The sequence below is a fragment of the Chryseobacterium sp. ON_d1 genome, from assembly GCF_006829085.1.
Classification (GTDB): Bacteria; Bacteroidota; Bacteroidia; order Flavobacteriales; family Weeksellaceae; genus Chryseobacterium.
The window spans coordinates 57,672-115,342 of the sequence record NZ_BJTC01000004.1; the positions used below are offsets into that span (position 1 = coordinate 57,672).

General features: G+C 37.9%; 51 protein-coding genes and 1 pseudogene (2 of these 52 cut by a window edge). 24 read left to right on the plus strand and 28 right to left on the minus strand.

What is annotated here, in order from left to right:
• From CRS_RS07440 to CRS_RS07460, 5 genes are all read left to right on the plus strand, one after another.
• Positions 1 to 218, plus strand: partial view of an SMP-30/gluconolactonase/LRE family protein gene (locus tag CRS_RS07440; protein ID WP_172617020.1) — the final stretch only. It extends 793 nt beyond the left edge of the window; the window shows 218 of its 1,011 coding nt (coding positions 794–1,011); its start codon lies off the left edge, out of view; it ends in the stop codon at positions 216 to 218.
• A 114-nt stretch (positions 219 to 332) separates the two neighbouring features.
• Complete coding sequence (locus CRS_RS07445) at positions 333 to 1,040, plus strand: tetratricopeptide repeat protein (protein WP_142723436.1); 708 nt, start codon at positions 333 to 335, stop codon at positions 1,038 to 1,040.
• Between the two features lie 3 nt (positions 1,041 to 1,043).
• Positions 1,044 to 1,562, plus strand: coding sequence for a 6,7-dimethyl-8-ribityllumazine synthase (ribH, locus tag CRS_RS07450; RefSeq protein WP_002982386.1), 519 nt, complete (start codon positions 1,044 to 1,046; stop codon positions 1,560 to 1,562).
• Between the two features lie 168 nt (positions 1,563 to 1,730).
• Positions 1,731 to 3,809, plus strand: a complete 2,079-nt coding sequence (locus CRS_RS07455) for an alkaline phosphatase family protein (protein ID WP_142723437.1) — start codon at positions 1,731 to 1,733, stop codon at positions 3,807 to 3,809.
• A 66-nt stretch (positions 3,810 to 3,875) separates the two neighbouring features.
• On the plus strand, positions 3,876 to 4,739 hold the full coding sequence (locus CRS_RS07460; RefSeq protein WP_142723438.1) for a neutral zinc metallopeptidase: 864 nt from the start codon (positions 3,876 to 3,878) through the stop codon (positions 4,737 to 4,739).
• A 63-nt stretch (positions 4,740 to 4,802) separates the two neighbouring features.
• Here CRS_RS07460 and CRS_RS07465 read toward each other — a convergent pair whose 3' ends face one another.
• Together CRS_RS07465 and CRS_RS07470 are read right to left on the minus strand one after the other, a co-directional pair.
• Positions 4,803 to 5,642: a GLPGLI family protein gene (locus tag CRS_RS07465; protein WP_142723439.1), complete on the minus strand. Its 840-nt coding sequence runs from the start codon at positions 5,640 to 5,642 to the stop codon at positions 4,803 to 4,805.
• 12 nt (positions 5,643 to 5,654) lie between these two features.
• A complete protein-coding gene (locus CRS_RS07470) occupies positions 5,655 to 6,605 on the minus strand; it encodes a GLPGLI family protein (protein ID WP_142723440.1) in 951 nt (316 codons plus the stop codon).
• 212 nt (positions 6,606 to 6,817) lie between these two features.
• Between CRS_RS07470 and CRS_RS07475 the strand changes: the two genes are divergently transcribed.
• From CRS_RS07475 to sufD, 5 genes and pseudogenes are all read left to right on the plus strand, one after another.
• Positions 6,818 to 7,147 (plus strand): iron-sulfur cluster assembly accessory protein, encoded by a 330-nt coding sequence (locus CRS_RS07475; protein ID WP_101238641.1) that lies wholly within the window; start codon positions 6,818 to 6,820, stop codon positions 7,145 to 7,147.
• Between the two features lie 83 nt (positions 7,148 to 7,230).
• A complete protein-coding gene (gene sufB / locus CRS_RS07480) occupies positions 7,231 to 8,679 on the plus strand; it encodes a Fe-S cluster assembly protein SufB (RefSeq protein ID WP_142723441.1) in 1,449 nt (482 codons plus the stop codon).
• Positions 8,680 to 8,913: 234 nt separating this feature from the next.
• Positions 8,914 to 9,657, plus strand: a complete 744-nt coding sequence (gene sufC, locus CRS_RS07485; protein WP_142723442.1) for a Fe-S cluster assembly ATPase SufC — start codon at positions 8,914 to 8,916, stop codon at positions 9,655 to 9,657.
• A gap of 30 nt (positions 9,658 to 9,687) precedes the next feature.
• Positions 9,688 to 10,079: pseudogene (locus tag CRS_RS07490) on the plus strand (four helix bundle protein).
• Positions 10,080 to 10,111: 32 nt separating this feature from the next.
• Positions 10,112 to 11,419, plus strand: a complete 1,308-nt coding sequence (gene sufD / locus CRS_RS07495; protein ID WP_142723443.1) for a Fe-S cluster assembly protein SufD — start codon at positions 10,112 to 10,114, stop codon at positions 11,417 to 11,419.
• A 74-nt stretch (positions 11,420 to 11,493) separates the two neighbouring features.
• Here the strand turns inward: sufD and CRS_RS07500 are convergent, their stop codons facing one another.
• Positions 11,494 to 12,417: a DUF3078 domain-containing protein gene (locus tag CRS_RS07500; RefSeq protein WP_142723444.1), complete on the minus strand. Its 924-nt coding sequence runs from the start codon at positions 12,415 to 12,417 to the stop codon at positions 11,494 to 11,496.
• Between the two features lie 230 nt (positions 12,418 to 12,647).
• On the minus strand, positions 12,648 to 13,574 hold the full coding sequence (locus tag CRS_RS07505; protein ID WP_142723445.1) for a DUF3078 domain-containing protein: 927 nt from the start codon (positions 13,572 to 13,574) through the stop codon (positions 12,648 to 12,650).
• Positions 13,575 to 13,823: 249 nt separating this feature from the next.
• Here CRS_RS07505 and CRS_RS07510 point away from each other — a divergent pair, with 249 nt between their 5' ends.
• From CRS_RS07510 to CRS_RS07525, 4 genes are all read left to right on the plus strand, one after another.
• Positions 13,824 to 14,591: a rhomboid family intramembrane serine protease gene (locus CRS_RS07510; protein ID WP_142723446.1), complete on the plus strand. Its 768-nt coding sequence runs from the start codon at positions 13,824 to 13,826 to the stop codon at positions 14,589 to 14,591.
• Positions 14,592 to 14,624: 33 nt separating this feature from the next.
• Positions 14,625 to 15,734 carry a DNA-processing protein DprA gene (gene dprA, locus CRS_RS07515; RefSeq protein WP_142723447.1) on the plus strand — a complete coding sequence of 370 codons (1,110 nt, stop codon included), beginning with the start codon at positions 14,625 to 14,627 and terminating at the stop codon, positions 15,732 to 15,734.
• Positions 15,735 to 15,924: 190 nt separating this feature from the next.
• Complete coding sequence (gdhA, locus tag CRS_RS07520) at positions 15,925 to 17,283, plus strand: NADP-specific glutamate dehydrogenase (protein WP_142723448.1); 1,359 nt, start codon at positions 15,925 to 15,927, stop codon at positions 17,281 to 17,283.
• 130 nt (positions 17,284 to 17,413) lie between these two features.
• Positions 17,414 to 17,782: an iron chaperone gene (locus CRS_RS07525; RefSeq protein WP_142723449.1), complete on the plus strand. Its 369-nt coding sequence runs from the start codon at positions 17,414 to 17,416 to the stop codon at positions 17,780 to 17,782.
• A 44-nt stretch (positions 17,783 to 17,826) separates the two neighbouring features.
• On the opposite strand, the gene CRS_RS07530 is transcribed toward CRS_RS07525, so the two are convergent.
• From CRS_RS07530 to CRS_RS07540, 3 genes are all read right to left on the minus strand, one after another.
• On the minus strand, positions 17,827 to 18,126 hold the full coding sequence (locus CRS_RS07530; RefSeq protein ID WP_142723450.1) for a hypothetical protein: 300 nt from the start codon (positions 18,124 to 18,126) through the stop codon (positions 17,827 to 17,829).
• 237 nt (positions 18,127 to 18,363) lie between these two features.
• Entirely contained in the window at positions 18,364 to 18,852 is a 489-nt protein-coding gene (locus tag CRS_RS07535; protein ID WP_142723451.1) for a YkgJ family cysteine cluster protein, read from the minus strand.
• Positions 18,853 to 19,824 carry an ion channel gene (locus CRS_RS07540; RefSeq protein WP_142723452.1) on the minus strand — a complete coding sequence of 324 codons (972 nt, stop codon included), beginning with the start codon at positions 19,822 to 19,824 and terminating at the stop codon, positions 18,853 to 18,855.
• 110 nt (positions 19,825 to 19,934) lie between these two features.
• Between CRS_RS07540 and CRS_RS07545 the strand changes: the two genes are divergently transcribed.
• The gene (locus CRS_RS07545; RefSeq protein WP_142723453.1) at positions 19,935 to 20,315 is read left to right on the plus strand and encodes a group III truncated hemoglobin; all 381 of its coding nucleotides are present in this window, start codon (positions 19,935 to 19,937) and stop codon (positions 20,313 to 20,315) included.
• A gap of 46 nt (positions 20,316 to 20,361) precedes the next feature.
• Here CRS_RS07545 and CRS_RS07550 read toward each other — a convergent pair whose 3' ends face one another.
• The 9 genes from CRS_RS07550 to hflX all read right to left on the minus strand — a co-directional run bounded on the left by CRS_RS07550 (position 20,362) and on the right by hflX (position 29,843).
• Complete coding sequence (locus tag CRS_RS07550) at positions 20,362 to 21,432, minus strand: calcium:proton antiporter (RefSeq protein WP_142723454.1); 1,071 nt, start codon at positions 21,430 to 21,432, stop codon at positions 20,362 to 20,364.
• Between the two features lie 66 nt (positions 21,433 to 21,498).
• Positions 21,499 to 21,837, minus strand: coding sequence for a DUF6122 family protein (locus CRS_RS07555; RefSeq protein WP_142723455.1), 339 nt, complete (start codon positions 21,835 to 21,837; stop codon positions 21,499 to 21,501).
• A gap of 27 nt (positions 21,838 to 21,864) precedes the next feature.
• A complete protein-coding gene (locus CRS_RS07560) occupies positions 21,865 to 23,103 on the minus strand; it encodes a hypothetical protein (protein ID WP_142723456.1) in 1,239 nt (412 codons plus the stop codon).
• Positions 23,104 to 25,122 carry a hypothetical protein gene (locus CRS_RS07565; protein ID WP_142723457.1) on the minus strand — a complete coding sequence of 673 codons (2,019 nt, stop codon included), beginning with the start codon at positions 25,120 to 25,122 and terminating at the stop codon, positions 23,104 to 23,106.
• Between the two features lie 17 nt (positions 25,123 to 25,139).
• Positions 25,140 to 25,808, minus strand: a complete 669-nt coding sequence (locus CRS_RS07570) for a hypothetical protein (RefSeq protein ID WP_142723458.1) — start codon at positions 25,806 to 25,808, stop codon at positions 25,140 to 25,142.
• A gap of 131 nt (positions 25,809 to 25,939) precedes the next feature.
• Entirely contained in the window at positions 25,940 to 26,656 is a 717-nt protein-coding gene (locus CRS_RS07575) for a DNA alkylation repair protein (RefSeq protein WP_142723459.1), read from the minus strand.
• A 20-nt stretch (positions 26,657 to 26,676) separates the two neighbouring features.
• Positions 26,677 to 27,963 carry a sodium:proton antiporter gene (locus CRS_RS07580; protein WP_142723460.1) on the minus strand — a complete coding sequence of 429 codons (1,287 nt, stop codon included), beginning with the start codon at positions 27,961 to 27,963 and terminating at the stop codon, positions 26,677 to 26,679.
• A 21-nt stretch (positions 27,964 to 27,984) separates the two neighbouring features.
• Positions 27,985 to 28,620 carry a DUF4919 domain-containing protein gene (locus tag CRS_RS07585; RefSeq protein WP_142723461.1) on the minus strand — a complete coding sequence of 212 codons (636 nt, stop codon included), beginning with the start codon at positions 28,618 to 28,620 and terminating at the stop codon, positions 27,985 to 27,987.
• A complete protein-coding gene (gene hflX / locus CRS_RS07590; RefSeq protein ID WP_142723462.1) occupies positions 28,620 to 29,843 on the minus strand; it encodes a GTPase HflX in 1,224 nt (407 codons plus the stop codon). The genes CRS_RS07585 and hflX overlap by 1 nt, the downstream gene beginning before the upstream one ends.
• A gap of 193 nt (positions 29,844 to 30,036) precedes the next feature.
• Here hflX and CRS_RS07595 point away from each other — a divergent pair, with 193 nt between their 5' ends.
• From CRS_RS07595 to CRS_RS07610, 4 genes are all read left to right on the plus strand, one after another.
• Positions 30,037 to 30,744, plus strand: a complete 708-nt coding sequence (locus tag CRS_RS07595) for a LytTR family DNA-binding domain-containing protein (protein WP_228451202.1) — start codon at positions 30,037 to 30,039, stop codon at positions 30,742 to 30,744.
• A 148-nt stretch (positions 30,745 to 30,892) separates the two neighbouring features.
• Positions 30,893 to 31,366, plus strand: coding sequence for a T9SS type A sorting domain-containing protein (locus tag CRS_RS07600; RefSeq protein WP_142723463.1), 474 nt, complete (start codon positions 30,893 to 30,895; stop codon positions 31,364 to 31,366).
• A 6-nt stretch (positions 31,367 to 31,372) separates the two neighbouring features.
• Positions 31,373 to 33,895 carry a collagen-like protein gene (locus tag CRS_RS07605; RefSeq protein WP_142723464.1) on the plus strand — a complete coding sequence of 841 codons (2,523 nt, stop codon included), beginning with the start codon at positions 31,373 to 31,375 and terminating at the stop codon, positions 33,893 to 33,895.
• 6 nt (positions 33,896 to 33,901) lie between these two features.
• Positions 33,902 to 34,318, plus strand: coding sequence for a hypothetical protein (locus CRS_RS07610; protein WP_142723465.1), 417 nt, complete (start codon positions 33,902 to 33,904; stop codon positions 34,316 to 34,318).
• Between the two features lie 104 nt (positions 34,319 to 34,422).
• Here the strand turns inward: CRS_RS07610 and CRS_RS07615 are convergent, their stop codons facing one another.
• The gene (locus CRS_RS07615; RefSeq protein ID WP_228451203.1) at positions 34,423 to 34,857 is read right to left on the minus strand and encodes an META domain-containing protein; all 435 of its coding nucleotides are present in this window, start codon (positions 34,855 to 34,857) and stop codon (positions 34,423 to 34,425) included.
• Positions 34,858 to 34,943: 86 nt separating this feature from the next.
• Between CRS_RS07615 and CRS_RS07620 the strand changes: the two genes are divergently transcribed.
• The 3 genes from CRS_RS07620 to CRS_RS07630 all read left to right on the plus strand — a co-directional run bounded on the left by CRS_RS07620 (position 34,944) and on the right by CRS_RS07630 (position 39,066).
• Complete coding sequence (locus CRS_RS07620) at positions 34,944 to 37,151, plus strand: S46 family peptidase (protein ID WP_142723466.1); 2,208 nt, start codon at positions 34,944 to 34,946, stop codon at positions 37,149 to 37,151.
• 81 nt (positions 37,152 to 37,232) lie between these two features.
• Positions 37,233 to 37,709, plus strand: coding sequence for a YdeI/OmpD-associated family protein (locus tag CRS_RS07625; RefSeq protein ID WP_142723467.1), 477 nt, complete (start codon positions 37,233 to 37,235; stop codon positions 37,707 to 37,709).
• A gap of 130 nt (positions 37,710 to 37,839) precedes the next feature.
• Complete coding sequence (locus tag CRS_RS07630; RefSeq protein ID WP_142723468.1) at positions 37,840 to 39,066, plus strand: spondin domain-containing protein; 1,227 nt, start codon at positions 37,840 to 37,842, stop codon at positions 39,064 to 39,066.
• Positions 39,067 to 39,137: 71 nt separating this feature from the next.
• Here CRS_RS07630 and CRS_RS07635 read toward each other — a convergent pair whose 3' ends face one another.
• On the minus strand, positions 39,138 to 42,245 hold the full coding sequence (locus tag CRS_RS07635; RefSeq protein ID WP_142723469.1) for a non-ribosomal peptide synthetase: 3,108 nt from the start codon (positions 42,243 to 42,245) through the stop codon (positions 39,138 to 39,140).
• Between the two features lie 545 nt (positions 42,246 to 42,790).
• On the opposite strand from CRS_RS07635, the gene CRS_RS07640 reads away from it, so the two are divergent.
• Entirely contained in the window at positions 42,791 to 43,723 is a 933-nt protein-coding gene (locus CRS_RS07640; protein WP_142723470.1) for an MBL fold metallo-hydrolase, read from the plus strand.
• A 31-nt stretch (positions 43,724 to 43,754) separates the two neighbouring features.
• On the opposite strand, the gene CRS_RS07645 is transcribed toward CRS_RS07640, so the two are convergent.
• From CRS_RS07645 to CRS_RS07665, 5 genes are all read right to left on the minus strand, one after another.
• Positions 43,755 to 45,290 (minus strand): YifB family Mg chelatase-like AAA ATPase, encoded by a 1,536-nt coding sequence (locus CRS_RS07645; RefSeq protein WP_142723471.1) that lies wholly within the window; start codon positions 45,288 to 45,290, stop codon positions 43,755 to 43,757.
• Positions 45,291 to 45,705: 415 nt separating this feature from the next.
• Complete coding sequence (locus CRS_RS07650) at positions 45,706 to 46,668, minus strand: T9SS type A sorting domain-containing protein (protein ID WP_142723472.1); 963 nt, start codon at positions 46,666 to 46,668, stop codon at positions 45,706 to 45,708.
• A 40-nt stretch (positions 46,669 to 46,708) separates the two neighbouring features.
• The gene (locus CRS_RS07655; RefSeq protein ID WP_142723473.1) at positions 46,709 to 48,097 is read right to left on the minus strand and encodes a porin family protein; all 1,389 of its coding nucleotides are present in this window, start codon (positions 48,095 to 48,097) and stop codon (positions 46,709 to 46,711) included.
• Positions 48,090 to 48,701, minus strand: coding sequence for an RNA polymerase sigma factor (locus tag CRS_RS07660; RefSeq protein WP_228451204.1), 612 nt, complete (start codon positions 48,699 to 48,701; stop codon positions 48,090 to 48,092). Before CRS_RS07660 ends, CRS_RS07655 begins: the two co-directional genes overlap by 8 nt.
• 56 nt (positions 48,702 to 48,757) lie before the next feature.
• Positions 48,758 to 49,336 (minus strand): DUF4840 domain-containing protein, encoded by a 579-nt coding sequence (locus tag CRS_RS07665; protein ID WP_142723474.1) that lies wholly within the window; start codon positions 49,334 to 49,336, stop codon positions 48,758 to 48,760.
• Between the two features lie 320 nt (positions 49,337 to 49,656).
• Here CRS_RS07665 and CRS_RS07670 point away from each other — a divergent pair, with 320 nt between their 5' ends.
• Positions 49,657 to 50,139, plus strand: a complete 483-nt coding sequence (locus tag CRS_RS07670) for a hypothetical protein (protein ID WP_142723475.1) — start codon at positions 49,657 to 49,659, stop codon at positions 50,137 to 50,139.
• Between the two features lie 143 nt (positions 50,140 to 50,282).
• On the opposite strand, the gene CRS_RS07675 is transcribed toward CRS_RS07670, so the two are convergent.
• The 5 genes from CRS_RS07675 to CRS_RS07695 all read right to left on the minus strand — a co-directional run.
• Entirely contained in the window at positions 50,283 to 51,656 is a 1,374-nt protein-coding gene (locus CRS_RS07675; RefSeq protein WP_228451205.1) for an efflux transporter outer membrane subunit, read from the minus strand.
• Between the two features lie 28 nt (positions 51,657 to 51,684).
• Positions 51,685 to 54,843, minus strand: coding sequence for an efflux RND transporter permease subunit (locus CRS_RS07680; RefSeq protein ID WP_142723477.1), 3,159 nt, complete (start codon positions 54,841 to 54,843; stop codon positions 51,685 to 51,687).
• A 29-nt stretch (positions 54,844 to 54,872) separates the two neighbouring features.
• The gene (locus CRS_RS07685) at positions 54,873 to 55,994 is read right to left on the minus strand and encodes an efflux RND transporter periplasmic adaptor subunit (protein WP_142723478.1); all 1,122 of its coding nucleotides are present in this window, start codon (positions 55,992 to 55,994) and stop codon (positions 54,873 to 54,875) included.
• A 270-nt stretch (positions 55,995 to 56,264) separates the two neighbouring features.
• A complete protein-coding gene (locus CRS_RS07690; RefSeq protein ID WP_142723479.1) occupies positions 56,265 to 57,029 on the minus strand; it encodes a LytTR family DNA-binding domain-containing protein in 765 nt (254 codons plus the stop codon).
• Positions 57,026 to 57,671: the 3' portion of a sensor histidine kinase gene (locus CRS_RS07695; protein ID WP_142723480.1), read on the minus strand. The gene runs 473 nt beyond the window's last position; the window shows 646 of its 1,119 coding nt (coding positions 474–1,119); its start codon lies beyond the right edge, outside the window; the stop codon is at positions 57,026 to 57,028. Before CRS_RS07695 ends, CRS_RS07690 begins: the two co-directional genes overlap by 4 nt.

The window sequence follows — 57,671 nt, forward strand, 5'->3', positions numbered from 1 at the left end:
ATAAAAAAGGAGAACTTTTTCTCAGCAGTTTAGAAAAAAATGCCATCAGTAAAATAGATAAAAAGGGAATTTTTACCGAAGTAATACACAACGAAGATATCAAATGGCCTGATTCATTTGCTTTTGACACCCATGGAAACCTCTATTTTACAACATCCCAAATACACTTACCGAAAGAAAAAAGAAGCACTTATAAAATATTTAAATTAAAGTTTTAAAAACAAAACCAGGAAATCTTTTGATATTTAAAGCCACAAAAAGCAATAATCATAATTTATATTTTGTAAATCATTCAGAAACAATTAAATTTGCATTTCAATTTTTAAAAACTTATGGCAAAATTGGGAAAGAGTGCTCAGAACGAGCAAGAAGGTAAAGAAACAGTTGAGTTCTTTAAAGATCTTGACAGAGAAGCTTTAAACACCGAAAGATTTGTTGAAAAATATTCAAAACCTCTTGGTTTTATATTTGGGGCATTGCTTTTAGGAGTTTTAGGATTCTTTGCTTACAAGCAATTTGTAATTGCACCAAAAAACGCTGAAGCTGTGAAAAGTTTCCTTGCTGCTCAGAAAAATCTTGCAGAAGGTAAAGATAAAGATGCTTTGGGTGGAAAATCAGCAGCTAACCCTGGTTTTATAGGTACAGCTAATGAATATTCTTCTACCGATATCGGTAAACTTTCTGCTTACAATGCCGGTTTATTAAAATTCAAAGAAGGAAAGTTCCAGGAAGCTTATGATCTTTTGGATAAATTTTCTTCCAAAAATAAAACTTTAATGGCAATGAAGTACGGAGCTATGGCAGATGCAAAATCAGGCCTTAATAAAAATGACGAGGCATTGTCTTTATTAGACCAGGCAGCATCAGCATCTGACGATCCTTATACAACTTATTACTTTACAAGAAAAGCAGGTATCGTTGCATTAGGATTGAAGAAAAATGCAGAAGCCAAAAAATACTTCGCTACAATTGACGAGAAATATCAGGACTACGACAACGGAATGTCTGATTCTTATATTGAAATGACTAAATATTACTAAAAAATGGCAACAGTTAATCTTTCCGATTACAAGCCACTTCATATAACGAATGCCGAAGATTTTTCTATCGGCATTGTTTTTTCTGAGTGGAATGATTTTGTAACGTACAACCTTCGTGATGCAGCTTTGGAAATCCTTGAAAAAGAAGGTGTAAAATCTGAAAACATTAAGCTTTTCCCGGTTCCGGGAGCTTTTGAATTAAGCTATGCAAGCATGCAGCTGTGCAAAGAGAGAAAATATGATGCGGTAATCTCTATCGGATGCGTAATCCGTGGGGAGACTCCACATTTTGATTATGTATGCTCTGCAGTAGCACAGGGTATCAAAGACTGCAATATCATGACAGATACGCCTACTATTTTCTGTGTATTGACAGATGATACAAAGGAACAATCTATCGCTAGAAGCGGTGGTGATCTTGGGAACAAAGGTGTGGAAGCCGCTGTAACAGCTCTCAGAATGATCGATTTTAAAAAGAAATTATCCGATAAAAAAGGGAATATCGGCTTTGGACACTCTTAAACCAGATTCGCCTTAACAAAATATAATGAGGACTATTTTTTAATAGTCCTTTTTTATTGGTATATTTCTAAAATAAATCTTTTTAGCAGAGAGCATGTTTTTGTTTTTTTATATCAAAAGTTCTGTACAAAAACTATCTTTGTGTAAACTAATAAAGACAGTACATACATGTTTTTAAGAAAAATAAAACCGTTCCTATATTTAGGAGTTTTTTATCTTATTATTTCGTTGATAATAAGAACAATATTCTTTTTCCATCCTATTACTACAGCCAGTTTTGGATTTTTTGAAGTCATAAAGGTCCTGCTCATAGGCCTGGTGAATGATGTTTTTGTTTTCATATTGGCCAGTTCTCTTCTCGCCCTTTATTTCCTCTTCTTATCCAATTCAAAATATAGAAAACCTTACGGTTACATTATTCTGGGAGCACTGGTTCTGTTCTTTCTTTATATTTGGCTTGTACCAAACAATATTTTTAAGCAGTATGGTGGCTCTGTCATGGAAATTGCCCTTGTCTTTGTAGGAATAAAGACTCTTTTCTTCGGATTAATGCTGTTCCTGCCTACACAAAGAATAAAAATCCGGAACACATTATATTTCACCACATTATTTTTATATGTTCTCCTGATTATCTTTAACGGAGTAAGTGAATACTTCTTTTATAATGAATTCGGGGTACGCTATAATTTTATTGCAGTAGATTATCTTATCTATACAAATGAAGTGATCGGAAATATCATGGAAAGTTATCCGGTTATTCCATTATTTTCCGGGATCATGATTGTCACTCTTACGATCACATGGTTCATTTATAAAAAAACAAAAAACGAACTGCTGGAACTTCCTGATTTTAAACAAAAAATGGTACTTCTGGGCTGTTTTATAGTGCTTTGCGCTCTCAGTTCACTGGCTATACCTTCTTTGATGCAGATCAGGTCAGACAATGTTTTTGCTGACGAAATTGAAGCGAACGGAATTCCAAAATTTTATTGGGCCTTTACGCATAATGAACTGGATTATTTCCAGTTTTATCCGCAGATTAACCAGCAGCAGGCTGAAAAAAATTTCCTGAGCCAGTATCCACAGCATACATTATCAAGAGCAGTTACCGCCGAGCAGCCGGAAATGAAAAAGAATGTAGTATTGATCTCTATTGAAAGCCTTTCTGCAGATTTCATGGAACATTACGGCAATACACAGAAGATCACTCCTTTCCTGGACAGTCTTGCAGACAGATCACTGATGTTTACAAACTTGTATGCCACCGGTAACAGAACGGTACGCGGGCTGGAAGCATTAACCTTGTGTATTCCGCCTACTGCGGGAGAAAGTATCATCAAAAGAGATGACAATAAAAATAAATTCACAACCGGGAGTGTCTTTAAATCCAAAGGATACGATGTTAAGTTTTTATATGGAGGCTATAGCTATTTCGATAATATGCAGGATTTCTTCCAGGGAAACGGGTATGATATCGTAGACAGAAACAACTTTAAACCGGAAGAGATCACGTTTGCCAATGTTTGGGGTGTTGCTGATGAAGATATGGCCAAAAAAGCGATCCAGGTAATGAATGCTGAAGCTAAATCAGGGAAACCGTTTTTCAATCACTGGATGACAGTCTCCAATCACAGACCGTTTACATATCCTGATGGAAGAATCGATATTCCGGGAACAGCAAAATCACGTGAAGGAGGGGTAAAATATACCGATTATTCTCTTAAACTGTTCTTTGATATGGCTAAAAAACAGGACTGGTATAAAAATACAGTCTTTGTCATTATTGCTGACCATTGTGCTTCAAGTGCCGGAAAAACAGAGCTGCCGATGGACAAATACAGAATTCCCGCAATGATCTTTTCTGAAGGATTTATTGAGCCTCAGAAGTTTAATGCCCTGATGTCTCAGATAGATCTGATGCCTACCCTTTTCGGATTACTGAATTTCAGTTATCAGTCTAAGTTTTTAGGACAGGATGTCTTCAGACAGGAATTCCAGCCTAAAGCCTATGTGGCTACTTATCAGGATCTGGGGCTTATAAAAGACGGACGCCTCACCATTATCTCTCCGGTGAAAAAAGTAAAACAGTATTCATTGGAACTGGAAAAAAGCGACCTTGCCCCGGAATTTAAGCTGTATTACGACGAAAATTTATTAAAAAAGCAGGATCAGAAACTGGTAGATGATGCTGTATCAGCCTATCAGTCTACTTCCTACTGGCTAAAAACGAAACAACTTAACAGATAAATATCTAGATATTTTTCGCATATAGTTTGGCTTAAAATATTTAAATTAACCGATAAATTTATTAGTATGAAATGGACAGACGACAGAGGCGGAAACGTTGATGACCGCCGTGGTTCAGGAGGTGGAAGTGGCGGTATGATCGTAGGAGGCGGACTCGGAACCTTAATTATAGCCGCCATCGTATTCTTTTTGGGTGGTGACCCATCCGGTATTTTGAATTCCGGCAGTATACAGTCTTCAGGAAATTCCGGAGAGCAAAGAGAACTCACTGCCGGTGAAAAGCAGGTTGGAGAAATGGTCGACATGATGGCCAAATGGAATATCCTTACCTGGGATCAAATCTTCAAGGAAAATGGAATGACATACAGTGCTCCTCAGGTAGTTCTTTTCGAAAATACAACTTCTTCAGCATGTGGTACAGCGCAGTCTGCCATGGGGCCATTTTATTGTCCGGCTGATCAGAAAGTTTATATGGATATGAGCTTCTTCAATGAACTTCAGCAAAAGTTTGGCGCCAAAGTAACCGAATTTACAGTAGCTTACGTTCTGGCTCATGAAGTAGGCCATCATGTTCAGACACTTCTGGGAACTACCCAAAAAGTAGATGCATTAAGAAGAAGTGGAAGATATTCTGAAGAACAAATGAACAGAGTTTCTGTTGCTACAGAATTGCAGGCAGATTTTTATGCCGGCGTCTGGGCAAAAAGAACCAATGACAGCAAACATATCCTGGAACCTGGAGATATTGAGTCCGCCATAGATGCTGCTGAAGCTGTTGGAGATGACAACATTCAGAGAAGAGCACAGGGCTATGTAAACCAGGAAAGCTTTACCCACGGATCCTCTGCGCAACGTAAAGAATGGTTTATGAAAGGGTACAACACCGGAGATATCAGACAGGGTGATACTTTCAACCAACTGTTGAAATAGTTTCACCATAGCTATTATCATATAAAATAAAATGCGGCCTTAGATGAAGACCGCATTTTTCATTTATTGCAATTCGATTGGATTAGAATTTTTCTTAGCTTCTTCTTTTATCCGCTCCTCCATTCTCTTTCTCATATCAGCAGGATTCTGATTTCCTCCCCCGCCAGGGCCTCCAATTCTCATGGGTGCAGCTACACCACCACCCTGATTCATAAATGACATTGGATCTGTTTTAAACTTTTGCTGCTGTTTTACAAAATCAGCTCTTTTTACTTTTAAAGTATTTCCAAACTGATTCAAAGTCGGAAACTCCGCGATTTTGTAATTTTTCATGAGATCAAAAGAATAATCTCCTTTATCATCTTCTATTTTTACAATCAGTCCCGGAAGTCCACCAAATTTATATGGACCGTCCTGATAAGGAAGATCCGTGGTAAACCAGGCAGTCCATTTTCTTCCTCCAAAATCAGTTTCCGCTTTCTGAACTTTATATTCGCCTATTTTTCTAGTTTCTGATTCAATTTTCCAGTTCAGCGGTCTGTCTTCTTCATACGAATAGATGTCACGGCCAATCCTGTCTTTGAAGTAAGTCTTTTGACTGGTCTTATCCTTTTCTACAGAATAGTTGATATTGGATCTCAAACTTTCCATCTGGTCCCTGTTGATACTTCCTCTTCCGCCTCCGCCTTGAAATGCCTTTTGCATAATAGAATCTCTTTTGATTCTGTTTTCAGAATAAAACAAAGATTTTTCCGGAGAAATATCCAGATAAGCATTTTCAGTCTTGATATCTGTTTTATTTTCCACATCAGGTTTCATAGTCACCTGATACACAAATCTGTTTGTCTGTGCAGAAACATTCTGTATGAAGAGTGCCAATGCGATAATACCTAATTTTTTCATTTATATTTTTATTTATTTTAATTCAATTGGATTCTGGGCTGTATTGGTAAAAGAAGGTACTTCTCCAGACGAACCTGTTGAGACCGGTATTCCTTGATTTTCACCACCCATTCCTCTGTGCATTCCGCCACCGCCATGGCCACCGCCTCTCATTCCTCCTCCGTTCATTCCTCCACCCATGCCGCCACGATGTCTTCCGCCACCAAAATTCATATTTCCACCACCATTATTTCCTGCCATTGCTTTTCTGCTTTTACCAAACTCAAGTTCCAGAGCTGCTTTATCACCATGGAAATTAATCCTTGTACTTTGTTTAGCATCAGGATCTATCTGTTCTTCAAAGGCATTTTTAATCATCATTTTTTTAACAAGATCAAATTTATAATCTCCTTTGTCATCTTCCAGTTTTACAATCAGTCCTGGCAGTCCTGAGAATTTGTAAGGCCCGTCAGACAAAGGAATCTCTTTCGTGAACCATGCCGTCCAGACTCTTCCGCCAAATTCTGTCACTGCCTTTTGGGTCGAATATCCGTTTTGTTTTTCAACAGCATTTGTCACTTCCCATTTTATGGGCCTGTCTTCCTCATAGTAAATTTGCTTTCCGGCAGCTTTTTCATAATAATACACTTTCTGTTCCGGAATAACCTTGGTAATAAAATATTCAAAAAAAGTAGGTTCAAGATGTTTTCTCCCCTCCATTTTTGAAAAATCTCTTTCCTCTTTTTTCTGAGTTTCTTTCGCTTCTGATCTTATAGAAGTAAAAAGAGAGTCTCTTTTCAGTTTATTCTCACTGATAAATAGGGAACGTCCCTCTTTAATATCCAGAAAAGTTCTTTCACTTTTCATACTGACCAGATTGATTGAATCCGGGTTAACCAGTGTTTCATACACAAATCTTGTTGTCTGCCCATAAGATACCGTGATGAAGAACAATACAAAAAAAGCAGTTATTTTTTGTTTCATTACCAATTTTCTTTATAGATCGAAAATAGCTTTCAAAGTTAAAATAAGGAAAGGAATCTTCACATCATAAGATAAATTCACTTGATTTTATCATTAATAGCGGCATCTAAAACAGCTATTAATATCAGAATCATTAAAATAGATATCTTCGATTTGAGATTGCGGAAATTAGTTCGTATTTTTGCATCATTAAATCATTCTAAATAAATACAATGATAAAAGTATCAGACCATGCAAAGGAGAAAGCCATCCAGTTGATGACGGAAGATGGTTTTAACCCTGCTGAAGATTATATAAGAGTAGGGGTGAAAAGCGGCGGATGCTCTGGTTTAGAGTATGTTTTAAAGTTTGACAACCAAAAAACAGACGCAGATCAGATTTTTGAAGATAATAACATCAAAATTATTATAGATAAAAAATCCATCCTTTATTTAGCAGGAACAACTCTTGAGTATTCAGGAGGATTGAACGGAAAAGGGTTTGTTTTTAACAACCCGAATGCATCCAGAACATGCGGATGTGGGGAATCATTTAGTCTTTAGAGAAAAGACATTAGATCCTAGATTTCAGACCTCGGAGCTATTCTGACTTCTGAAATCTAAAATCTGAAATCTAAAAAAAAATAATGAGTAAATATACAGAAGACGATTTAAGAGTCGATCTAGAAAATAAAAAATATGAATTCGGCTGGGAAACGAAGATTGATTATGAAGATTTCCCGATCGGTTTAAATGAGGATATCATCCGTGCGATCTCTGCTAAAAAAGAAGAGCCTGAATGGATGACTGAATGGCGTCTGGAATCTTTCAAAATCTGGCAGAAAATGGTAGAGCCTGAATGGGCAAATATCAAATATGAAAAACCAGATTTTCAGGCAATCCGTTACTATGCTGCTCCTAAAGTAAAACCAGAGCTGGCAAGCCTTGATGAAGTAGATCCTGAATTATTGAAAACATTCGAAAAGCTAGGGATTAATATCGAGGAACAAAAAAGGCTTTCAGGAGTTGCCGTAGATATTGTCATGGACTCCGTTTCTGTGAAAACCACTTTCCAGGATACATTGGCAGAAAAAGGAATTATCTTCTGTTCTATTTCTGAGGCCATTAAAAACCATCCTGATTTAGTAAGAAAATATCTTGGAAAAGTAGTTCCGAGAGGGGATAACTTTTACGCAGCATTGAATTCCGCAGTATTCTCTGACGGAAGTTTCTGTTATATTCCTAAAGGAGTAAGATGTCCAATGGAACTTTCCACTTATTTCCGTATCAACCAGGCAGGAACAGGACAGTTTGAAAGAACTCTTGTAATTGCAGATGAAGGCAGTTATGTTTCTTATCTTGAAGGATGTACAGCACCATCAAGAGATGAGAACCAGCTTCACGCAGCCGTTGTGGAGCTTATTGCATTAGACGATGCTGAAATCAAATATTCAACGGTTCAGAACTGGTATCCGGGTAATGAAGAAGGAAAAGGAGGGGTATTCAATTTTGTAACCAAAAGAGGGCTTTGCGAGAGAAATGCAAAAATCTCATGGACGCAGGTAGAAACCGGTTCAGCAGTAACATGGAAATATCCGTCTTGTATCCTTAAAGGAGACAATTCTATCGGTGAGTTCTACTCTATTGCAGTAACCAACAACCATCAGTATGCTGATACAGGAACAAAAATGATCCACATTGGTAAAAACACCAAATCAACGATCATTTCCAAAGGTATTTCCGCAGGAAAATCTCAGAACTCATACAGAGGGCTGGTGAAGGTAATGCCTTCTGCAAAAGGCGCCAGAAACTTCTCCCAGTGTGATTCTTTGCTGATGGGTAATGAATGTGGTGCTCACACTTTCCCTTATATAGAAATCAAAGATCCTTCCGCACAGTTAGAGCACGAAGCTACTACTTCAAAAATCGGGGAAGATCAGATTTTCTACTGTAATCAGAGAGGTATTGATACTGAAAGAGCTATTGCATTGATCGTAAATGGCTTCAGTAAAGAAGTTCTAAATAAACTTCCAATGGAGTTTGCTATTGAAGCACAGAAACTACTTGAAATTTCATTAGAAGGATCAGTAGGATAATCTTTTAAAAGGATTTTCAGATAAAAACCAACTGATTTAAAGGCAAGGTTTTCAGTGTTTTTATCGGATGATTAACCGTTATCAACGGAAGATAAATTATAATCTTCACAGAAGATTATTAGTAAAATAAAATATAAAAAGCTTCTATCTGTCCGCTGAGGAAATACTTCAGTAAAAGACAAAGTGAATACACGATGAGAAGCTCACACAATTATAAAGCAAAAGTTAGCAAGAATGTTACAAATTAAAGACCTTCACGCCAAAATTGAAGATGGCGCAGAAATATTAAAAGGTATTAATCTTGAAATAAAGCCGGGCGAAGTTCACGCCATTATGGGACCGAATGGAGCTGGTAAATCTACCCTTTCTTCTGTAATCGCAGGAAAAGAAGATTACGAAGTGACTGGTGGAGAGATTCTTTTCGAAGGACAAGACATCAGTGAAGATGCTCCTGAAGATAGAGCTCACAAAGGAATTTTCCTTTCTTTCCAATATCCAGTGGAAATTCCGGGAGTTTCTGTAACGAACTTTATCAAAGCTGCTTTGAACGAAACAAGAAAAGCAAACGGACTGGAAGAAATGCCGGCAAAAGAAATGCTAGCCTTAATCCGTGAAAAATCTGAAAAACTGGGAATCAAAAAAGATTTTCTTTCAAGATCACTGAACGAGGGATTCTCCGGAGGTGAAAAGAAAAGAAACGAAATCTTCCAGATGATGATGCTTAATCCTAAGTTGGCTATTCTTGATGAAACCGATTCAGGACTTGATATCGATGCATTAAGAATCGTAGCAGACGGAGTAAATTATTTTAAAAACGAGGGAAACGCAGTTCTTTTGATTACCCACTATCAAAGATTGCTTAATTATATTCAGCCTGACTTCGTTCACGTGCTGGCAGACGGGAAAATCATCAAAACAGGTGATAAGTCTTTAGCATTAGAACTTGAAGAAAAGGGTTACGACTGGCTTCTTAATTAATTTGAAATTAAATATTTGAGATTTGAAATTATGGCCACTATAAATAATTTTGAGGATTTAGATATATGGAAAAAATCCAGGGAATTATGCCAAAAAATTTTCATCTCACTAATACAAAATTCAAATTGCAGTCAAAATATTAAAAATCAAATCGACCGTTCATCTGCCTCTGTAATGGATAATATTGCAGAAGGTTTTGAAAGGGAAGGAAATAAAGAGTTTATTAATTTTTATCTATGTCGAAAGGATCATGTGGAGAAGTAAGATCTCAGTTGATCAGAGCATTTGATAGAGATTTTATTAACGAGAATGAATTTAATGATTTGAAAAAAGATTATGCGGATTTATCAAAAATGATTTCAGGTTTTATGAAGTATTTAAAAACTACTGAACATAACGGAAATAAATTTAACCGCTCATAATTTCAAATCTCAAATTTCAAATTTCAATAAACATGAGTTTAAAAGAACAAATTATAGAGAACCATAATGAATTTTTGGAGAGTCTTCGTCACAGATTTCTGGATGATGAAAGAAAAGAGGCGCTTCAAAGATTTACCAATATTGGTTTTCCTACTAAAAAAGACGAAGAATATAAATATACCAATCTAAAGGAGATCACGGAAAAAAGCTACAACTTCTTCCCGAAAGAACACCACAATATCACTAAAGAGCAGTTTGATGAGCTGCACCTTGGAGAAGAAAACTTTGATTGGATTGTTTTTGTAAACGGTAAACTTCACAAAGAACTTTCAAAAGTTTCTATTGAAAATGTAGAGTTCCTTTCTTTCAACTATGCGTTGAACGATGAGAAGCATAAAGAGGTTTTTGAAAAATATTTTAATACCATTGCATCTAAGAAACAGGCTTTCACGAACTTAAACCTGGCTTACTGCAAATATGGATTCTTTTTAAAAGTTCCTAAAAATGTAGTGATTGAAAAACCAATCCACGTTTTCTATATTTCTCAGAATCAGGATGAAAACACGTTCTACAATACAAGAAATCTTTTGATCGTAGAAGAGGGAGCAAAAGTAGAAGTAATTGAAAGCCACCATAATTTTGACAGTACTTATGTATTGACCAACTCTGTAACAGAGATCTTTACATATCCGAATGCGAAAGCTGACTGGCACAAACTTCAGAACGATAACAACACAACCTATCTTATCGATAATACTTTCGCAAAACAGGAGAAAGACAGCTTAACAACTGTAAATACATTCTCTTTCGGAGGTAAGCTGGTAAGAAACAATCTTGATTTCATTCATAACGGATCAAATATCAATTCATTCATGAACGGAATCACTATCATCGGAAAAGACCAGTTGGTTGACCATCATACAGCGGTTCACCATAACTTCCCGAACTGTGAAAGTTATCAGAACTATAAAGGAATCTTCGATGGTAATGCCCACGGAGTTTTCAACGGAAAAGTTTTTGTTGATAAAATCGCTCAGAAAACAAATGCTTACCAGCAGAACAACAACGTTTTGCTAAGTGAAGGAGCGAGTATCGATACTAAACCTCAATTAGAGATCTTTGCTGATGACGTAAAATGTTCTCACGGCTGTACCGTAGGCCAATTGAATGAGGATGCATTATTCTACCTGAGAGCAAGAGGGATCTCTAAAAAAGAAGCACAGGCATTACTTTTATATGCTTTCGCAAATGATGCCATGCAGAACATTGATATAGAACCTCTTAAACAAAAGATCTCAAAGCTATTGGCAGAGAAATTAGAAGTTGATATAGAATTTTAAAACTTATATATATTTATACACAAAAGCACTTCAAAATGAAGTGCTTTTGTATTTTTATGACAGAATTTGCCATTCTATTTTTTTAACCAACTTTGGTTATCTTTATTATCTGAACGCTTTTTGCCATTATCAATATTATAGGCCAGACCTACACCTAATGTCTGTTTCAACTGTGTTTTCCATATCTGATTATGATCATACAACAGATCAAGAGTAACGTTGGTGGAAATATATTTATTGATTTTCATGCTTAAAACTCCGCTATATCCGAGAACCAGTCTTTCCGGATGGTCAAGATAGTTTGAGAAGACAGAAGCTGTATTTAAAAGGCTTATATTCTCCATAATCTTTAATTTATACATGGCTGTACCCAAGAACCCAAACTGGAAAAGAGAAGAATCTCCATCATTTTTAAGACCATAAGTTCCCGCTTTCTGAAGATCTTTGTCTAAAACAAAAGTCCATCTTGCGTTCGCAGGACGCAAAGTTACTGTAAGATTATCATTGGGACGATAGGTAACCCCGGCTCCTAAATTCAGATATCCAGGTGCCATAAAATTCGAAATCTTGGCAGCATCCGGATTATTGCCATCTTCGTACCCTAGAGCAAATTGAGTCTGGAGGCCTGCACCTGCTGAGAAATACCAGTGCTTAGCAAACTCTCTACCATAATTGGTTGAAAGATTGATAACATCCTGGGTCTTTCTTACTCCTGTTCCCTGGGTGTTATTTTGTCCATAGCCCAAAACAATAATATTTTCCCACAGATCTTTTCCTTTTTCATAGGTCAGGTTATAATTAACACCGGCAAGCCAGCCTACGTTATTGGCTCCCCCACCTACCCAGTTTGAAAAGGCAGCCTGATTAAGCATTAATGTATTTTGCCCCTGAATAGACCAGGCTTTCACAGTGTCTGATGCCGGAGCATCTGTTTTAGTCTCCTGGGCCAGCGCTAACGCTCCAAAAGAGACAGAGCTGATCAATAAAATTTTTTTCATAATGTCGATTTGTTACAAATGTATAAAATAATAATTTTTGACAGAATAAAATTCACTATAAAATGAATTTAACAAAGCTAAATTTCCCTTGATAATACAGTGAAAACAAACCATTTAAATGAAAGCCTATTCCGGTTTAAACTTAAACCAACTTAAAATTACAGAAGTTAAAAAGCAAAAAAGCACCTCATATCTGAAGTGCTATACTTTGAAATATATTATATTCTATACTATTTTTTGATCCACCACTGGCTGTCTTTACGGTCAGAGCGCTTCACTCCATTATCCAGTGTATAGGCGAATCCGATTCCGAGGGTTTGTTTCAGCTGGGTCTTTTCAATCTGATTATGATCGTACAGCAAATCTACTGTTACATTGGATGAAATATATTTGTTTACTTTCAGGTTCAGTAAAGCTCCATAAGCCAGAACCAGCCTGTCCGGACGGTCAAGGTAATTCGAGAAGACAGACGCTGTATTGGTCAGGTAAATATCTTCCATAATTTTTAATTTGTATATTGCCGTTCCCAGAAAACCGAATTGCAGTAAGGAAGTATCACCATCACTCTTTAAACCGTAGCTTCCTGCCGTCTGGAGGTCTTTGTCCAGAACAAATGTCCATCTGGCGTTGGTAGGGCGTAGGGTAACCGTAAGATCATCGTTTGGCCTGTATGTAATACCCATCCCGACGTTCAGGTAGCCAGGTGCCATAAAGTTTGAGATTTTTTTAGCTTCGGGATTGTTTCCGTCTTCATATCCTGCAGCAAACTGTGATTGAAATCCTGCTCCCATAGAGAAATACCAGCTTTTTGAAAATTTTCTCCCATAATTGGTAGAAACATTAATGAGATCCTGAGTTTTTCTTATTCCCAATCCTTTTGTGTCATTCTGCCCATAGCCCAGTATGATGATATTCTCCCAAAGGTCTTTATCCTTTTCATAGGTCAGATTGTAATTGACACCGGCAAGCCACCCTACGTTGTTGGCTCCACCACCTACCCAGTTTGAAAAGGCAGCCTGGTTGATCATTAATGTGTTTTTTCCTAACACTGACCAGTATTTTACTGTGTCTACTACTGCGGAATCTTTTTTCAATTCTTCTTGTGCACTTGCATATATTCCTATAAAACAGGAAAGAATCAATAAAAACTTCTTCATTACTCTAAATAATTTTCAATGCAAAAATATTAATATAATTTTTTTAAAAGGTAAATTCACCTTTAAAGAATCGATTTTCACTAAAGTTTAATCACCTAATAACAAGATATCTCTATAAAATCAATGCCAAAATAATAAGTTCAAAAATTAAATTGATACCTTTTGTCTTAAAATCAGTTTGATAGCAACCCATTCATCGACAAATTTTCCGAAATTTATCATTGGCTTTTGATTTGACGTTAAATTCCCATGTTTAAGAATGTAATTTCCAAAAGAGCGGTTATATATCCATTGCTGATGCTTTCTGCAATGTGGTTCGGGTACTTTTTACAAATGCAGGGCTTTTTCCAAAGCTGTTTTGGAGCCATTATTCCTCTTTTGCCTGAGGGATTGCTTGGTATCGTTACATCACCTCTTTTACATGGAAATACTGATCATATTATAGGGAATTCTATCCCAATAGCAGCACTTATGTTTTTGCTTTATCAGTTTTATCCTCTGGTCGCCAATAAGGTTTTTATTATCGGCTGGCTGGCAACAGGACTTTTGGTATGGCTTCTTCCTCCCATTGACATTCTAACCGGAGAATATATGTATACCTGTACTATCGGAGCCAGTGGTGTGGTATATGTTCTTGCTTTTTTCCTTTTCTTCAGCGGGGTATTCAAATGGAATACAAAACTTCTCACCATTTCAATGCTTGTAGTTTTATATTATGGAAGTTTAGTGTGGGGAATGCTTCCTGAAGAGCTGTTCTACAATATGCAGGAACCCAGTAAGATTTCATGGCAGGCCCATCTTTCTGGAGCTGTAGTGGGAAGTATTATAGCATTTGCTTTTAAAAATGTAGGTGAAAAAAAGAAAAAATTCATCTGGGAGTTTCCGAATTATTACAGTGAGAAGGACGACAAACTGTGGCAGGAATACAAGGAAAACCATCCTGAAGATTTTATGGAGCTTCCTTACAAGAAAAAAGATGACATTTGGGACCATTTGGATGAATTAAGGAAGAGATAAAACTTATTTTACTACATTTGAAAAAAAACACATATGAGTTCCGAAGAATATTTTTACGCAATCGCTCTCCGCGAATGCAGCCAGATTGGTGACATTCATTTTCATAAACTCATCCGTACCTTTGGAAGCGCTCAGGAAGCATGGAAAAGAGCAAAAAAAGAGTATAAAAAACTGGAAGGTATAGGTCAGAAAACGGTTTCCGACATCGGAAACAGCAATCATTTGAAATTCGCAGAAGAAGAAGTAAATTTTTGCGAAAAAAATAATATCAAAATAAGACTAAAACATCTTAACGAAACCCCAACTCTCCTCAAAGAATGTCCTGATGCTCCCGCAATTCTCTATCAAAAAGGAAACATTGACAATGTTCTTCCAAAAGTAAGCATTGTAGGTACCAGAAATATGACAGCTTATGGCCGTCAGTTTATTGAAGACTTCTTTGAATCCACCCGGTTTTCGAAATATACCTCAGTAAGCGGACTCGCTTTAGGAGTTGATAAAGAAGTTCATGAACAGTCTGTTCGTAACCAAAAACCTACTGTAGCAGTTCTTGCACATGGTTTTCAATATTTATATCCTGCAAATAACAGAAAGCTTTCTGAAAAGATCCTTCAGGAGGGAGGTGCTTTAATTACAGAGTTCTGTTCATCCAGAAAACCGGACCGTGAAAACTTCATCCAGAGAAACAGAATCGTTGCGGGAATGTCACCTTCAATTATTGTAGTGGAAACCAGTTTTGGAGGCGGATCTGTAAGCACAGCAGCTTTTGCCAATGATTATAACCGTGATGTTTTTGCCCTTCCCGGAAAAATTACAGACGTTTACAGCCAGGGATGTAACCAGCTGATCTTCCATAATAAAGCAACGGCTATTTCTACCATAAAAGATCTTATAAAACTATTGGGGCTGAATGCTCCCAAAGAAAAAATGGAGGAACTATTTCCTCATAGCGAGACCGGCATACAATTATCTGAAAATCAAGAGATAATATATCAATCCATCAAAAATCATCCTCAGATTTCTCTGGATGATTTGTCACAAAAAATTGACGTATCCACCCACAAAATTTTACCAATAATTTTGGAATTGGAACTTTTAGGGAAAGTAAAATCATTTTCCGGGAGACAATTCACAGCAATTTAAGATTTAATGATTTCTTAATATTGCATTATTTCACACATAACATTTCATTTTTAATAAAATTTGAAGATAAATTATCAATTTAATAATATTACGAAACATTATTATTTAATTTTTAACAATGTTAAAATATAGTGTTGTGAATCTTGAAAAAAAAATTAAATTTGTTGACAATAATATTCAACCTTAATATATGGAACAATATAATATTGACCAGAAAATCCAAGAGTTTATTGCAAAAATTGAAGCAAAAAATCCCAACGAACCGGAGTTTTTACAGGCTGTAAAAGAAGTTGCCGTAACTGTAATTCCGTTCATTGCTACGAAAAAAGAATATACCGGAATGAAGCTGCTTGAAAGAATGGCTGAAGCTGAAAGAATTATTATTTTCAGAGTTCCATGGGTTGATGACAAAGGAGAAATTCAGGTTAACAGAGGTTTCAGAATTCAGATGAACTCTGCTATTGGACCATACAAAGGAGGAATCCGTTTCCACCCTACTGTAAACTTGTCAGTTCTTAAGTTCTTAGCTTTCGAACAGGTATTCAAAAACTCTTTAACGACTCTTCCAATGGGAGGAGGTAAAGGAGGTTCAGATTTTGATCCGCAAGGAAAATCTGATATGGAAGTGATGCGTTTCTGCCAGGCTTTCATGACAGAATTGTGCAAACATATTGGTCCTGAAACAGATGTACCTGCAGGAGACATCGGTGTTGGAGCAAGAGAAATCGGATATTTATTCGGACAATACAAGAAAATCAGAAACGAGTTTACAGGAGTTCTTACAGGAAAAGGTCTTGCTTACGGAGGATCACTGATTCGACCTGAAGCTACAGGATATGGTGTTGTATACTTCGCTGAGCAGATGCTTAAAACGATCGGGCAGGATTTCCAGGGGAAAACTGTAACCGTATCAGGTTTCGGAAACGTTGCCTGGGGAGTTATCAAAAAAGCAACGGAACTAGGTGCTAAAGTAGTTACGATCTCCGGTCCTGACGGATATATCTATGATAAAGACGGTATCAGCGGAGAAAAGATCGATTATTTACTGGAACTTAGATCTTCAGGAAACAACAGAGCTGAAGATTATGCTAAAAAATATCCATCTGCTGAATTCCATGCAGGAAAACGCCCTTGGGAAGTAAAATGTGATGTAGCATTCCCTTCTGCAACTCAAAACGAATTAGATTTAGATGACGCAAGAAAATTAGTTGAAAACGGTTGCATCTGTGTTACAGAAGCAGCTAACATGCCTTCTACATTAGATGCCATCAACTATTTCTTAGACAATAAAGTATTATTCTCTCCTGGTAAAGCTTCCAATGCTGGAGGTGTTGCTACCTCAGGATTAGAAATGACCCAGAACTCTATCCGTCTTAACTGGACTTCTGAAGAAGTTGATGCAAGATTAAAGGAAATCATGATCGGTATCCACAAGGCTTGCAGAGACTACGGAAAAGACGAAGATGGTTATGTAAACTACGTAAAAGGTGCAAATATTGCCGGCTTCGTAAAAGTAGCAGAAGCAATGTTGGCTCAGGGAGTGGTGTAACAGAAAATACAAAGGTTGGGAGAAATTCCCGACCTTTTTTGATATAGCCTGTTCCCGGGGTAATGGGAAAAAAGTAAAAAGTGAAAGGAGAAAGCGCTGCTATATGCAGTGCTTTTTTTATTTTTATGCAATGAAAGACACCTTTAAAAATATTGATGAATACATTCTTCTGTTCCCCATAGAAATACAGAAAAAACTACTTGAGCTGAGAAAAGCAATTCATTCGCAGGTTCCGGATATTGAGGAATATATTGGATATCAGATGCCTGCTTTCCGCTACAAAGGAAAGCCTTTGATTTATTTTGCAGGGTATAAAAAACATATCGGATTCTATCCCGGAGCTGAGGGCATCCGAAATTTTGAGAAAGATTTTGAAGAAAGGAAGTATAAATTTTCAAAAGGAGCGGTTCAGTTTCCCATGATGGAAGGCCTTCCTCTGGATCTGATCACTAAGATTCTTTTATACAAAGTGGAAGAAGTCGAACAAAAAAAATCCTGAAATACAGGATTTCAGGATTCCGACTAGTGTTTGCTAAAGTGCTTTTACTTTTTCTTTTTCTTGTCTTTCTTTTCCTCTTTAGGGGTATCTGCAGGCTTGGTTACATCCGTAGGCGTTGTACTTACTGATGGATCAGTTGCCGGGGCAGTCTCCGTTGTAGTTGCAGGTGATTTTTCCTGAGTTTTTGGATCCGAAGGACTTGTAGTCTGGGTATTCGGTTGTTGGGTTTGAGTTGTCGTTGGGTTATTAGTAGAAGTATCGGCCGGCTTTTGTGGCGTTGATTGTGCTGATACTGCGATTACTCCGACTAATGTAAACGCTGCCGTTAAAAATAACTTTTTCATAATGATAATATTTAAATGATTGTTTAACTTAAACGAAGCTTCAAATATAAAATTATGCGTAAATAGCTTATTTAACGTACTTTATGATTATTTAAGAGGATTTTGCAAAAATAAAATCGTTTGATTTAGCCGGAAGCAGCGTACTGGAAACCGGAAGTTTATTTCAGTAAAAATTCTAACTAAAACAGCTCATTATCAAACCTTCCCTATCCTATCTTACTGCTCCCTACCTGAAATCTATTTCGAAATATTCTTCATCATTTTTTCTACAAATTCAAATGCAGCAGGACAGATCAATGTATTTTTCAGCATTAAATTATTAATCTGATAAATTTTCTTCCGGTCTGTATGTGGGTACTCACGACAGGCTTTTGGTCTTACATCATAAATTGAACAGGTATTATCACTGTTCAGGAAAAAGCAAGGAAGGTTCTGCAGTACTTTATCATTGTCTTCATCTACTCTTAGAAACTTGGCTTCAAAGTCTGCAGGTTTCATTCTCAGATGTTTGGCGATACGTTCAATATCTTTTTCTGTATAGAGTGGGCCTGTTGTTTTGCAGCAATTGGCACACTGAAGACAATCAATTTCCTCAAAAACTTCATCATGGGTTTCCTGCACTATATAATCAAGATTTTTGGGCGGTTTTTTCTTTAATCCGTCCAGAAATTTCTTGTGTTCCTTCTGCTTCTGTACAGCCTGTTTTTTATAAAAATCTAAATTCATTTATTCTTTGTTTCTCACGAAATCCGGAAGCTCTTCTCTTTTATATTCATTGATTTTGTCCAGATCCAGTATTGTGGAAAGATTTTCTTTATTCGGATAAAACATTGGGACAAATTTTGCCCCATAGACGATTTCTCCGGTAGTATATGAAGAACGCTGAACCACAGTGTTAGAAAACACTTCATCAAATGCGCGTACCTGTACGATAAGTTCAATATCCGTATTTTTAAAATCCTCTTCAGAAAAGCCATAAAAAGGAGAATTCTCATCAATTTTATGTACTACAGTCCAGTTGAGAGCTAACGTATTAATCTTGCTAAGCTGAGTTTCAAGCCGGTAAAAATTACTTTTGGCAATCCCGTTTTCTATGACTTCAATGGCTGCAGATACAATCACGTCTGCATCTGTGAGGGCATTATTTTTATAAGGAGCAAGCCTGAACATTAATGCCGAAGATTCCTGAAAAGGAGCAATCAATGCTATATCTGAAAATCTAAGATAGGCCCGTGGCCTTGAAAACCTTCCGTAAAAAAGACCGGTTGCAATGGCAAAGGTAAGCAATCCCAAAAAAGCTTCAAAAGTAGCGACAAGACTTGCCAAAAAGCCTACCGGTGCTATTCTTCCGTATCCTACTGTGGTAAAGGTCTGTGAGCTGAAGAAAAATACATCAATAAACTCGTTTAGCGGATCACTTTTGTCAATTCCGGTAAGATGCTCTACACCAATCAGATAGTAGATCATAGCAAAAAGCAGATTTACCAGAATGTAGGCAATAACCAGATAGGAAATAAAGCGGAATGATGAAAGATTCAGCATAGTATGATACCAGCTTAGCCTGTTAAAAACATTCACGCCCCTTCTCTGGACATTCGGGAGACCGTCCTTATTGATAAACCTTCCGGATGCATTGGTTCCGAAACCACTGTTCTCCGCATTTTTCTGACGGATCTTTTTTCTGAAACCTCCTGTCATTTTTAAAGCATTTTCTTACCGTTTGTGATGCAAAGATAAAATATTGTTTTGATGAATTTTATCAATTGATTCATTTGAGTTTTAAATCGATTTTGGAGTACATTTGAAGTATGAAAAAACTGGAGTCAAGAGAGGACATTGAACACCTTGTCAACTCATTTTATGCAAAGGTAATTAAAGATGATACCATAGGATTCTTTTTCAATGATATTGCTAAAGTAAACTGGGAAAAACATCTTCCAAAAATGTATTCTTTCTGGGAATCTATCCTTTTTGGACAGATGACTTATAAAGGAAATCCGATGGGAGTCCACTTCCCCATTAATGAAATGCAGGCCATGGAGCAGAAACATTTTGACAGATGGCTTGAGCTCTGGCGAATCACCATTGAAGAAAATTTCGTAGGAGAAAATGCTGATATGGCGATTTATAAATCCGAAAATATAGCAAAACTGATGGCCTTCAAAATGGATTTAGCAAGAAGACTGTAAGAGAAATCTATTCGAGAGATCCGAGATATCAATATAATTCAGCTTATTAAGGAACTATTACCGTAAAGATATAAGCCGCCAGATTCACTAATAAAACAGTACCATACAGGATATTTGTTTTTCCGCGGCTCAGGGAAAGCATTACGATAAATACTGATAAAGAGAGCAAAATAACGTCTTTTTTATCCAGACCAAGGACCAATGGGATATCATACATGATACATACTGCTGAAACTGCCGGAATAGTCAATCCGATACTTGCCAGCGCAGATCCTAATGCCAGATTTAAGCTGGACTGAATCTGGTTAGCCCTTGCCGCACGAATAGCAGCAACCCCTTCAGGAAGAAGAACAACGGCGGCAATGATAACCCCAACCAGGGATTTTGGCGCCCCCAGGCTTCTTACCATATCTTCAATTGTATCTGATAATCCTTTTGCCATAAGTACCACAATGGCGAGACAAATAAGCAGAAAAACAAAGCTTATCAGTGTTTTGCCTAACGTAGGAATATAATGTTCTTCCGGATGCTCATCAGGAACAATAAAATAGCTTCTGTGGCGCACTGTCTGTACCATAAGGAATACACCATAAATCACAAGACAGGCAATGGATATAAAAATAAGCTGGGCTTCATTGTAGAAAGGTCCGTTTACACTTGATGTAAAATTAGGCAGAACCAGCGTAAGCACCAGAATGGAAACAATACTTACCAGATAGGTAGTTGCTGAGGTTCTTGCAAAGAACTGCTCATGGTATTTAACGCCACCTACAAGAATACATATTCCCAGAATTCCGTTGAGAATAAGCATGACAGCAGCAAAAACGGTATCCCTGGCCAGCGTGATCGCCTGATCTCCGCCGGCAACCATCAGTGAGATGATAAGTGCCACTTCAATAATGGTGATACAAAGAGCCAGGATAATGGTTCCGAAAGGCTCTCCTACTTTATGCGCTACAACTTCAGCATGATGTACTGCTGATAAAACACTACCAATCAATAAAATACCTGCAAGAATATCATAAAGAACTCCTGTTCCCATCAATCCGGAAAAGTAGTACCCTACCGCAAGGAGAGGAAAAATATAGGTGTAATGTAAGAATTCTTTAGGTTTCATAAAGTGACTACAAAATACAAAAAATCTATATTATTTTCAATATCAAAAGAAAATATTAATGTTATTTTAATGAGGCCAGAAGTTAAAGTCCTGATAATCTGTCAACATGTGAAACAGAAGCCCAATTCCTATAATTCTGACATTGCCTCTGAAAAACAGCATCAAAAAATACACCGCAATGGCATAATAGGAGTGTAAAAAATGAAAGCCAATGCTTCCCCTTGACGGATCAAAAATCGGATTGGCAAAAAGATGATCCAGGTCTACAAGCATTGTAGCCAGTAGTATAAGATATACTTTTTTCCAGTTTTTAGGATAAAAAACCAATGCTATAAAGACCGGAAACACAAAATGTAAAAAGTAATGTGTGCATGTTTTGAGCACAGCAATTTCTGATGGAGCCATTAATGGATATTTTTTCAGTTTCTATGATTACCACCGTAAAATTAAGGGTAAATCTCCTTTCTTCACTTTTATTTTCAACCAGTAATCCTTTGCTTTATTTCCATACAGAACGTAATCAATGTCTGAAATGATCTTTTTCTCACTGCTGGTCAATATTTTTAAAGATGAATACAGCAAGGCATTATTTCTGATCAGGAAGTAATTTTCGTTTAACTGAGGTGATAACTTCACTTGCTTCCCTGTTGACTGTATGACAATTCCCTTATCTGTTTTACTGATTTGATTGGGTTGAAATGGAATTGCGGTGAATTGATTTTCATCATTGATCCATTTCCTGGACTGGAAATACTCCCAGGTTTTTCCTGAATCGTTGCTTTGAATAACCATTTTATAGCTGGGCTGTGTAATCTTCTGAATGGTCTTCTTTTCCACTTCATTAAAGTTATCATCATATTCATAGCCGATAATGGTATCATTGACCTGTTCGAGGTCTGCAGTGCCCTTTAAAGCAATCACCCGTGAGGAATCAGCAATACTTTTATTGAAAAAACGGCTGAAATTTCTGATATTTTCTTTGTCAAGTTCCACTTCAAGAAAATGATTTCTTTTCTGAAGCATGGAGGTAATTCTGTCAAAAATTTCCGGGTTTGAATTGTTTCTGATCTCAATTTCATCATCATTTAACGTCATGGAAAAGTTTTGAATTTTCTGTCCTGAAATGAATGAAATACTTCCCAAAGTATTTTGAATAAACTGATCTGCATTCCAAACGGTATTCGCAGAATTATGAAGCATTTGCTTCCGTATAGTCTCAAAAGCAAGATCCGAAATCCCTGCCACACAATGATTTCCTTCCACCATAAGAAAGATCTGATCCTTCTGAAAATGGTTATCTCCTTTATCCGTAAACTTCTGTTTTTTTAAAAAACCAATGAATCGCTGGGAGTCTTTAAGTTCTAAAATGGTATACCATTCGGAGAACCCGGTGTCTTTAATATGGAAAATCTGTAAAAAATCTGGAATTCTGATCCCTGAATCTTTGAATGAGCCAGAGCTTTTATTTTTTGCTTTACCTCCGGGCCACCTTGAAGGGTGCATTGCTAGGCTGAAGAGATATTGTTCCGTTAATTTCTTTGTGTCAATTAAAACAACCACATCTGCATTCTGAGGAATATATCTGAGGTTCTTATTCTTATGAAAAACCACAAAATATACCACAGTAATAAGCAATAATAGTAACGGAACAATAATCCTCTTTTTGTTCATTTATAAAATTTGTGGTTTCTTTTCTGTTTCTTTTGATTTAAAAACCTGATCAAATATATCAAAGAAGTACATTAAGCTGTTTTCTGAAGAATCTTTGATGTTATAATTCATTTCAGTCTGAATACTTTCTCCTTTCACTTCAGTTTTGTAATACAGCTCTCCTACATTTTTTCTGATGGCATCCAATGTTTTTCTTTCTTTAGGGCTTTTAAATTCTTTATCTAAACCCGTTAAAAGCTTTTGAATATCAAGTCTCCCGGATAAAGGATATTTAGCTGAGTCTTTTGCCCATTTTCTGGAAATATCTGACTGGTGTACAGATAAAATATTGTCGGCAGAACTCATCAGATATACCACTCCGTCTTTCACTGTAAAGAACAGCTGATCAATATATCCTCCATCTTTCTCTTCTTTAAAGGTGTACATGCTTCCTTTTTTAGAGAATCTTTTAGAAAATTTCTTGTTAGTCGCTAGCAGATCAAAAATACGATTCCAGTAGCCTTCATTTTCTGTTGCAAAAGCAAAAGTGAAGTTAGGAACAGCAATTTCTTTAGTTTTCTTTACTTCTTTTTCGTTGAAATCAGCATCATATTCAAAATCCGTGTACTCTACTGTTTTGGATTTCAGCTCGTTTAAAACAAAGATTCCATTCCCCGGAGCTATTTTGGCAATCGCTTCTTCATCCAGAACAATCTTCATGGTTTCCATGATCAGCTCCATTTCTTTTTTATACTCATTTTCTCCGGAATTCTGAAGAAGACTGTACATCATATCAAAACACTTTGCCCCATTTATATTCATAGCATAGTAGCCAACACTTTTCTCATTGATAAGTTCCAGCAGTTTCTTATTTTTCTTCCCTTTGTAAATAGCTGATACACTGTTTTGTATACCTGCATTTTTGTGCTGATAATTATTGACCAGTCTTACTTTATCTTTATCAAAATACAGATTGTAAGAGTAATTGGAATCATACATATTTTTGAAAAACTGTCCGTAGCTATAATACTTTGTCATCTTTCCGTAGATTCCTTCATTCACAATTCTTCCATAATCTGTGTACACAAATACATCTGAGTTGGCATCCCGGAATTTCAGCATTTCTTTGGGAACTTCAATTTCCAGATTTGAACTGAAGTATTGATCAAACCTGTCCTCAGCATTTTTTTTAACGATCCTGAAGTTTTCCCTGCGGATAGAGTCCTGTTCTTTCTGGAAAGCTTTTTCCTCTTCCTCGCCATATGCACTGTCAGGCATTTCTTCTCCATTTTCAGGACTTTCAGCATTTTCTTTTTCTTCAGGATATTTATGATGTTTTTGAAGATATTTGATATCTTTCTGGATTCTTGCGATTTCGTTGTTGTTATCTTTAATACTTTCCTTCAGGTATTTAATATCCTCCTTCAGATTTCTGATTTCTTCTTTATAATCAAATGGTTTTTCAGGTTCATCCGTATAAGCTGTATCTCCGGCATCTACGGCAGCACTGTCTACAACAGCAACAGAGGCACTGTCAGCGACAGCTTCCGTAGCCCAGAGATCTTTATAAGGTTTGGTATAGCTGATCATGCTGAGAACTGCACGACTTCCGTTCCAGGCAACAAAAATATCATCATTGATATCCACGTAAGAATAGTTCTTTCTGCTGGAGATCTCCTGCCCTTTTTTCTTTACAGAATTGATGAATTCCTGAAATTTTTCTTTATTATCAATGATAAAGTGGGTGTTGTAAGATTTAATAGAATCATTAAAACTGGCATAATGATACTGAACATCATCGTATTTAATTCCGGTTTTGGAGTAATCTGTCCAGGAAAGATTTTCTTTACTTTTTTTGCTGAGTTCATTCAGCAAAGGATTCAATTTATTCCAGTTGATTTTATTATTCAGCTGTTTCCCGTTGACTTCCATATAAAATACAGCATCAGACGGAATTTTCATGCTGTTCTGGGCAAAAGACAAAGTAAAGCCAAAGAGTACGAAAATAATTTTCTGTGTTTTTAATAAGATAGATTTCATGACTATAGTTTAGAAATTTATTGAAAAAGGATTGTATTTTGGATTTGTCTTTTCTGAAGAATCAGATCCAGAATATCAGCTTCCAGTTTGAGTGCTTTTTTATTGGGTGAAAGCATATAGGTGTTGTTGCTTTGTGATTTCACCATATTTTCGAATTGCATAATAGAGGTGTATTTTGCATCATTAAAAACCTCCTTGTCTGTCTTATTCATCTTATCATAATCAGCCTTGAATGTATTCACTTTATTTCTTGTCAATGTCTTTTTTTCAAGATTCTGGCTGTAGATCTGTGTAGGGATCATTTTTCCCAATATGTTTTGAGCTTTTAATTTTTCCAGGCCGGCATTGATGTTTTCAATTTTTTTGAAATTACAGCTGAGTTTGATGATATAATTATCAAAATCCATCGATGTCTTCACATTGCTGATTCCGGGAGTTGCTTTAAAAATTTTGGCTGCTTCATTGATCTTATTTTCAATTTCAGCCTTTTTGGGGACTTTCTTTCCGTTGACAGTTTCCATTTTAGAAATGGAGGCCAGTCTGGTTTTGCTTTTACTGGCATTAAGAATAACAGTATATTCTCCGGTTCCGTCAGCTTTTATATTTACTTTATCAAGAATATCGAAACAGCTGGTCAGGAATAATAATGAAGTCAATGAAAGAAATAATCTGAGAAAATTTTTCATGATTGGGTTTAAAAGCACAAAATTACTCAATTCTGGCTTTACAACCTTATAATCTTTGATTTTTTGAGCATAAATAGCTGTTTTCCGGTACTTTTCAATATGGAAATAATACTACAATATTTGTATTGCTTTTAAATACGTCCTTTCAGATAATCCTGGCGAAGACCTTCATCCAGCTTTTCGATCGCATACCGAAGGCAGGTTCTCGGCATTTCTTTATAATATATATTCAGATAACTGATCAGTTCGCTTTCATTCTTATTTCCCATTTCCCTCAATAACCATCCGTTTGCCTTGTGCATCAGATCATGAGGGTGCTTCATATTCCTGGTTACGAATTCTTTTGTCAGATCAAATGACCCCTTTTTTATATAATGCATCGTCCCTACAACAGCAATTCTCTTATACCACATCTCTTCAGATTCTGAAAGCTCCCTAAGCAGATTTTCTTTGTGATTTTCAAAAGCATATCTTCCTAAAATCTTATAACAGCTTGAATCTACCAGATCCCAGTTGTTAACATAAGGAAGATGAGCAAGATAAAAACGGATCACTTCTTCTTTTACAGCTTTTTCTTTTGTTTTTTCAAATTTTGAAATCAGCATAAAAAGAGCCGTTAATCTATGCTCATGATATTCTGAAGAAAGTAAGATGCTGAGTTCCTGCAGGCTTATTTGATGATAATATTCCTTTGCAACTGAGCGCTGATCCGGAACTTTTACACCCAAAAACAAATCCCCTTCGCCATATTCTCCTTTTCCGGTTTTAAAAAATCTCGGAAAGAATGCTGCTTTTTCAGGAATGGAGAGAATCGTCAGTGCTTCCTGTATTTCTTTAACAATACTCATATTTCTGAATGCTATTATGCCTAAGCTCTATCTTCCGCAGTAATATTCTCCTGTTCTTCTTCCTCTTTGGCGATCTTATTGGGATTGGCCACTTTAGCAATGGTAAGCCCCTGAACAATGATTGAGAAGACCACGACACAGTAGGTAATACTTAAAATAATCTCGCTGTATTCACTTTTGGGAATAGACATTGCCAATGCAATAGATACTCCTCCACGGATTCCTCCCCAAACCAGGACTTTTACTGTCTGCGGACTGAAACTTCTTCTCAGAGAAGTAAATTTTGAAGGTCCCCAGATGGAAATAAATCTGGCGAAAAGTACTACAATAATGGCCAGTAAGCCTGGAATCATAAAATGCTTCAGGTCTTTAATCATCAAAAGCTCAAATCCGATGAACAGGAACAGTACGGCATTCAGAATTTCGTCAATCAGTTCCCAGAATTTAATCAGATAATCCTGAGTAATGGATTTCATTTTAAATCTCACATTAAAATTCCCCATAAACAGCCCTGCAGCTACCATCGTCAAAGGTCCTGAAATATGCATCTGTCTTGCAATAAGATAGCCTCCCATCACTACAGAAAGGGTTACCAGTACGGAAATAATATAATCATCCACTTCACGCATCAATCTGGAAGTCACCCATCCCAGCAATCCTCCCAGCAGGATTCCTCCTCCCGCTTCTCTCATGAGGAGCAAACCTATATTTTCAACTCCCAGATCTACTTCTTTTCCAATGGCAAGCTGCAGCACAACTGTGAAAACCACTACTGCCATACCATCATTGAAAAGAGATTCTCCGGCAACTTTTGTCTCCAGTGATTTGGAGACATTGGCCTGCTTCAGAACACTCAGAACCGCAACGGGATCTGTAGGTGAAATAAGGGCTCCAAAAACAAGACAGTAGATAAAAGGAAGATTAATCCCTACATACGGCAGTAAATAAAACATCCCAAAACCTACTACAAAAGTGGAAATAACAACCCCTACCGTAGAAAATATCAATACCGGCCGGAACTGCTCCTTCAGATCGTTAATATTAATGTGAATTCCTCCTGCAAAAAGAAGAAAATTAAGCATAGCTCCCATCAAAACCTCTGTAAAGTCGATGCCGTTCATCAGGTTATGAAGGTGTCCGAAAGTTCTGGGAAGCACTGTTTCTCCGAACATTACCAGAAAAATAGATACAACAATGGCAATCACCATAATTCCAATGGTACTCGGAAGTTTCAGAAACCTGTAGTTAAGATATGCAAATATTGATGCTAATACGATTAATGCTGAAAATGAATAATATAATTCCACTAAGTGTTTTTTATTTTTAGATTAATTGGTTAGTTCCAGATAAAGTATTTTGATATAAATCTGATTCCCTTCTTTTTCCCAAATATCAAACATCCCATCCTTAGCAGGTTTTGAATGCCTAATGTAATCCTGTCCGATATTCAGAATATTCAGAAGGATATATTCATCTCCTACTGAATTGACGGTATAAGCTGTTTTTTCGGCTTTTCCGTCTCCCGAACTTTTTATTCCTTCAGTAAGTGCACGGAACTGATTCAGATGATGTATAAAGTTGTTTCCATCTTTTACAGAATCATATGCTCTCAGCAGGATCAAAAGAACATCCAGATTTGTAGGATCTTTGTCATACAAAGCTTTTCCCTGTTTGATACAGTCTGCAAAATTATTCTGTTTGAAGGCATCAGCAAGATTTTTAAAAAGTTCATCTGATGTACTTATTTTATCATTTCTGAAATTTCGTCCATAATACAGGTACTGTGATTCTATGCTGTCCAAAGATTTTGGATACCCCTTATATTTAAAAATAAGCTTCTCATAATTGTAGGGAGAGTCAGAATTTTTGAGACTTTTTTCAATTGCTTTTAAATCAATTTTTGACTTCTGGCTGAAACCAAAAACCGAAAACAGGATGAATAAAAGGAAAAAGTGATATTTCATTAATTGTTGTTTTCTTCTTCCTCATTATCGAAATATTCGAAAAGGAAATCGTTGTACGGAAATCTGGAAATATGAATTTTCATGACCTCATCATAGATCATTTTCTTCATTTCCGGAAAGTTTTCCTTCGTCAAGGCAGAAATGAACACCGTCGGATATTTTGATTTTGCCATCCATGTCTTTTTCCATTCCTCCAGAGAAATATTTTTACGGGTTGAAGGCGTCAGATCATCTTCATCTTTTTTCTCATAACTGAAATCATCAATTTTATTGAAAACCATAATCATTGGCTTTTGATGTGCATTGATTTCCATCAGGATATGATTTACAGATTCAATATGATCTTCAAAACTTTCATGAGAAATATCTACCACATGAATCAGAAGATCAGCTTCACGAACCTCATCCAAAGTAGATTTAAAGGATTCAACCAGCTGGGTCGGTAATTTTCTGATGAATCCTACCGTATCTGTCAGCAGAAACGGCAGATTTCCAATCACAACCTTTCTTACCGTGGTATCGAGCGTTGCGAATAGTTTATTTTCTGCAAAAACCTCAGATTTTGAAATGGAATTCATCAGCGTAGATTTTCCTACGTTGGTATATCCTACCAAAGCTGCACGAACCACTTTTCCACGGTTGTTACGCTGAGTCGCCATCTGCTTGTCAATGGTCTTCAGTTTATCTTTCAGCAATGTAATCCTGTCACGGATAATACGACGGTCGGTCTCAATTTCCGTTTCACCGGGACCTCTCATCCCAATCCCTCCTTTCTGACGCTCAAGGTGAGTCCACATCCTTGTCAATCGTGGTAAAAGATATTGATATTGGGCTAATTCCACCTGGGTTCTCGCATAAGAAGTCTGTGCTCTCTGGGCAAAAATATCAAGAATAAGGTTGGTACGGTCCAGGATTTTAACTTCCATTTCTCTTTCCAGATTTTTAAGCTGTGAAGGAGAGAGCTCATCATCGAAAATTACGGTTCCGATCTCATTTTCTTTTACATATTCTTTTATCTCAATAGCTTTTCCGCTTCCTATAAACGTTTTGGAATCGGGCTGAGTCAGTTTTTGGGTAAATCGCTTTTGTACGGTTGCTCCTGCTGTGAAAGCTAAAAACTCAAGTTCATCTAAATACTCTGTCAGTTTTTCTTCGTCCTGATTCTGAGTAATAACACCCACCAGGACCGCTTTCTCATAGTTATGTTCTTTCTTTTCTAACATTAAGTTCTGTCTATGTTTATGATTTTTACAAGTTAATATTTTTCAGAAAAAAAACAAAATCAATTTTTATTTAATAACATATTTTAATATAAATTTAAGTTTGCTGATGAAAGATGTATAAAAAATCAATAACTTTATCTAATAAATTTCTGATTTTTAATTATTTAAATCAAAAACTAATCTCCGGAATATCATGATTACCCGTATCAGATGTATGATTATTGATGATGATGAACTGGACAGGCTGGTTCTTCAGCATTATATCAAACAGTATCAAAATATTGAGATTGTTGCTTCTTTTGACTCTGCAGAAAAAGCCGTTCCTTATCTTGACCTACCTGCTGATCTTTTAATTACCGAAACCAATTTACAGGGAATGAGTGGCATTGATTTCCGTAAGCTTGCCCAAAAGATACCCGCCTGTATTTTTGTAAGCTCGCATCCTGAGCTGGCTGCCGGAGCTTTTGAGATCAACACTTTGGATTTCATTACCAAGCCCCTTACCGCAGAACGATTTCATTATTCCATGGAAAAGCTTTTTGATTTTTTTGAAACAAAAGAAAAATGCGAATGCTATGATGCCATGATAGGTGAAAACTGCCTGAAAATAAAAGAAGGAGGACATATTTTTCAGATTAAAATGAAAGATATTCTGTACCTGGAAGCTCTGAAAGATTATACCAGAATTATCACTCTCGAAAAAAATCACTGTATTTTACATTCTCTGGGAAACCTTCTGCAAAAAAACTTTTTTGATTCTTTTGTCAGAATCCACAGAAGCTATGCCGTTCCTCGACATCTTATCCGTGGAAAAAGCTGCCATGAGATAGAGCTTGCCCATCACATCAAACTTCCTATTGGCAGGACTTACAAAGAAAATCTTTCTTTTTTCAATCCATAAAAATCTAACAATAATTCACAAATAGCCATTGGTCGATTATTTCTGCCGTTGGTCTATTTTCCTGTCAATGGGTTGAAATAGGTGCTAATTTAGTCTTCCCAATTTCCCCTCAGAAAAACACACCTATTAATCACCAAAACTGTTATCCATGGAAAGAATATCTATTTACTGTATTATTCTGTCTGTCTTTTCCATCCCCATACTGCACGCACAATCTGCAGTTTTGGCAACCGGACTGGATGCTTCAGCAGCTAATGGTTTTGTTTCTTACAGCGTAGGCCAGATGACCTATCTGGAAAAAGGAACAGGGCAGATTCTGGAAGGCGTTCAACAGCCTTATGAAATCACCACACTTGCCACTCTTGAAAATTCATCTGAACAGGCCGGCATCTTACTATATCCCAATCCTTTCAGAGATTATTTATACTTAGACTTTACCTCAAATAATTTTAAAGGATCAGAATATCAGTTATTTGATTCCCAGGGCAGGCTGGTAAAAAAAGATAAGATTTCACAATCAAAATCTGAGCTTAATTTCTCCTCACTTCCCTCCGCAATGTACATCATCAGGATTACCCAAAATGGAGAAAATATTAAAACTTTCAAAATCATAAAAAAATAAAACGCCATGAAAAAAATATTATCACTGTTTTGGATCCTGATTGGTTTCTTTATGGGACTTTCTCAGGCTCCGGAAAAAATGAGCTACCAGGCTGTCATGAGAAATGGTTCCGGACAACTTTTAGCCAATCAAGGAATTGCTGTAAAGGTAAGTATATTGCAGGGATCTCCTGCCGGAGCCACTGTCTACTCTGAAAGACTCACCGGGAATACCAATGCCAACGGACTTGTCAGTCTTGAAATAGGAACAGGGACCATACTCACCGGAACTTTTGCCACTATCGACTGGTCTTCTGGAAGCTATTATTTAAAAACAGAAACGGATCCTGCAGGAGGAACAAACTATACCATAGCGGGAACAAGCCAGCTGTTAAGTGTTCCTTATGCCATGTATGCAAAAACAGCAGGTGGCGGCGGCGGAAGTTTCGCAATCCCCTATACAAATACAGTCAATAATGCTTCCACCTTATTTTCATTAACGAATGATGGTGATGGAACATCTTTGGAAGGCAACAACAGTACTACAACTTCAAACATTGCGGCAGTAAGAGGTATTGTCACCAATACTGCACCTGGAGGATTCTCCTCAGCCGTTCGTGGGATCAATAATGGTACCGGCGGATTGGGTATTGGTGTATACGGAAGCCAGGCCGGAAGCGGATGGGGCGTATATGGAGTTACCCCCAATGGATTAGGAGTATATGGTAACGCCAGTGCTAATGGTACCGGAGTTTATGCCAACAGCAATACTGGTACGGGGCTTACAGCTACCAGTAATAACGGAATTCCTGCAAGTATTTCAATCTTCAATAACGCCAATAACAATGTTGCTCTCAGTGCATCCAGTGTAGGGAATGGTACAGTTGTAAATGTTACCACTTCAGGAAACGGAGCCGGAGTAAGAAGCTCCACAGCAGCAGGATTTGGACTGCACGGAATAACTTCCGCACAGACTTCTGCCGGTGTTGTAGGCGATAACAACGGAGGCGGCGAAGCAGTAGTAGGCAGAACGACCAGTGATATTGCTGGGGCCGTGGTAGGCCGAAATGACGGAGGCGGATATGGTGTGAGAGGTTTTGTAGCCACCAATACATCAGGAAACGGTATCGGTGTTTACGGACAGGTTGGTATAAACAACAGTACCGGACGTGCTGGAAGATTTGAAAATTTCAACAATACAAATACTGATGCTAATACTTTTGAAGTGACATCTAACGGAAATGGAAACATTCCTGATAATACCAAAGGCAATGCAGCTTCTTTTTTACTCAATAATACCAATAGTGTGGGAGCCGCTGTAAGGGGTGAAGTCAATACTATTTTCGGGAATTTCGGCGCGGCCGCTATTTTCGGGGTTTCTTCCGGTACAGGGGGACGTGCAGGCTTATTTTATGCATCAAATCCTGCCGGAAACGGAGCTTCATTAATTGCCCTTACAGACGGTAACGGAAATGCAATCACCGCCAATGCCGGTAAAGATGGAAACGGTGTTGAAACGAATATTGATGGAGCCGGAAACGCGCTCTATGCATGGGTCCCTTCTTTTTCCACCGGACGTGCAGGAAGGTTTAATATTTTCAATGAGTCCAATACCAGCGATGTTATAACCGTAACTACCGTGGGAAATGGTATTGCAGGAAATTTTAAAGTAGATAAAGTTACCGGAACCTCCCCCGCAGTGAGAGGAGAAGTCAATTCACAGTTTGCCAACTTCGGTACGGCAGGGATTTATGGAGTATCTTCCGGTACAGGAGGATATGCCGGGTTATTTTACGCCAGTAATCCGGCTGGGAATGGCCCTGCACTGATTGCCATTGCAGAAGGAAACGGTAATGGGATCACAGCTAATGCATCCAACACAGGAGATGGTGTAGAAACCACTGCTGATGGAACCGGAAACGCTATCTATGCCTGGGTTCCTAATTTTGGACAAGGACGTGCCGCAAGATTTGTAAACTACAATACGGGTAATACCAATCCGCCCCTTACAGTAGAAACCCATAGCAACGGATCTATCGCCGTGTTTAAGTCTGGAAACCCAGGCACAGTGAATGTGGCGAGGATCAACTCTGCCGGACAAGGATTTTTTAACGGCGGTACCCAAAACAGTGGTGCTGACGTTGCGGAAGCTTTTGATGTCAATGGAAAAATTTCTGAATATGAGCCCGGTGATATTCTTGTCATCTCAACCAAAGCTGACAGAACTGTTGAAAAATCTTCAGCTCCCTATTCTAATCTTGTTGCAGGAGTATATGCCACAAAACCCGGCGTACTCCTTACAGAAGAGCATATTGATACTGATATTTCCAATAAAGCTCCCATGGGAGTCATTGGGGTAATTCCTACCAAAGTCTGCCTTGAGAATGGAAAAATAAAAAGAGGAGATCTATTGGTAACTTCATCTAAGGCAGGTGTTGCTATGAAAGCCAATATCAAAAAGGTAAAAATAGGACAGGTCATTGGAAAAGCACTTCAGGACTATGATCAAAAAGAGACTGGAAAAATTCAAGTATTAGTTAACATAAAATAACCCGTCATGAAAATAGCATATATTATCCCGTTATTATTTTTAAGCACTATTATCTATGCTCAGGAAAATAAAAAGGCTGCTCCTGTAGAAGAAGATCAAACACTGGCTGTAAAACAGGCACAGGAACAACAGGCAAAACTAATGCAGGAAGCAAAGGAAAGAGAAGGAAAGACAACCGTAAATTCTGGTCTTGTTTCTGATCATAGTCTGGAAGTTAAAAAACAGGATTCCAAACCTAATGCTGCGGCAGACAATTCAGGAAATCTTCTTCCCAATACGGCAAGTCTTGAAGACATTAAAAAAACCATTCCCAACAGACAGGCACATCAAAACATAAATTCTAGGAACACAAAAATGACAGTTACCGGGCTACCTAACACAGCAACTCTGGAAGAAATAAAAAAAACGATTCCCAAAAACTGATAACTCTCAAAGCTAATAACCGCAAAAAAAGCTGATAACCAAACTAGATTTTTCAAACAAAGAAGTCCGCCAAAGAGCGGACTTTTATATTAATGCCTGGGCTATTAATCCCAGTCAGCAGCTACAAATCTCATTGTATGGCCATGATCATCAGACAGGGTAAGAAAATGCCCCTCGACAGAATATCTGATCATGGCTTCAATTTTCTTCTGAAAAGAGGTTTCAAGATTCATATCCTGACAGGCTTTCGTTGTACTGATCCCTTTTGAAATCTTTACTTTTCCTCCTTTTTTAAACTTAGCTATAAAAGACATTTGGTTGCATCCCATATAGAAATTCCCCTTAATTTTACCATCAATCATAGCCCCTGTCAGATTCATTTCTGCTTTATTCGCAATTAGCTGATCTTTTGAAAATCCATCAAATGAAACCAGCATCCACTGTCTTTGGAGAGAAGGATTTTTATCTGGTACTGAAGAGCAATTTAAAGCAACACCTAAAAATAAAACTGCAAAAAGTGGTAAGAGTATCTTTTTCATGCGGAGCATCCTCCCATTTTCATACCAATCCAAGACAGAATCTCGTAAAAATTAGTAAATTAGCGACACAAAAATTATTTTATAAAATGAAAAGACTATTTCTACTATTCACTTTCTTACTGGGCTTTGCTCAGATGAGGGCGGATGAGGGGATGTGGCTGCTAATGCTCATCAAAAGACTTAACGGTGTTGATATGCAAAAAGAAGGCCTGCATCTTACGCCTGAAGAAATTTATTCTGTGAACAATTCAAGCTTAAAGGATGCTATCGTAAGTTTCGGTGGGTTCTGTACAGGTGAGATTGTTTCTGATAAAGGACTTATATTCACCAACCACCACTGTGGTTACGGTGCTGTAGCTGCTGCTTCTACACCGGAAAAAGATTATTTGAAGAACGGATTCTGGGCAATGAAGCAAAAAGACGAATTCAATGCAAAGGATCTTTATGTAAGATTTTTAGTGAGAATGGATGATGCTACGCAGAGAATCAATTCTAAACTAAACAACAATATGACTGGGGCAGAGAGAAAAGCTGTGATTGATGCTGAAACTAAAGCTATCCAGACAGAAAACTCTGAAAATGGAAAATATACAGTAGTGGTAAAAGATTTCTTCAATGGAAATGAATTCTACTATTTCGTTTATCAGGATTACAAAGACATCAGATTAGTAGGTGCCCCACCTTCATCTTTAGGAAAATTCGGCGGAGATACTGATAACTGGGAATGGCCAAGACATACTGCAGACTTCACGGTTTTCAGAGTATATGCTGATGCTGCAGGAAACCCTGCAGAATATTCTCCGGCTAACGTTCCTTTGAAACCTAAGCATTTCCTTCCTGTTTCCCTTAAAGGGATTAAACCTGGTGATTTCTCAATGATCTTAGGGTATCCTGGAAGAACAAACCGTTACCTGACTTCTTACGGAATTCAGCAAATGGTCACTAAAGATTACCCGGCATGGGTTGAAGCTTCTAAAACAGCCATGGATGTTATGAAAAAATACATGGACAAAGATAAAGCGACTCAACTTAATTATGCGTCTCAATATGCCTCAGTAGCCAACTACTGGAAAAACAGACAGGGCACAATTGACGCAGTAGAGAAAAACGGGACTATTTCTGACAAGCAAAAGATTGAAGAAACTTACAAAAAATGGGCTTCAATGCCAGGAAACGAACAATATAATGGTGTTTTAGAAGATATAGGTGCATATTACAAACAAGTATCTGACAGAAATGTTGAAAGAAACTATGCTTCACAGTTTTCAAGAAATGCAAAATATATTACCCTTGCATTACAGGTAGGATCTGTTCTTAAAGCTTATGCGGCTCAGGATATGCAGGGAAGGCTTGCAATGAAAGCTAAAACTGAAGCGGCTATCAAAGCAGCGTATGAAAACTTCAATCCGTCTTTAGAAGGAGAAATGCTTGCGGCTATGGCCAGCCTTTATCAGGCCAGAGTGAAAAATCCAGAAGTTGCTTCTTCTACTATCTTAGGTTTAGATGCTAAAACAGTTTCCAATTTAGCTTATTCTTCAATCTTTGCCAATAAAACTTCTGCAACCAACTTTTTATTAAATCCAGATGCATTGAAGCTTGATGCTGACCCACTTTGGAAAGCAGCTAATGGCATTATGGCAGATCAAAAGATCAGCACTGAAAGATTTGTTAAAATAGATGACTTTTTTGCAAAAAACAATCGTCTTTTCTTAGCAGGTCTGATGAAGGCAATGCCTGAGAAAAAATTCTACCCGGATGCCAACTCTACCATGAGATTAACTTACGGTACTGTAGATAAATTACCAATCAGAAATGACAGAAATTATTTCGGAATTACGGATAATTATTATACAGACATGACCGGTCTTGTTGGAAAATACAAGAAAGGTGATGAAGAGTTTGATCTTCCTCAAAGAGTGATCGACCTTTACAACCTTAAAGATTTCGGACAATATGCTGATGCAAAAGGTTATATGCCTGTAAACTTCCTTTCTAACAACGATATTACAGGTGGTAATTCTGGCTCCCCGGTAATTGATGGTGACGGAAATCTAATCGGTATTGCATTTGACGGAAACAGCGAAGCATTAAGTGGTGATATTGTATTCGAGCCTGAATGGCAAAAAACAATCAACGTAGATGTTCGTTTTGTTCTTTGGACAATTGATAAGTTTGCAGGTGCAAGAAGATTAGTAGATGAGTTGAAGCTTGTGAGAGATGAAAATACTCCTGCTGATACAAAGACTAAAAACTCCGGCACAACAACAATGCCTAAGAAAACAAAGAAAAAATAATATTAACTGATATATTATTGTAGAACCGTGAAAGTAATTTTCACGGTTTTTTTATTTTTGAATATTAAAAATATATTGATCATGAATTCCCAACCTCTATTATTCAAGGCAATGATTCAGCAAAACGGAGAAATGAATGCTGCGTTTGTAGAATTTCCTTTTTCAACAGAAGAGCTATTCAGCAAAAAAGGGCAGGTAAAAATTAAAGTAGTTTTTGATGAGAAAGTTGAATACCGTGGAAGCCTCACCAAGATGAAATCGGATTGTCATATTTTAGGTCTTACACAGGAGGTCAGAAAGCAGCTTGGTAAAACTTTCGGAGATGAGGTCTCTGTGTCACTTATAGAAGACAAAGAAGAAAGAATGGTTGAAATTGCCGATGACATTGCCTCTGTTTTTGATGAAAACCCTGAAGCAAAGACTTTATTTGACAAGATGAGTTACACCCACAAAAAAGAATATATCCGCTGGATAGAAGAAGCCAAGAAGCCGGAAACAAGAGAAAACAGAAAGACTAAAATGATTCTGATGATTCTGGATGGGAAAAAGGGGATATAATCCATTCTGCTTTCTCTCTTGAAAGCTGTACATTAAAAAAATTGAATAAAGAAAATATTTTTTGTCAGGATCTCAAAAAGTAACCGACTATAGTTACAGATATCATTTATAACTATAAAAATTTACTTTTATGAACAAGCTTATTTTCAGAACATCAGTTTTAGCGGCAGCTACTCTAGCTGCATTTACTCTTTCTTCATGCAGTGATTCGGATAATGACATGATGACGGATATGTCTTTTCAGAGAACTATCACTTTTGAAAATGTGGTAACTCCCAAAGATTTTGTAGAAAGCGGAAGTTTTCAGGGAACAGGGACGCCTCCCATTATTTTACCAGGACAATCTGTTTCTGTTAAATTCAGTGCAGGAAAAACACAGGCCTTAATGTTCGCCACAATGTATGGAGCTTCAAAAGACTGGTTTTTTGCTTCCCAACAGCCTGGTATCAAACTGTTTGACAACAATGGAAATGCCATTACGGGAGATGTTTCTTCAAGCGTACGATTATGGGATAACGGAACCAAAGATGACATAACCGGACAAGCAGAAAGCAAACCTATCATGCAGGTTCCTAACGTCAATGCTTCACAGCTTATGAAGCTCAATCTGGCTTATAATGATGTAACCTCAGAATTTACACTCACCATTACCAATACATCTGGCGGAACAGCCAATGAAACTCCCTTTTCTCCAGGAGTATGGGCTGTATCCAATTACAATGGCTCCCAGCTGCTGAACAGCGCTCCGTTTTTTACTCCTAATGCTTTATCAAACCCGGAAATCACAGATATTGCTCAGATGGGGAATATCAGTAAAATGATAACGAAACTGAATGCTAACACAGGAGTTATGACCGGCCTTTCTCCTGCTTTGGTCGTTGTTTACCGTGGTGACAAAAATCCTGTTTATGAATTAGGGCAAACAGACAGCGGAATGGGACTGAAAGATATTGCACAGTTTGGAAATGTAACCAAGCTTCAAAACAGTCTGAAATCTCTCCCTGCTGTAAGAGGGGTATATATTGCCGGGAACACTCCTGTAGCACCGGGAAGTAAGGTAACAACAAACTTTAATGCTGAGCCGGGAGATAAAATCGCTTATGTAACCATGTTTGGATTTTCCAATGACTGGTTCTATGCCAATGAACAGAGCATTGATGCCAATAGCAGAGGAGATATTAGTACAAAAACTTCATTATTTGACTCAGGAACAGGCATAGACCAATATCCGGGAGCCGGCAATCATCAGGCATTATTCGGCGGTACTCCGCAGAGTGAAAATAAGGTTATTTCAAAAGTAGGAAGCCAATATCCCATTCCTGCTGTTCAGAACGTGATTAAAGTAACCGTGAATTAATTTTCAGATTTAAAAGATCTTACAATTAAAAATTCCAGGCAGGTGTGCCTGGAATTTTAATATCAGTAATATTATTCAACCGGAACCCCGAGATATTTCAAATACGAGTCCAGCATTTTCTTATCAAATACAGGTTCCTCTATACCGGAGCCTTCCAAAAACTGAATAACATTGGAACAATCCCATATATAAGTATTCTGATAAAGCTCTACTGTTGATAAGCCTTCATGCATATTATCCCTGAAAAGGCTTGTCAGTGGATATAAACGATTTTTACTGTCATCTTCCCATTGTTTTCGCCATTCTTTGTATGGAATATCCTTCAGCGTAAACGGATAATACTTTTTCATCAATCCGAAGAAATCTTCCAGCGTAAGATTCGTTTCCGGACGGGCTATTAGATTGAACTTCTTCCCTATTGCTTCTTTATTTTTTGTGATATGAGCCATTGCTCTTGTCATATAGTCTACCGTGATAAGCCCTTCTCTAAGCTCTGTTAAGGCAGGATAAGATTTGAATTCTATGCAGTTTTTCACTAATCCCGACCACCATTGATAGGAAGCACTTGCTCCTGTTTCGCTATGGCACATGGCATATCCCAAACGGTAAGTGATTAATGGCAGTCCTTCTTTAGCAGCTAAATCCGCTACTGCTTCCATTACCCATTTGCTTCTAACATACCCTATATCTTTACTCACAGACATTAAGTTCTGTTCAATATCATCAGATTCAAGCATCACGGTTTTTCCTGTAAATACATGTCCCCAGCTATATACCGATATAGTGGACAACAAAGCGAGACAGGTTGTTCTCTCTGCCCCTGCCAGCTTTATGATTTCTCTTAATCCTTCTACATTCGGAGCCTTCATATAAGAATAAGGTTCAATGAAGTTTACTGAGCTCCCTGAATGGTAAATCACATCGACTTGCTTTGCCAGCTCTGTGAATACTTCTTTGGATAAACCCAATGACGGTAATGCCAGATCTCCGATGACAGGAATAATTCTCAATCTTTGCTCTTTTTTCTGAGGAATGCGGTATTGTTTAGAATATCTGTCAACCTTTTCCATTGCAGCATACTCATCCTGAGCTCTCACAAGGCAATAAATATCTGCATCTGTAGTATCCAGAAGTTCCTGCAAAAGATGAATTCCTACAAATCCTGTAACTCCCGTTAAAAATATTGTTCCGGGATTTTCTACCTGTCTGGGATCAAACCCTCCCGCAAAAACAGTTCCCGGAGCCAGGTAAACATCTTTCTGTAACTCAACATAAGGTTCCACATCTTCTGCCGGAATAGCGTCTCTCATTTCTCTGGACCGGGTAATAAGAATCTCCGAAAGCTGCTGCAATACCGGATACTGATAGATATCTCTCAGATAAACCTTTACATCAAGCTTTCTTTGTAATGTAACAGCAACAGTTGCCACCAGCAGGGAGTTTCCTCCGATGTCAAAAAAGTTATCGGTAATATTAATAACAGGACGTTCCAACGCAGAAGACCAGACGTCTACAATGATCCTTTCGGTCTCATTGGTTGGCGGCTCAAATGAAATCAATTCTTTTGCTTCATTGTCAGCAAGGTCCTTTAATGTCTGCGTATCTGTTTTTCCATTTGCCGTCAACGGAATGGTATCTATAAAAATAATCTGAGCAGGAATCATATAGCCAGGAAGTTCTTCCTTTAATGCGTTTCGCACTATTGAAACATCCTTTGCTGCTTCAGTCTTTAATACCACAAAAGCAATAAGATATCCTGTACTTTCATCTGTTTCTTTTCCAATAACTACTGCTTCTTTTATTGTTTCCTGTTGCATCAATGAGCGCTCTATTTCTCCCAATTCAACTCTGAATCCACGAATTTTCACCTGATTATCAATTCTTCCCAGGAACTCAATCTCACCTTCCTGGCTCCATCTGGCCAGATCTCCCGTACGGTATATTTTTTCTGTCTCCCGGAAAGGATTGGTCATAAATTTAGAATCAGTAAGTTCTTTATTATTAAGGTATCCTTCTGCTAAAAGATTTCCCCCAATGCATAATTCTCCTACTGCACCTACGGGCAGCAATTCCATATTTTCACCCAAAATATATGCTTTTGCATTGGCAATCGGCCTGCCTATGGATGAAACATATTTTCCGTTAACTTCTTTCACTTTTTTAAAGGTGGCAAATACAGTGCATTCTGTCGGACCGTAATAATCTATCAGCTCGTAGCTTAGCTCTGCAGTCAATACAGGTTTCAGCTTTTCACCTGCAGTAAAGAGATATTTTAATTTCAGGTTGCTATAATTCCGGGTATGCTCTACTACAGAAGGAGCCAGAACCGTAGGGACAAAGCCATGTGTAATATGATTTTTTCTATAGTAATCTACCAATGCCTGAGCATCTGTCCGCTCTTCATTATTTGCAATAAAAACAGTTGCTCCTGAGGTAAGAGCCGACCAGGTTTCCCATACAGAGATATCAAATGCCAATCCAGCAACAAGGGTCAGTCTTGAACTGTGGTCCACATGAAAATGATGATTATGCCATGTTACCAGATGCTGTATGGCCTGATGGCTTACCATTACTCCTTTTGGCTTTCCGGTAGAGCCTGAAGTATAAATTGTATAGGCAAGACTGCTCTGATGAGTTTTAATTTTCGGATACTCTGATGGTAAATGATTAAGATTTTCCATCTTACCGAGATCAAATACTTTAGCCTGTTCTGTTTCTGATAAAAGATCTTTAAGGCTTTGATTGGTAATAATAACATCAGAAGAAGTATCTGCGAGAATGTACTCCACTCTTTTCGCAGGATAAGCAGGATCTATGGGAACATATGCTGCTCCCGTTTTAATAACTCCAAGAACTGCAACAATCCATTCTAAGGAACGATCGAGCCAGATAGGAACATAATGCCCTTCCTTGATACCGCGGCTTAATAAAAAGTTGGCTACCTGGTTACTTCTCCGATCCATTTCTCTGTAAGTAATTTCTTCATCCTGATAAACAGCGGATGTCTTATCCGGATGAAGGATCGCCTGTTTTCGGAAAAGAGATTCCAATGTCTCTTCCTGACGATAATCCCAGCCAGTCTTATTAAATCCGGTTAAAAGTTTTTCTCTGTCTTCTGATGACAGCAATACTGCCAAACCTATTGATAAGGTTTCTAATGAGGGAATTGTGTTTGACATAATAATAATTTGATTTGGTTTAAAAATTTGCAATTAATAGCTTTAATTCTACATCAAATTGATTTTAGGCCTCTATGAAATAAAAAAATAAAGGCATAAGGCATAACCACAGCTTATTTACTAAATGTGTTTTCATAAAAGGTTTAAAAACTGAATGATGCAGTATTAAGCGATCCGCTCAATGAGCAGAACGGTAAACAGCGTTTAAACGTTATTTATTTCAGTCAGAAAGGATAAAGAATATATCCAGATATTCTTTGGGAATCAGATGTAAATCTTTATTCAGAATTTAAAAATTTGATTTTCATAATGTAATAATTTTAATAATTTGGTAATCAAACTTAACATAATATTTTAAGGTATGCGTTACATAATTATTATCCTCTACCACATTCCGTAATTGATATTCTGGAAGAAAATAAAAAGCTGAATTACAATTTATTGCATACCAAAAAAACAAAATTCTTTTTTATACATCTTTTAGAGGATCAATGTATGGGAATAATCTCTAAATTTGTGAAAAACAAAACACAATTCATTTTAATATGAATCAAAAACTGAAGAGCGACCATGGATTCATACATATTCCATGCAATGAACTTGATATCTTTATACTTTCTGACGGATATTTTGGTATTGGATATCACCAGCCCATCTTAGCACCCGATATTCCTCAAAATCTTGTAAAAACCGAACTCCGCAATCTTTATTTATCGGAATCTTATTATGAGGCACCCATTAATGTGATGCTTATCAAGAAGGGCGACCGCAACATTTTAGTGGATACGGGAGAAGGGTTTTATGATGATGAAAATGCAGGGAAATTATTATACAGTCTTACGGCAGCGGGCTTTGCGCCAGAGTCTGTCACTGATATTCTGATTACACATGCTCACCGAGACCATATCGGAGGAATTCTTTCTAAAGACGGTGATTTTGTATTTCCTAATGCCCATTACTATATTTCCAGCCAGGAATTTGAATTTTGGACCAGCGACGACCCGGATTTTAAAAAAAGCAAAAACCCGGAAGGAGGAAAGCCAAGCATCCCCTTAGTTAGAAAAGTACTTTCTGCCATAGACAGCCGGCTTACAAAATTTAAAATGGGAGATCAGCTATTCTCATGTATTCAGACAGAGGCCGCTCCCGGACATACTCCTGGTCATATTATATATACAGTGAATGATGGGGATTTATCAATGACCAATGTAGTAGATCTTTTTCATTCTCCACTGCTTATTGCAAAACCTGATTGGGGTACACAGTGGGATATCGACTTTGAAACAGGTGTTGAAACCCGTAAGCAAGTTCTTGAAAACTGCTATCAAAACAGAACACTTATCTGCTCTGCCCACCTTCCATGGCCAGGAGTAGGATACATTAATAAAGTAAACGGTCAGTTTCAATGGATTCCTAAAGTATACAACAACCCTTTTTCGATCAATCTTAAAATTGATCTGGAAGCAGGTACAGTATAATTTTTTTAACAAAAAAAGAGGTCCGGACCGTTTATCCATTCCAGAATTCACGGTCCAGACTTCTGTATTGTATGGCTTCGGAAATATGATGAGACAGAATATTCTCGGATTCTTCAAGGTCGGCAATTGTTCTTGCGACTTTCAGGATTCTGTCATACGCTCTTGCCGAAAGATTTAGTTTTTCCATTGCTAATTTGATAAGGCTGAACGAGGCTTCATCCAGCTCACAGAATGCTTCAATTTCCTTTGGTCCTATCTGGGCATTACTGCTGATACTAAGATTCTGATACCGTTTATTCTGAATCTCCCGGGCTTTCAGTACACGTTCCCTGATGTCTTTGCTTTTCTCACCTTTTCTTTTTTCAGAAAGCTGCTCAAATTCTACTTTCTGAACTTCAATATGAATATCGATTCTATCCAGAAGCGGACCTGAAAGCTTATTCATGTAGCGCTGCATTTCATAAACGGATGAGGTATTATTAGGATCGTCAGGAAAGAACCCGCTTGGGCTGGGATTCATAGACGCTACCAACATAAAACTTGCAGGATAATTTACTGTAAACCGGGCTCTTGAAATGGTTACTTCACGGTCTTCCAGAGGCTGTCTCATCACTTCCAGCACCGTTCTCTTAAATTCGGGCATTTCATCCAGAAATAATACCCCGTTATGCGCAAGGGAGATTTCACCAGGTTGGGGATAACTTCCCCCTCCTACAAGAGCAACATCAGAAATAGTATGGTGTGGAGATCTGAAAGGACGAACAGTCATTAGCGACGCTTCTGTTCCTATCTTTCCGGCTACAGAATGAATTTTTGTTGTTTCCAGAGCTTCTTTCAATGTCAAAGGAGGTAAAATACTGGGAACTCTTTTGGCCAGCATTGTTTTTCCACTTCCGGGAGGACCGATCAGAATGATATTGTGTCCGCCTGCTGCGGCAACTTCCATCGCTCTTTTGGCTGTTTCCTGTCCTTTAACCTCAGAGAAATCGAAAGGAAAGTCGTTGATCTTCTCGTGAAATTCCTTTCTGGTATCCAAAGTCATTTTTTCAAGCGGCCTGCCCTCATTAAAAAAATCAATGACGTCTCGTATGTTTTCGACTCCATAAACTTCCAGATCATTGACAATAGCTGCCTCTCTGGCATTTTGCTTGGGAAGAATAATCCCTTTAAACCCTTCTTCCCTGGCTTGAATTGCAATAGGTAAAACTCCTTTAATCGGCTGCAGACCTCCATCCAGAGAAAGTTCTCCCATAATAACATAGTCTTTAACGTCCTCTGCCAGTATCTGATCTGAAGCCGTTAAGATACCAACAGCAATACTGAGATCATAAGCAGAGCCTTCTTTTCTGAGGTCTGCAGGAGCCATATTAATGGTTATTTTCTTCCCCGGAATTTTATATCCTACATTTTTTAGTGCAGCTGAGATTCTGTAGCTGCTTTCTTTGATCGCATTATCGGGAAGTCCCACCAGGTGATATCCCACTCCTCCGGTATCTACATTCACTTCAATCGTAATAGTCTGAGCAGCCACTCCATGAATGGCACTTCCATAAATTTTGATCAGCATGGTGTGTTTTTGAGGTAAAAATAAACAATATATTATTTTGATAATCCGACACTTAAATGAATAATATCCTGACCAAATTGAGATATTTAAAAAGATTTTAAGAAAAATTCAGAATAAAAAAATCGGTACAAATTTCTTTGTACCGACCCAACCATTATTAAAACTAACGAAAAAGATTATTTCGTCTGAGTTGCAGAAAAATTAAGCGTGAGTCAGGAAGCCGATGCCAGAAAGAGAGAATTCCTTTTGGGGTAATTATGACGTCATTAGATTAACAAGGATGAAATTTTATCTATTGGCGTAAAGTATTAAAATAAATTACTCTAGTTCTTCTTCAATACAAGGAACATCTCTCCTCTGACATCCATTCTTCCTTCCCACAATCAATATTTTGGCATATTCAGATTACATAATCCTATTTCTTTATAAATCTATTTTTATATTCACTTCCATCCGTGCTTTTAGACACAATAATGTAATTTCCCGGCACCAGCTGGCTCACATCTATGGGCTGATTGTACCTGTGTTCCGTTTTCTTCAGGACCAGCTTTCCGGACATGTCTATAATGGTAACTTCTTTATAGACCTTATCTGATTCTTTCCCAATATAAAGATGCTGTGCAGTAGGGTTGGGATAAATTTTCAGATTGTTATCCTTAACTTTTGTCTCTCCTATTGCCAAATTGCTGCAGAATTCCCAGTTTCCGAAATTCACTTCCACAAACGCAAACGGATCCAACATCTGGCATTGATCCGGACAATATTCCGTGCAGGCATAAAATCCATATTTACCGGAAGTTGTTGCCACATAGGTAGCCCCTATGACGCCAGGAATGATACAAGGGTCTCCTGCCAACGGAGGATTACTGCTTGGTACACATCTGAACCAGGTATGTTTACCATACACCAATGGGAATATATTATCAAACTGTACAGAAGCACCGTTGCATACTTTTACTGTTCCCATATCTTCTTCATACGTTCCGGGAGTATATGTTGTCATCATTGCCGGAAGACCATATACAAAACCGTCGGCAAATACTGTCGGGCTCTCTGCTGTACAATCTCCATCGGTAACAACTACTTTGAAATAGTTCAGCTGGTCGTTACCACTAATGGTTAACTGCTGTGATGTAGCTCCCGGAATCGCTACCCATGGATTATTATTGGGAGTCTGCCAGGTCCATTCCTGCTTATACCACTGGTATGTGGTATACGTCTGTGTGGTAGAAAGTACTTCATCTTCCGTATCACAGAACAGGACGGTTCCGGGATATTTCTGCCCAAGCCTTGGGCTGGTAATTGTAGGAGTACACTGTGCTTTTATATTCAAAATACTGAATAATAAAAACACCAAAAAAATTAGTTTTGTTTTCATATATGATAATTAAGTTTGGTTTTATTTTAAATCCCCAACATTAATCCAACAGCACTCTTACACCGAATTTCATATTAAAATGAAGCGGTTTTTCTTTATAAATTGTATTGGGAGCATCTTCCTGTTTAAAATGATATCCTATTCCCGGCTCTGCATACACCCCGACTTTATCAATGATCTTCAGCTGAAAACCTGCCGCTGCGTTGACGGAGAACTGTAAAGGCTTGGGCTCCAGGCGTTCTTTCGACGATTCTTTTATTTCATCGTTCACCACATAGGTTGTTGTTATATTTCCTGCTATAGGCTTTTCCACAAGCGCCCCACCTGTAACATACCCCGTGAATCTTCCTTTCTGAATGACGTTATAATTGACCTGCACTGGAATTCCTATATAATGAACCGTCTGATCTCCCTTAATATAGTTGTTGTCACTTCCGGAATGCAGTTCAGAAGAAAGTTTGGTATAATTCAGCCCCGTTCCTATACCCCATCTTTTTCCAAGATTATAGTAAACAGAAAGTCCGAATGTAACGGGTACCTTATGTCTGATTCTCGCTTCTACCGGTTGGCTTTGATTCGCCAGTAATATGGCAGTCAGAGGATCATCATGATACTCGGAAGTAGTCCATACCTGTTCAACATTCATGGCCTTTCCTGTGATTGAAGCATAGCCAGGAAACTGCTGTTCGGCAGAGTTGGAAGCCATATTTCCTGTAAGCATACCCAGCATCCAGGACTTTTTATTTCTGGATTTCGCAGTAGTATGTTTTGTGTTTTCAGCATATACTTCCTTCAGCTTTTCCTGTTTAAAAAGAACCTCATCAGTTTCTTCTTTAGCCGGCTCTCTCACAGTATCGTCAACAGGAGATACTTTATGGACGATTTTACTCTCCTGCGGAAAAGATTCTGAATCTGTAGGAAGCTTGATCATATCCTGAATATTTCCCAGCTTATTTTTTGCTCCGTTATCAGAATCTCTCTGTACCCATGTTTTCTCTGAAGCACCTGTCCTCAATATATTTTCAGTTAAAGAGGTATTTGTTACTGATGGTATTCCACTGTTTAAAACATGCCCGGTTTCATCAATCTTTAAAGAACCTTTTTTCTTTTCTTTTTTCCCATCTTCCGGTTTCTGAGATAAGGTTTTTCCAGGATCATGATGAGGCAGTATTTTTGTCAGCAAAAACAATAATGCAATAGCAGCAGCAATACCTCCGACACGATAGAATAAAGATTTCCGTCCTGTACCTGCAATTCTTTCCTTCTTTTTCACTTCACCCTCATGAATTTCAGGAATAAATCCCGGAATGCTGTTGTCTTCTGTTCCCGAGAATAATTCATCTTTGATGTCATCCCACAACCCTTCCGGAACGTCCTCTTGATGGTCATCCATTCTGCTTCGCAGGTTATTTAGCCATTCATTATTCATATTGTGCTTTTTTTGACATTTTAAATTCTTTTATTTTCTGAACAAGCAATGCTTTTGCACGGTGAAACTGAGAGGCAGAAGAGTTTTCTGCAATTCCCAACAGCCCTGCAATCTCTTTATGGCTTTTTGTCTCAAATACAAACAGGTTAAAAACAGTTCTGTACCCTTCAGGAAGAGACCTGATCATCTTCATAATATCATCACGGGGAATCTCTTCAAAATCAGGTTCTTCTTCGCTAGGAATATCCGGAAGATCATCTACTTCAATGGCTGATCTGAAATCTCCTTTCTGTTTTATATGTTTCAGAGATTCATTAACGGTGATACGGGTCATCCAGGCTTTTAAAGAACCAATGCCTCTGTACTCAAAAGATTCTATCGAACGGAACATTTTGATAAAACTGTTTTGAAGCACATCATGAACATCTTCTTTTTCTGTCACATAACGGGAACATACATAGCTCAGATTTCCGGAATAAGCTCCAAAAAGCTCTTTCCAGGCAGCCTCCTCCTTCTTCAGAAGGTGCTTTACCAAAATCTGTTCTTTACTTTCTTCCATATATGCCAATGCTGCCGTACCCGTTAGGATGTTATAAACTGTCAAGCAAAAATAGATTGCATCTTATTAAAGTGCAATCCATTTATGATAATATCTATTAATTAATTTTTTATACAGAAAGGAAAATTATAATCAATAACCTCATAAGGAGCAACCAATGTACCATCTACAGTAATTTTCTCTGCTGTTACGGAGTATCTAAGCGTCTGATCCAGTCCTACATAATATCCTTTTTGCTTTGCAGTAAATTCCACAACGGTTTTTTTATTAACGCCGTCTACAGGAATCTGAAGTTCCATACTCTTAGGAGCAAAAGTAAGTTCTATCACATTGTTTGATGTATTGATCACTGCTGCATATTTAAGGTCATACTTTACTTTTCCAAGTGCTTTTATGGCTGTTTCTGCTTTTGCTGGGTCTTTCACTACTGTTTTTACAATTTCGGTTATTGGAAATTCGGCAAATGAGATCGTATCTTTCTTTACTTTGAATTCTTTTATTCCTTCTCTTTTACTATTTCCCTGTACAATAATCAGCTTACCTTTATAATTTCCTTTTAAGTCTTCCATTTTAACAGGAGGTATATCCGGACCGTCATTATCATTACATGAGAATAGGATAAAACCTGTTAAAACCATTAAAACTGTTATAAAAAATCGGGGTACTGTCAATTTTTTCATTGCATTACTTTTTCGTTGAACATTAATTATTTTCGAGTACTCATCTATATAAATCCAGCTTTTCAAAAATCTTGCATATTTTTTTAAAAAAAAGACAAAAATATCTATAACTAATTGATTTAGTGATTATAAAATTTCAACAGCTTTCATATATGTTTATAAAATTCATATTCAAAATCAGGATTTTTACTTAGAAAATGGTTATAACCTGTCTTCTACCTAATTTCTGGTAGAAAAAAAACATGGTTTTTATGTATTGCCGGTACCCTAAGTCTCAGACTACATTTGTCCCAACAATAAAAGGCAAAATATTAACTGTTATGAAAAGACCAAAGACAAAAAAAATTATTTCGACTTTTTTAATGATCGCAATGGCAGGCGCTGTTTTTTCGGCATGCAGCAAGGATGATGATCCTGTTGATGCAAAAGCGAACATGAAATTTACCATTACGGTAAACGGGGCTGATTCTAACGATCAGATTGACTTTCTCGTAAGTGCTGGAAATCATGATGCCAGCCAGTATGGAAGTCCTGTCTGGAAAAAGAACGGAACTTCTGAAGGTAATTCCAATACAAGTTCATTGGGGGTAAATGATTTTACCGGAAATACAAAAACATATGTGTTTGAAACCGTAAAGCCGTTTAATTTTTCAAGCCTGCACGTTGCAGTATCCAACTTTGACGGTGCCCCTATTTCTGTAAGTTACAAAGCTGAAGTGGGCGGAACTATCGAGACCGATGAAAACAAAACCTATGCAGCCGGACAGACTTTCATTAAAGATTACTCATACGTAGCAAAATAAATTTTTATTATATCAAATATTGTTTTGATTGTGGGAATAAATAGCCGGAATGGCTATTTATTTTTTTAAAAACAACAAATTATTTTTGGACAAAAAAGGAAGCCATCTGTATAGCTTCCTTTTGTTATTCCCTGTTTATATGATTATTCCACTCCACCTCCAAGTGCTCTGTACAGATCCACCTCAGCATTTAATCTTTCCAGCGTAACATTGATCGCTTCCAGATCATTCTGCAGTTTATTATTTTGTGCCGTGATCACTTCCAGATAGGTCGCCATGCCACTTTTATACAATTTCAGAGCATCATTGATTCCTTTGTCCAGAATAGCTGTTCTCTGCTCCAAAAGCTCCAGCCTTTCTGAAGACCCTTTAGATTTAGCCATGGCATCAGATACTTCCCCAACCGCAGTCATGACAGACTGTTTAAAATTAATGGCTGCTTTCTCCTGCTCAATCAATGCTGTTTCATAAGCCGTTTTCAGTTGCTTTTTCTGAAAAACCGGAGCTGCCAGATTAGCAGCAATCGCTTTGGTAATAGATCCCGGAATATCAAACCATGAGTTGAATTTATTCGAATTCAATCCTATCTGTGGGCTAAGGCTGATACTTGGATACATTGCGGCTTTTGCCAGTCCTGTTTTAGAATTTAAACTGATGACATTGAATTCTGCCATTTTCAAATCCGGCCTGCGGCTCAGCAGTTGTGCAGGTAATCCTTCGGACAGTTTATTTTCAGGAATCATTGTTTTAAGATTTCCTTCTCTTTCTATCTTGGCTGGATATTCCCCACAAAGGATACTCAATGCATTTTCCTGAACAGCAATATTCTGCTTTGCCAAAGGGATCAGCAGTTCAGCTGTTTTCTTTTGTGCCTCTGACTGCTGTACAGCCAGCGAATTGATCTGCCCAGCTTTAAACTGAAGGTTCATCATTTTAAGGGTATTGTCACTCAGTTCGATATTCTGTTCAGCTATTTTCAGTTGTTCATCAAGGCTTATGAGATTGTAATAAGCCTGAGCTACCTGCACAACAATCCTGCTTTTGATGGCATTTAAGTTTTCTTTCTGTCCAAAATACTCTGCTGCTGCGGATTCTTTCTGCATTTTGGCTTTTCCCCAAATATCTATTTCCCATGAAAGGCGCAAGGCAGCACTGAAATCATCCATGTATTTTGTTCCTACAAACTGTTCATTCAAAGAACCGTTAAGGGTATTGGTAGAAGCCCAGCTCCTGTTAGCTCCGGCAGTAAGATCCAGTGTCGGCATGAGACTCAGCTTGGCCTGTTTATAAGCAAGATCCAGCTGTTCTATATTTTTCAGGGCAACGTTTACTTCATTGTTTCTTGAAAGGGCCTTATCTATCAAACCGATCAATTTCGGATCTTTAAAGAAAGTCTTCCATGGTAACACTACAGTATCGCCTGTTACCTGTACAGATTCTTTGTACGTTTCAGGAATCTGAAGGTCTGTTCTTGTATATTTTTTCCCTACGGCACAAGACACTAGAAGAGATGCCATTGTGCCTGAAATAAGGAAATTCTTTATATTAAATACTCTCATTTGTCAATTGATTTTCTATCGTATTGTACTTCTTTTTGGCAGAAAACTTCTCATCCAGATACTGAAAGAACATGTAGAGTACAGGAATTACAAAAACTCCTAAAACGACTCCACTCAGCATTCCCATTGCTGCACTGGTACTGATTGATTTGTTTCCTGAAGCCATACCTCCTGTAGAGATCATCAGCGGAACCATTCCGACAATAAAGGCCAGTGATGTCATGATAATCGGGCGTAATCTCGCCTTGGCTCCTTCCAGTGCAGAATCCAGAATCGAAAGACCTGATTTTCTTCTTTGTATGGCAAATTCCACAATAAGGATCGCATTTTTGGCCAGGAGACCGATAAGCATAATCAGTCCTACCTGTACATAAATATTGTTATCCAATCCAATCGCTTTTATACCTAAGAATGCCCCTACAATTCCCGTTGGGATAGAAAGCATAACTGCCAGAGGAAGAATATAACTTTCATATTGAGCCGCCAGCAGCAGGTATACAAAAAGCAAACACAGTCCAAAGATGGCAATCGTCTGATTTCCTGCCGATTTTTCTTCCAAACTCAGCCCTGTCCATTCGTAACTGTAATCAGATGGCAGTTTGCTTAAGGTTTGTTCCAGCTTACCCATCAATTCTCCGTTACTTACTCCGGGTTTTGGAGACACGTTGATGTTTAATGAATTATAAAGGTTATAACGCTGAACGGATTCCGGACCGTAAACTTTTTTCAAAGTGATCAGTGTGTTTACCGGTACCATATCTCCTTTTTCATTCTTTACGAAAATATCATTGAAGGCTTGTTCATCCATCCTGAAAACGCCGTCTGCCTTAATATTCACTCTGTAAAATTTCCCGAATCTTGAGAAATTCTGAGACTGGTCTCCGGAGAAATACGTCTGAACGGTCCCCAACAGATTTGAAATGCTTACTCCCAACTGTTTTGCTTTATCTTCATTCACTTCAAGCTCCATTTGGGGATAATCTGCCCTGAACATGGTGTAGGCAAATGCCACTTCCGGGACCTGCATCAGCTGACCTATCAGTTCATCTGCCTTAGCTTTAAGAACCTGAGGGTCTCTTCCCATACGGTCCTGAAGAACAATCTCCGCATCATTGGTCATCCCATAACCTTCTACCGGAGGCATTCTGAACGTCATTACACTCCCTTCTTTGATCACTCCTAATTTGGCAGTAGCCATATCTACAACAGCCTGAATATCCTGAACTTCTCCTCTTTCTTTTTTAGGTTTCAGCTTAACAAATCCCATTGCGTAGGCCGGACCCGCACTGTTGCTGAGAAGATTGTAACCTGTAATGGAAGTATTTTCCTGTACTGCTTCTACCCCTTTTAAGATATTGTTGATCCTGTTGGAAACTTCTGTTGTTTTCGTCAATGCTGTTCCCGGAGGCATGCTTAACGTGTACATAAAGAATCCGTCATCTTCCATCGGTACAAAACTTTTAGGCGTGCTTGACATCAACCATCCTGCAACACCGATAACGGCTACTATTAATCCTCCTGCAATCCATTTTCTTCCTATTAAAAAACGGACTCCTTTTGCGTAACGGTTGGTCATATTATTAAATCCTGCATTGAATGCTACTGCAAATCTTTGCCCGAATCCTTTTGGTTTTTCACCTTCTCCTGCGTGGTTATTTTTCAAAAACACAGCACATAAAGCTGGAGTTAAAGTCAATGCGTTAACCGCTGAAATGATAATGGCTATCGCCAATGTATAGGCAAACTGCTTATAAAACAATCCTGCTGAACCGGACATAAACCCGATTGGAATAAATACTGCAGACATCACCAACGTAATGGAAATAACCGCTCCCGTGATCTCACTCATCGCTTTATGGGTTGCCTCTCTTCCCGAAAGGTCTGTTCCTTCCATATTACTGTGAACGGCTTCTACTACTACGATAGCATCATCTACTACAATACCAATGGCCAGTACAAGGGCGAAAAGAGTCAGAACATTAATGGTAAATCCTAAGACCAGAAGGAAGAAAAATGTACCAATAATCGCTACCGGAACTGCCACTGCCGGAATAATCGTAGATCTGAAATCCTGTAAGAAGATAAATACGACAATAAATACAAGAATAAATGCTTCTATAAGTGTTGATTTCACCTGTCCTGTTGCCTCATCCAATCTTTCTTTGGTGCTCATTACCTTCGTATATTTAATGCCCGGAGGAAATGATTTTGATAACTGATCAAGGGCTTTGTTGACGCCTATTTCAATCTGGTTGGCATTAGATCCTGTAGTCTGCATGATCGCTACAGTAACCGCATTTTTCCCATTAGACAGGTTATCTCCCGTATTTGAAATAGCTCCGAATTCCACACGGGCAACATCTTTAAGCCTGATAACCTGGCTTCCTGTGTTTTTAACAATGATATTTTCATATTGCTCCGGCTTGTTCTTCTTTCCTTTATATCTGATCACATACTCTAAAGCAGCATCTGATTCTTCCCCAAGTTTACCCGGAGCTGATTCTAAACTGTGATCAGCAATAGCTCTGGAAACATCAGCCGGTTCAAGTCCGTAGGATGACATTTTCTGAGGATTAAGCCATATTCTCATGGAATAATCTTTAATCCCGAATACCATAGCCTGTCCTACTCCTTTTACTCTTTTGACCTGTGGAATAAGGTTGATATTCGCATAATTCTGAAGGAAGGTTTCATCATATTGCTTATTGTCTTCCGTATAAATATTGAAGATCAATACCATACTGTTCTGCTGCTTGGAGGTGGTCAATCCCATTCTCACTACCTCCTGTGGAAGAATTGGTGTAGCCTGCTGTACTCTGTTTTGTACATTCACCGCAGCCTGATCCGCATTGACTCCCTGCTTGAATATAATGGAAATGGAGAATGTTCCGTCATTACTTGCTGTGGATTTCATATATTCCATATCCTCTACCCCATTGATCTGTTCTTCCAGTGGAGTTACCACGGAACGGATCACAGTCTCACTGTTTCCTCCGGGATATGACCCTGAAACGGTAATTGTAGGTGGGGAGATATCCGGAAATCTGGTCACCGCCAGCTGGTTTAATCCTATGATCCCTAAAATGACAATGATAAGGGATATTACCGTCGCCAGTACCGGACGGTCTATTATCTTTTTTAACATTTTTGAATTTTCTAAGAATGGTTATACAACTATTTCGAAAGAACAGTTTGGGCAACTACCTGTGCTCCGTCTGTAAGGGCATCAATTCTGTTGATGGCGATCTTATCTCCCGCATTCACTCCTTCTTTGATAAAATAATCCTGAGATGTACTTCCTGAAACAGTAATCTGAGTCATTTTAACTTTGTCTTTACCATTCAGTTTATAGACAAAAAATCTGTCCTGTATATCTTTCACTGATGTTTTCGGAAGCTTAACCACTCCATTCAGCGCATTGTGAATCATTACTCTGGCCGTTCCTCCGGCTCTTAATAATTTATCCGGATTTTGAAAAACAGCTTTCATCTGAATACTCCCCGTATTTCTGTCGAAGTTTCCGCTGGCATTTTCAAGTCTTCCTTTGAGAGAATAGGTAGAGCCGTCTGCGAGGATAAGTTCTACATCTTCCACAGTATTCCCTGATGCTGCTGCTCTGCTGTGTGCAATGAAATCAGCCTCGTTCATTGAAAAGTACACATTCACACTGTTTATACTTGAAAGAGTCGTCAACGGAGAAGCATCCGAGGGGCTGATAAGATTTCCAACCCGATTCGGAATTCTTCCTATGTATCCGCTCACAGGAGCTTTGATGTAAGTAAAATTGGCATTGATCTTTGATGAACCTAAAGAAGACCGTGCCTGGGCAACCTGGGCCGAGGCTGCCTTATAACTCGCCTGAGCTGTTTTCAGCTGCATATCTGAAACTACTTTTCCTTCTACAAGAGGTTTTAGTTTTTCTACTTCCAATCTTGCGGTTTCCTGTGCTGCAAGAGCAGATTTCAAAGCGGCTTCATTGGTATTAACCTGCTCATTGTATACCGATGGATTTATCCTGAAAAGGGTCTGACCTTTACTGACATACTGTCCTTCTTTGACATATACCGCTTCCAGATAGCCTGTCACCTGTGCTTTAATATCCACATTATCCTGTCCTTCTATGCTTCCCGGGTATCCTGTAGACACTTCTGCATCTCCGGATTTCACCTGGATAAAATCTGTAGGCAATGCCTGCTGCATCTGCTGAGCACTTTCCTGACCATTCCCGGAACCGCACGAATACAGTATTACTGCTGCCATAAGTGAAAGTGCCAGATATCCTTTTCTGTAATTCATAACATGAGTTTTTAAATTTTACAGGAGCAAAATAACTTCATCTTATAGTGATATTCATTCAGAAGTTGGGTGAAGTGTCATTAATTGCACATGAAACGTATGATAGGAAAAATGAAAGGAAAACAGTTGTTTTTCTTATAAATATGACAAAAAAGAAAGCTTATCGGGTCAAAACAAGAGTGAAATCATTTGGAAAAAATTAATAGATTCACAAATGAAATGAAAAAAATTGCTTTATGTAAAAGCAATCTCGGTTATGTTTTTATAAAGTTAATAATCCATCCAGGATTTAAAAATAGAAGCCTTTTCACGGCTTACGATCACCTCCATTTCAGGATGCTTTCTCAGTTCCAGCTTTAGTTTTCCATTAAAATGATTAAAAATATGTTTTACAGAATCAATGTGAATGATAAACTGCCTGTTGGCCCGGAAAAAGAATTTCGGATCCAATTGCTTTTCAAGTTCTTCCAGAGTTTGTGGTACATTTTCGACAACTCCTGTGTTCAACATCGCTTTACTGATTCCCAATTCAGTATAAAAGTATAGAATATCTTCCGCCAGAACGGTTTTATATCCGTCTCTGTGGGTGATAAGAAAACGTTTTCTGTAGTCTTTCGGCTGGATATAATTCAGTAGGCCTTCAATGGCTGTTCCTACCACTGGAACGGCTTCCATAAAGGTTTCGTAGCGTTTTAAAGCAGCATCCAGCTCTTCTTCCTCGATAGGTTTCAGAAGGTAATCTATGCTGTTGTATTTGAATGCCTGTACTGCATATTCGTCATAGGCTGTGGTGAATATAACCGCACTTTTAATTTCATGCTTATTAAATATTTCAAAGCTGAGCCCATCTGCAAGACGGACATCCATCATAATGACATCAGGAACAACATTATTTTCCAGCCAGTGTACTGTTGAAGTTATCGAATCTTCCACAGACAGGATTTCGATATGAGGTCTTAACTTCAGCAACAGTCTTTTCAATCTGTCAGCATTGGGCTTTTCGTCTTCAACTATTAAAATCTTATTAATCTTCATATCAATGGAAGTTTTACAGTAAATTTATCTTCGGTCTTTTCAATCACAGGCTTTGGGTATCCTAATATTTCATACCGGGCAATGATGTTGGTAAGCCCCACTCCTGAGGAGTCCGGCTTGTTGATCAAAGGCAGAAATGTATTGGAAACCACCAATTCTCCCTCGGCACTGGTATAAACATGAATCTCCAGAGGGTTTATTTTAGAGGTCTGATTATGTTTAATGGCATTTTCAACCAGCAGCTGTAAAGACAGTGGAAGCGTGTACATAGACCTGTATTCCTCTTTAATATCTATTTTAAATATAACACCTTCCCCAATCCTCTTTTCAATCAGAAAAATGTAGGATTCTAAAAATTTCAGTTCTTCTTCTACTGCGATGATATCTTTTTTGGAGTTAACCAACAGATACCGGTAGACTCTTGCAAATTTCTCTGAATATTCATAGCCTAACTGCTGATCTTCCAGGATGAGTTCTGACAGTACACTTAAGTTATTGAAAATAAAATGAGGATCTATCTGCAGCTTCAGTGCCTGAAGTTCCGCCGCCATGGCAGCCTGCTTATGTTTTGATGCCCGGAGTTTATGCTGGGCAGCTTCTACAGCCGTTTTCTTCCAGTTTTCCAATAAATAATCCACAGTA

What these genes read in the sequence shown, in the direction of transcription:
- sufD (WP_142723443.1), top strand. Translation starts at nt 10,112, where the DNA reads ATGAGTTTAAAAGAACAAATTATAGAGAACCATAATGAATTTTTGGAG.
- CRS_RS07655 (WP_142723473.1), bottom strand. Translation starts at nt 48,097, where the DNA reads ATGAATAATGAATGGCTAAATAACCTGCGAAGCAGAATGGATGACCAT.
- CRS_RS07650 (WP_142723472.1), bottom strand. Translation starts at nt 46,668, where the DNA reads ATGAAAACAAAACTAATTTTTTTGGTGTTTTTATTATTCAGTATTTTG.
- CRS_RS07675 (WP_228451205.1), bottom strand. Translation starts at nt 51,656, where the DNA reads ATGGCATCTCTTCTAGTGTCTTGTGCCGTAGGGAAAAAATATACAAGA.
- CRS_RS07645 (WP_142723471.1), bottom strand. Translation starts at nt 45,290, where the DNA reads ATGCTGATCAAAATTTATGGAAGTGCCATTCATGGAGTGGCTGCTCAG.
- CRS_RS07525 (WP_142723449.1), top strand. Translation starts at nt 17,414, where the DNA reads ATGAAAGACACCTTTAAAAATATTGATGAATACATTCTTCTGTTCCCC.
- CRS_RS07670 (WP_142723475.1), top strand. Translation starts at nt 49,657, where the DNA reads ATGAAAAGACCAAAGACAAAAAAAATTATTTCGACTTTTTTAATGATC.
- CRS_RS07635 (WP_142723469.1), bottom strand. Translation starts at nt 42,245, where the DNA reads ATGTCAAACACAATTCCCTCATTAGAAACCTTATCAATAGGTTTGGCA.
- sufC (WP_142723442.1), top strand. Translation starts at nt 8,914, where the DNA reads ATGTTACAAATTAAAGACCTTCACGCCAAAATTGAAGATGGCGCAGAA.
- CRS_RS07665 (WP_142723474.1), bottom strand. Translation starts at nt 49,336, where the DNA reads ATGAAAAAATTGACAGTACCCCGATTTTTTATAACAGTTTTAATGGTT.
- CRS_RS07640 (WP_142723470.1), top strand. Translation starts at nt 42,791, where the DNA reads ATGAATCAAAAACTGAAGAGCGACCATGGATTCATACATATTCCATGC.
- CRS_RS07530 (WP_142723450.1), bottom strand. Translation starts at nt 18,126, where the DNA reads ATGAAAAAGTTATTTTTAACGGCAGCGTTTACATTAGTCGGAGTAATC.
- CRS_RS07460 (WP_142723438.1), top strand. Translation starts at nt 3,876, where the DNA reads ATGAAATGGACAGACGACAGAGGCGGAAACGTTGATGACCGCCGTGGT.
- CRS_RS07475 (WP_101238641.1), top strand. Translation starts at nt 6,818, where the DNA reads ATGATAAAAGTATCAGACCATGCAAAGGAGAAAGCCATCCAGTTGATG.
- CRS_RS07470 (WP_142723440.1), bottom strand. Translation starts at nt 6,605, where the DNA reads ATGAAACAAAAAATAACTGCTTTTTTTGTATTGTTCTTCATCACGGTA.
- CRS_RS07465 (WP_142723439.1), bottom strand. Translation starts at nt 5,642, where the DNA reads ATGAAAAAATTAGGTATTATCGCATTGGCACTCTTCATACAGAATGTT.
- gdhA (WP_142723448.1), top strand. Translation starts at nt 15,925, where the DNA reads ATGGAACAATATAATATTGACCAGAAAATCCAAGAGTTTATTGCAAAA.
- ribH (WP_002982386.1), top strand. Translation starts at nt 1,044, where the DNA reads ATGGCAACAGTTAATCTTTCCGATTACAAGCCACTTCATATAACGAAT.
- CRS_RS07690 (WP_142723479.1), bottom strand. Translation starts at nt 57,029, where the DNA reads ATGAAGATTAATAAGATTTTAATAGTTGAAGACGAAAAGCCCAATGCT.
- CRS_RS07535 (WP_142723451.1), bottom strand. Translation starts at nt 18,852, where the DNA reads ATGAATTTAGATTTTTATAAAAAACAGGCTGTACAGAAGCAGAAGGAA.
- CRS_RS07455 (WP_142723437.1), top strand. Translation starts at nt 1,731, where the DNA reads ATGTTTTTAAGAAAAATAAAACCGTTCCTATATTTAGGAGTTTTTTAT.
- CRS_RS07605 (WP_142723464.1), top strand. Translation starts at nt 31,373, where the DNA reads ATGAAAAAAATATTATCACTGTTTTGGATCCTGATTGGTTTCTTTATG.
- dprA (WP_142723447.1), top strand. Translation starts at nt 14,625, where the DNA reads ATGAGTTCCGAAGAATATTTTTACGCAATCGCTCTCCGCGAATGCAGC.
- CRS_RS07625 (WP_142723467.1), top strand. Translation starts at nt 37,233, where the DNA reads ATGAATTCCCAACCTCTATTATTCAAGGCAATGATTCAGCAAAACGGA.
- CRS_RS07445 (WP_142723436.1), top strand. Translation starts at nt 333, where the DNA reads ATGGCAAAATTGGGAAAGAGTGCTCAGAACGAGCAAGAAGGTAAAGAA.
- CRS_RS07555 (WP_142723455.1), bottom strand. Translation starts at nt 21,837, where the DNA reads ATGGCTCCATCAGAAATTGCTGTGCTCAAAACATGCACACATTACTTT.
- CRS_RS07540 (WP_142723452.1), bottom strand. Translation starts at nt 19,824, where the DNA reads ATGACAGGAGGTTTCAGAAAAAAGATCCGTCAGAAAAATGCGGAGAAC.
- CRS_RS07620 (WP_142723466.1), top strand. Translation starts at nt 34,944, where the DNA reads ATGAAAAGACTATTTCTACTATTCACTTTCTTACTGGGCTTTGCTCAG.
- CRS_RS07585 (WP_142723461.1), bottom strand. Translation starts at nt 28,620, where the DNA reads ATGAAATATCACTTTTTCCTTTTATTCATCCTGTTTTCGGTTTTTGGT.
- CRS_RS07545 (WP_142723453.1), top strand. Translation starts at nt 19,935, where the DNA reads ATGAAAAAACTGGAGTCAAGAGAGGACATTGAACACCTTGTCAACTCA.
- CRS_RS07680 (WP_142723477.1), bottom strand. Translation starts at nt 54,843, where the DNA reads ATGTTAAAAAAGATAATAGACCGTCCGGTACTGGCGACGGTAATATCC.
- CRS_RS07600 (WP_142723463.1), top strand. Translation starts at nt 30,893, where the DNA reads ATGGAAAGAATATCTATTTACTGTATTATTCTGTCTGTCTTTTCCATC.
- CRS_RS07565 (WP_142723457.1), bottom strand. Translation starts at nt 25,122, where the DNA reads ATGAAATCTATCTTATTAAAAACACAGAAAATTATTTTCGTACTCTTT.
- sufB (WP_142723441.1), top strand. Translation starts at nt 7,231, where the DNA reads ATGAGTAAATATACAGAAGACGATTTAAGAGTCGATCTAGAAAATAAA.
- CRS_RS07505 (WP_142723445.1), bottom strand. Translation starts at nt 13,574, where the DNA reads ATGAAGAAGTTTTTATTGATTCTTTCCTGTTTTATAGGAATATATGCA.
- CRS_RS07610 (WP_142723465.1), top strand. Translation starts at nt 33,902, where the DNA reads ATGAAAATAGCATATATTATCCCGTTATTATTTTTAAGCACTATTATC.
- CRS_RS07630 (WP_142723468.1), top strand. Translation starts at nt 37,840, where the DNA reads ATGAACAAGCTTATTTTCAGAACATCAGTTTTAGCGGCAGCTACTCTA.
- CRS_RS07570 (WP_142723458.1), bottom strand. Translation starts at nt 25,808, where the DNA reads ATGAAAAATTTTCTCAGATTATTTCTTTCATTGACTTCATTATTATTC.
- CRS_RS07510 (WP_142723446.1), top strand. Translation starts at nt 13,824, where the DNA reads ATGTTTAAGAATGTAATTTCCAAAAGAGCGGTTATATATCCATTGCTG.
- CRS_RS07575 (WP_142723459.1), bottom strand. Translation starts at nt 26,656, where the DNA reads ATGAGTATTGTTAAAGAAATACAGGAAGCACTGACGATTCTCTCCATT.
- CRS_RS07550 (WP_142723454.1), bottom strand. Translation starts at nt 21,432, where the DNA reads ATGAAACCTAAAGAATTCTTACATTACACCTATATTTTTCCTCTCCTT.
- CRS_RS07685 (WP_142723478.1), bottom strand. Translation starts at nt 55,994, where the DNA reads ATGAATTACAGAAAAGGATATCTGGCACTTTCACTTATGGCAGCAGTA.
- CRS_RS07560 (WP_142723456.1), bottom strand. Translation starts at nt 23,103, where the DNA reads ATGAACAAAAAGAGGATTATTGTTCCGTTACTATTATTGCTTATTACT.
- CRS_RS07500 (WP_142723444.1), bottom strand. Translation starts at nt 12,417, where the DNA reads ATGAAAAAAATTTTATTGATCAGCTCTGTCTCTTTTGGAGCGTTAGCG.
- CRS_RS07595 (WP_228451202.1), top strand. Translation starts at nt 30,037, where the DNA reads ATGATTACCCGTATCAGATGTATGATTATTGATGATGATGAACTGGAC.
- CRS_RS07615 (WP_228451203.1), bottom strand. Translation starts at nt 34,857, where the DNA reads ATGAAAAAGATACTCTTACCACTTTTTGCAGTTTTATTTTTAGGTGTT.
- hflX (WP_142723462.1), bottom strand. Translation starts at nt 29,843, where the DNA reads ATGTTAGAAAAGAAAGAACATAACTATGAGAAAGCGGTCCTGGTGGGT.